Source organism: Bradyrhizobium sp. Ses1, assembly GCF_059512365.1.
Map to the genome: position 1 here is coordinate 1 of NZ_JCAMOQ010000025.1, position 52,603 is coordinate 52,603.

General features: G+C 60.2%; 67 protein-coding genes and 1 pseudogene. 20 read left to right on the top strand and 48 right to left on the bottom strand.

The window, feature by feature from the left end:
- Positions 1-621 precede the first annotated feature (621 nt).
- A complete protein-coding gene (locus AC5ZG5_RS25680) occupies positions 622-960 on the top strand; it encodes a hypothetical protein (RefSeq protein ID WP_456644563.1) in 339 nt (112 codons plus the stop codon).
- Entirely contained in the window at positions 957-1,220 is a 264-nt protein-coding gene (locus AC5ZG5_RS25685) for a hypothetical protein (protein WP_456644564.1), read from the top strand. Before AC5ZG5_RS25680 ends, AC5ZG5_RS25685 begins: the two co-directional genes overlap by 4 nt.
- A gap of 23 nt (positions 1,221-1,243) precedes the next feature.
- Here the strand turns inward: AC5ZG5_RS25685 and AC5ZG5_RS25690 are convergent, their stop codons facing one another.
- Complete coding sequence (locus AC5ZG5_RS25690) at positions 1,244-1,429, bottom strand: hypothetical protein (protein ID WP_456644565.1); 186 nt, start codon at positions 1,427-1,429, stop codon at positions 1,244-1,246.
- 779 nt (positions 1,430-2,208) lie between these two features.
- Positions 2,209-2,361 (bottom strand): annotated as a pseudogene (locus AC5ZG5_RS25695) (DUF3606 domain-containing protein); the annotation flags it as partial.
- Between the two features lie 416 nt (positions 2,362-2,777).
- Between AC5ZG5_RS25695 and ligD the strand changes: the two are divergent.
- From ligD to AC5ZG5_RS25725, 6 genes are all read left to right on the top strand, one after another.
- Complete coding sequence (ligD, locus tag AC5ZG5_RS25700) at positions 2,778-3,698, top strand: non-homologous end-joining DNA ligase (protein WP_456644566.1); 921 nt, start codon at positions 2,778-2,780, stop codon at positions 3,696-3,698.
- A 444-nt stretch (positions 3,699-4,142) separates the two neighbouring features.
- A complete protein-coding gene (locus AC5ZG5_RS25705) occupies positions 4,143-4,382 on the top strand; it encodes a Lar family restriction alleviation protein (RefSeq protein WP_456644567.1) in 240 nt (79 codons plus the stop codon).
- A gap of 550 nt (positions 4,383-4,932) precedes the next feature.
- On the top strand, positions 4,933-5,292 hold the full coding sequence (locus AC5ZG5_RS25710) for a hypothetical protein (protein ID WP_456644568.1): 360 nt from the start codon (positions 4,933-4,935) through the stop codon (positions 5,290-5,292).
- 28 nt (positions 5,293-5,320) lie between these two features.
- On the top strand, positions 5,321-5,512 hold the full coding sequence (locus tag AC5ZG5_RS25715; RefSeq protein ID WP_456644569.1) for a hypothetical protein: 192 nt from the start codon (positions 5,321-5,323) through the stop codon (positions 5,510-5,512).
- 21 nt (positions 5,513-5,533) lie between these two features.
- Positions 5,534-5,905 carry a hypothetical protein gene (locus AC5ZG5_RS25720; RefSeq protein WP_456644570.1) on the top strand — a complete coding sequence of 124 codons (372 nt, stop codon included), beginning with the start codon at positions 5,534-5,536 and terminating at the stop codon, positions 5,903-5,905.
- A 49-nt stretch (positions 5,906-5,954) separates the two neighbouring features.
- A complete protein-coding gene (locus AC5ZG5_RS25725) occupies positions 5,955-6,191 on the top strand; it encodes a hypothetical protein (RefSeq protein WP_456644571.1) in 237 nt (78 codons plus the stop codon).
- Positions 6,192-6,479: 288 nt separating this feature from the next.
- On the opposite strand, the gene AC5ZG5_RS25730 is transcribed toward AC5ZG5_RS25725, so the two are convergent.
- Together AC5ZG5_RS25730 and AC5ZG5_RS25735 are read right to left on the bottom strand one after the other, a co-directional pair.
- The gene (locus AC5ZG5_RS25730; RefSeq protein ID WP_456644572.1) at positions 6,480-6,677 is read right to left on the bottom strand and encodes a hypothetical protein; all 198 of its coding nucleotides are present in this window, start codon (positions 6,675-6,677) and stop codon (positions 6,480-6,482) included.
- Positions 6,678-6,737: 60 nt separating this feature from the next.
- Positions 6,738-8,333 carry a recombinase family protein gene (locus AC5ZG5_RS25735; RefSeq protein ID WP_456644573.1) on the bottom strand — a complete coding sequence of 532 codons (1,596 nt, stop codon included), beginning with the start codon at positions 8,331-8,333 and terminating at the stop codon, positions 6,738-6,740.
- Between the two features lie 1,193 nt (positions 8,334-9,526).
- Here AC5ZG5_RS25735 and AC5ZG5_RS25740 point away from each other — a divergent pair.
- Complete coding sequence (locus AC5ZG5_RS25740) at positions 9,527-9,823, top strand: hypothetical protein (protein ID WP_456644574.1); 297 nt, start codon at positions 9,527-9,529, stop codon at positions 9,821-9,823.
- Between the two features lie 51 nt (positions 9,824-9,874).
- The gene (locus AC5ZG5_RS25745; RefSeq protein ID WP_456644575.1) at positions 9,875-10,225 is read left to right on the top strand and encodes a low affinity iron permease family protein; all 351 of its coding nucleotides are present in this window, start codon (positions 9,875-9,877) and stop codon (positions 10,223-10,225) included.
- 741 nt (positions 10,226-10,966) lie between these two features.
- Here AC5ZG5_RS25745 and AC5ZG5_RS25750 read toward each other — a convergent pair.
- Positions 10,967-12,751 (bottom strand): SIR2 family protein, encoded by a 1,785-nt coding sequence (locus AC5ZG5_RS25750; protein ID WP_456644576.1) that lies wholly within the window; start codon positions 12,749-12,751, stop codon positions 10,967-10,969.
- Positions 12,752-13,806: 1,055 nt separating this feature from the next.
- Between AC5ZG5_RS25750 and AC5ZG5_RS25755 the strand changes: the two genes are divergently transcribed.
- Positions 13,807-14,079: a hypothetical protein gene (locus AC5ZG5_RS25755; RefSeq protein WP_456644577.1), complete on the top strand. Its 273-nt coding sequence runs from the start codon at positions 13,807-13,809 to the stop codon at positions 14,077-14,079.
- A 149-nt stretch (positions 14,080-14,228) separates the two neighbouring features.
- Here the strand turns inward: AC5ZG5_RS25755 and AC5ZG5_RS25760 are convergent, their stop codons facing one another.
- The 4 genes from AC5ZG5_RS25760 to AC5ZG5_RS25775 form a co-directional block, all read right to left on the bottom strand.
- On the bottom strand, positions 14,229-14,561 hold the full coding sequence (locus AC5ZG5_RS25760) for a hypothetical protein (RefSeq protein WP_456644578.1): 333 nt from the start codon (positions 14,559-14,561) through the stop codon (positions 14,229-14,231).
- 132 nt (positions 14,562-14,693) lie between these two features.
- Positions 14,694-15,158, bottom strand: coding sequence for a hypothetical protein (locus AC5ZG5_RS25765; RefSeq protein WP_456644579.1), 465 nt, complete (start codon positions 15,156-15,158; stop codon positions 14,694-14,696).
- On the bottom strand, positions 15,158-15,634 hold the full coding sequence (locus tag AC5ZG5_RS25770; protein WP_456644580.1) for a hypothetical protein: 477 nt from the start codon (positions 15,632-15,634) through the stop codon (positions 15,158-15,160). The genes AC5ZG5_RS25765 and AC5ZG5_RS25770 overlap by 1 nt, the downstream gene beginning before the upstream one ends.
- 11 nt (positions 15,635-15,645) lie before the next feature.
- The gene (locus AC5ZG5_RS25775) at positions 15,646-16,515 is read right to left on the bottom strand and encodes a glycoside hydrolase family 19 protein (RefSeq protein WP_456644581.1); all 870 of its coding nucleotides are present in this window, start codon (positions 16,513-16,515) and stop codon (positions 15,646-15,648) included.
- A gap of 221 nt (positions 16,516-16,736) precedes the next feature.
- Between AC5ZG5_RS25775 and AC5ZG5_RS25780 the strand changes: the two genes are divergently transcribed.
- Positions 16,737-18,278, top strand: a complete 1,542-nt coding sequence (locus AC5ZG5_RS25780; RefSeq protein ID WP_456644582.1) for an MBOAT family O-acyltransferase — start codon at positions 16,737-16,739, stop codon at positions 18,276-18,278.
- Positions 18,253-19,329 carry a hypothetical protein gene (locus AC5ZG5_RS25785; protein WP_456644583.1) on the top strand — a complete coding sequence of 359 codons (1,077 nt, stop codon included), beginning with the start codon at positions 18,253-18,255 and terminating at the stop codon, positions 19,327-19,329. The genes AC5ZG5_RS25780 and AC5ZG5_RS25785 overlap by 26 nt, the downstream gene beginning before the upstream one ends.
- On the opposite strand, the gene AC5ZG5_RS25790 is transcribed toward AC5ZG5_RS25785, so the two are convergent.
- The 13 genes from AC5ZG5_RS25790 to AC5ZG5_RS25850 all read right to left on the bottom strand — a co-directional run bounded on the left by AC5ZG5_RS25790 (position 19,319) and on the right by AC5ZG5_RS25850 (position 29,092).
- Positions 19,319-21,523, bottom strand: coding sequence for a glycosyl hydrolase family 28-related protein (locus AC5ZG5_RS25790; RefSeq protein WP_456644584.1), 2,205 nt, complete (start codon positions 21,521-21,523; stop codon positions 19,319-19,321). The two genes, AC5ZG5_RS25785 and AC5ZG5_RS25790, sit on opposite strands and share 11 nt — an antisense overlap.
- Positions 21,524-21,586: 63 nt before the next feature.
- The gene (locus AC5ZG5_RS25795) at positions 21,587-23,137 is read right to left on the bottom strand and encodes a phage tail protein (RefSeq protein WP_456644585.1); all 1,551 of its coding nucleotides are present in this window, start codon (positions 23,135-23,137) and stop codon (positions 21,587-21,589) included.
- Entirely contained in the window at positions 23,130-23,573 is a 444-nt protein-coding gene (locus tag AC5ZG5_RS25800; RefSeq protein WP_456644586.1) for a DUF6950 family protein, read from the bottom strand. Before AC5ZG5_RS25800 ends, AC5ZG5_RS25795 begins: the two co-directional genes overlap by 8 nt.
- On the bottom strand, positions 23,549-24,163 hold the full coding sequence (locus AC5ZG5_RS25805; protein WP_456644587.1) for a hypothetical protein: 615 nt from the start codon (positions 24,161-24,163) through the stop codon (positions 23,549-23,551). The genes AC5ZG5_RS25800 and AC5ZG5_RS25805 overlap by 25 nt, the downstream gene beginning before the upstream one ends.
- Positions 24,153-24,881 (bottom strand): hypothetical protein, encoded by a 729-nt coding sequence (locus AC5ZG5_RS25810; protein WP_456644588.1) that lies wholly within the window; start codon positions 24,879-24,881, stop codon positions 24,153-24,155. The genes AC5ZG5_RS25805 and AC5ZG5_RS25810 overlap by 11 nt, the downstream gene beginning before the upstream one ends.
- Positions 24,881-26,764 (bottom strand): hypothetical protein, encoded by a 1,884-nt coding sequence (locus AC5ZG5_RS25815; protein WP_456644589.1) that lies wholly within the window; start codon positions 26,762-26,764, stop codon positions 24,881-24,883. Before AC5ZG5_RS25815 ends, AC5ZG5_RS25810 begins: the two co-directional genes overlap by 1 nt.
- Entirely contained in the window at positions 26,764-27,174 is a 411-nt protein-coding gene (locus AC5ZG5_RS25820; RefSeq protein WP_456644590.1) for an HK97-gp10 family putative phage morphogenesis protein, read from the bottom strand. Before AC5ZG5_RS25820 ends, AC5ZG5_RS25815 begins: the two co-directional genes overlap by 1 nt.
- Before the next feature lies 1 nt (position 27,175).
- On the bottom strand, positions 27,176-27,307 hold the full coding sequence (locus AC5ZG5_RS25825) for a hypothetical protein (RefSeq protein WP_456644591.1): 132 nt from the start codon (positions 27,305-27,307) through the stop codon (positions 27,176-27,178).
- A complete protein-coding gene (locus tag AC5ZG5_RS25830) occupies positions 27,304-27,729 on the bottom strand; it encodes a GTA-gp10 family protein (RefSeq protein WP_456644592.1) in 426 nt (141 codons plus the stop codon). The genes AC5ZG5_RS25825 and AC5ZG5_RS25830 overlap by 4 nt, the downstream gene beginning before the upstream one ends.
- Complete coding sequence (locus tag AC5ZG5_RS25835; protein ID WP_456644593.1) at positions 27,726-28,172, bottom strand: phage tail tube protein; 447 nt, start codon at positions 28,170-28,172, stop codon at positions 27,726-27,728. The genes AC5ZG5_RS25830 and AC5ZG5_RS25835 overlap by 4 nt, the downstream gene beginning before the upstream one ends.
- A gap of 10 nt (positions 28,173-28,182) precedes the next feature.
- Positions 28,183-28,587, bottom strand: coding sequence for a DUF3168 domain-containing protein (locus tag AC5ZG5_RS25840; RefSeq protein WP_456644594.1), 405 nt, complete (start codon positions 28,585-28,587; stop codon positions 28,183-28,185).
- Positions 28,584-28,739: a (2Fe-2S) ferredoxin domain-containing protein gene (locus tag AC5ZG5_RS25845; RefSeq protein WP_456644595.1), complete on the bottom strand. Its 156-nt coding sequence runs from the start codon at positions 28,737-28,739 to the stop codon at positions 28,584-28,586. The genes AC5ZG5_RS25840 and AC5ZG5_RS25845 overlap by 4 nt, the downstream gene beginning before the upstream one ends.
- 11 nt (positions 28,740-28,750) lie before the next feature.
- On the bottom strand, positions 28,751-29,092 hold the full coding sequence (locus tag AC5ZG5_RS25850; RefSeq protein WP_456644596.1) for a phage head closure protein: 342 nt from the start codon (positions 29,090-29,092) through the stop codon (positions 28,751-28,753).
- A 65-nt stretch (positions 29,093-29,157) separates the two neighbouring features.
- On the opposite strand from AC5ZG5_RS25850, the gene AC5ZG5_RS25855 reads away from it, so the two are divergent.
- On the top strand, positions 29,158-29,343 hold the full coding sequence (locus AC5ZG5_RS25855; protein ID WP_456644597.1) for a hypothetical protein: 186 nt from the start codon (positions 29,158-29,160) through the stop codon (positions 29,341-29,343).
- On the opposite strand, the gene AC5ZG5_RS25860 is transcribed toward AC5ZG5_RS25855, so the two are convergent.
- Positions 29,309-29,902 carry a class I SAM-dependent methyltransferase gene (locus AC5ZG5_RS25860; RefSeq protein ID WP_456644598.1) on the bottom strand — a complete coding sequence of 198 codons (594 nt, stop codon included), beginning with the start codon at positions 29,900-29,902 and terminating at the stop codon, positions 29,309-29,311. The genes AC5ZG5_RS25855 and AC5ZG5_RS25860 overlap by 35 nt on opposite strands.
- Entirely contained in the window at positions 29,862-30,818 is a 957-nt protein-coding gene (locus AC5ZG5_RS25865; RefSeq protein ID WP_456644599.1) for a glycosyltransferase family 9 protein, read from the bottom strand. Before AC5ZG5_RS25865 ends, AC5ZG5_RS25860 begins: the two co-directional genes overlap by 41 nt.
- Positions 30,819-30,951: 133 nt before the next feature.
- Here AC5ZG5_RS25865 and AC5ZG5_RS25870 point away from each other — a divergent pair, with 133 nt between their 5' ends.
- The gene (locus AC5ZG5_RS25870) at positions 30,952-31,209 is read left to right on the top strand and encodes a DUF6894 family protein (protein ID WP_456644600.1); all 258 of its coding nucleotides are present in this window, start codon (positions 30,952-30,954) and stop codon (positions 31,207-31,209) included.
- On the opposite strand, the gene AC5ZG5_RS25875 is transcribed toward AC5ZG5_RS25870, so the two are convergent.
- The 10 genes from AC5ZG5_RS25875 to AC5ZG5_RS25920 all read right to left on the bottom strand — a co-directional run bounded on the left by AC5ZG5_RS25875 (position 31,206) and on the right by AC5ZG5_RS25920 (position 39,065).
- Complete coding sequence (locus tag AC5ZG5_RS25875; RefSeq protein ID WP_456644601.1) at positions 31,206-31,802, bottom strand: hypothetical protein; 597 nt, start codon at positions 31,800-31,802, stop codon at positions 31,206-31,208. The two genes, AC5ZG5_RS25870 and AC5ZG5_RS25875, sit on opposite strands and share 4 nt — an antisense overlap.
- Entirely contained in the window at positions 31,783-32,136 is a 354-nt protein-coding gene (locus AC5ZG5_RS25880) for a head-tail connector protein (RefSeq protein WP_456644602.1), read from the bottom strand. Before AC5ZG5_RS25880 ends, AC5ZG5_RS25875 begins: the two co-directional genes overlap by 20 nt.
- Positions 32,133-32,726: a hypothetical protein gene (locus AC5ZG5_RS25885; protein ID WP_456644603.1), complete on the bottom strand. Its 594-nt coding sequence runs from the start codon at positions 32,724-32,726 to the stop codon at positions 32,133-32,135. Before AC5ZG5_RS25885 ends, AC5ZG5_RS25880 begins: the two co-directional genes overlap by 4 nt.
- Positions 32,723-32,986, bottom strand: a complete 264-nt coding sequence (locus tag AC5ZG5_RS25890; protein ID WP_456671221.1) for a hypothetical protein — start codon at positions 32,984-32,986, stop codon at positions 32,723-32,725. Before AC5ZG5_RS25890 ends, AC5ZG5_RS25885 begins: the two co-directional genes overlap by 4 nt.
- A 188-nt stretch (positions 32,987-33,174) precedes the next feature.
- Positions 33,175-34,542, bottom strand: a complete 1,368-nt coding sequence (locus AC5ZG5_RS25895) for a phage portal protein (protein WP_456644605.1) — start codon at positions 34,540-34,542, stop codon at positions 33,175-33,177.
- A 4-nt stretch (positions 34,543-34,546) separates the two neighbouring features.
- Positions 34,547-34,789 (bottom strand): hypothetical protein, encoded by a 243-nt coding sequence (locus AC5ZG5_RS25900; RefSeq protein ID WP_456644606.1) that lies wholly within the window; start codon positions 34,787-34,789, stop codon positions 34,547-34,549.
- Between the two features lie 53 nt (positions 34,790-34,842).
- A complete protein-coding gene (locus AC5ZG5_RS25905) occupies positions 34,843-36,159 on the bottom strand; it encodes a phage major capsid protein (RefSeq protein ID WP_456644607.1) in 1,317 nt (438 codons plus the stop codon).
- 81 nt (positions 36,160-36,240) lie between these two features.
- Positions 36,241-36,852, bottom strand: a complete 612-nt coding sequence (locus AC5ZG5_RS25910; protein ID WP_456644608.1) for an HK97 family phage prohead protease — start codon at positions 36,850-36,852, stop codon at positions 36,241-36,243.
- 12 nt (positions 36,853-36,864) lie between these two features.
- Entirely contained in the window at positions 36,865-38,559 is a 1,695-nt protein-coding gene (locus AC5ZG5_RS25915) for a terminase large subunit (RefSeq protein ID WP_456644609.1), read from the bottom strand.
- Positions 38,559-39,065, bottom strand: coding sequence for a hypothetical protein (locus tag AC5ZG5_RS25920; RefSeq protein WP_456644610.1), 507 nt, complete (start codon positions 39,063-39,065; stop codon positions 38,559-38,561). Before AC5ZG5_RS25920 ends, AC5ZG5_RS25915 begins: the two co-directional genes overlap by 1 nt.
- A 581-nt stretch (positions 39,066-39,646) precedes the next feature.
- On the opposite strand from AC5ZG5_RS25920, the gene AC5ZG5_RS25925 reads away from it, so the two are divergent.
- The gene (locus AC5ZG5_RS25925; protein WP_456644611.1) at positions 39,647-39,880 is read left to right on the top strand and encodes a hypothetical protein; all 234 of its coding nucleotides are present in this window, start codon (positions 39,647-39,649) and stop codon (positions 39,878-39,880) included.
- Positions 39,881-40,471: 591 nt separating this feature from the next.
- On the opposite strand, the gene AC5ZG5_RS25930 is transcribed toward AC5ZG5_RS25925, so the two are convergent.
- Positions 40,472-41,563: a PAS domain-containing sensor histidine kinase gene (locus AC5ZG5_RS25930; RefSeq protein ID WP_456644677.1), complete on the bottom strand. Its 1,092-nt coding sequence runs from the start codon at positions 41,561-41,563 to the stop codon at positions 40,472-40,474.
- 39 nt (positions 41,564-41,602) lie between these two features.
- Positions 41,603-42,391 (bottom strand): alpha/beta fold hydrolase, encoded by a 789-nt coding sequence (locus tag AC5ZG5_RS25935; RefSeq protein ID WP_456644678.1) that lies wholly within the window; start codon positions 42,389-42,391, stop codon positions 41,603-41,605.
- 911 nt (positions 42,392-43,302) lie between these two features.
- Here AC5ZG5_RS25935 and AC5ZG5_RS25940 point away from each other — a divergent pair.
- From AC5ZG5_RS25940 to AC5ZG5_RS25955, 4 genes are all read left to right on the top strand, one after another.
- Entirely contained in the window at positions 43,303-43,938 is a 636-nt protein-coding gene (locus tag AC5ZG5_RS25940; RefSeq protein ID WP_456644612.1) for a histidine phosphatase family protein, read from the top strand.
- Between the two features lie 526 nt (positions 43,939-44,464).
- A complete protein-coding gene (locus AC5ZG5_RS25945) occupies positions 44,465-44,722 on the top strand; it encodes a hypothetical protein (protein WP_456644613.1) in 258 nt (85 codons plus the stop codon).
- 26 nt (positions 44,723-44,748) lie between these two features.
- On the top strand, positions 44,749-44,940 hold the full coding sequence (locus AC5ZG5_RS25950) for a hypothetical protein (RefSeq protein ID WP_456644614.1): 192 nt from the start codon (positions 44,749-44,751) through the stop codon (positions 44,938-44,940).
- Between the two features lie 145 nt (positions 44,941-45,085).
- Positions 45,086-45,250, top strand: coding sequence for a hypothetical protein (locus AC5ZG5_RS25955; RefSeq protein WP_456644615.1), 165 nt, complete (start codon positions 45,086-45,088; stop codon positions 45,248-45,250).
- Between the two features lie 234 nt (positions 45,251-45,484).
- Here AC5ZG5_RS25955 and AC5ZG5_RS25960 read toward each other — a convergent pair whose 3' ends face one another.
- From AC5ZG5_RS25960 to AC5ZG5_RS26015, 12 genes are all read right to left on the bottom strand, one after another.
- Positions 45,485-46,339 carry a PhnA-like protein gene (locus tag AC5ZG5_RS25960; protein ID WP_456644616.1) on the bottom strand — a complete coding sequence of 285 codons (855 nt, stop codon included), beginning with the start codon at positions 46,337-46,339 and terminating at the stop codon, positions 45,485-45,487.
- Positions 46,340-46,769: 430 nt separating this feature from the next.
- Positions 46,770-47,363, bottom strand: a complete 594-nt coding sequence (gene nusG, locus AC5ZG5_RS25965) for a transcription termination/antitermination protein NusG (RefSeq protein ID WP_456644617.1) — start codon at positions 47,361-47,363, stop codon at positions 46,770-46,772.
- Positions 47,360-47,536 carry a hypothetical protein gene (locus tag AC5ZG5_RS25970; RefSeq protein WP_456644618.1) on the bottom strand — a complete coding sequence of 59 codons (177 nt, stop codon included), beginning with the start codon at positions 47,534-47,536 and terminating at the stop codon, positions 47,360-47,362. Before AC5ZG5_RS25970 ends, nusG begins: the two co-directional genes overlap by 4 nt.
- Positions 47,533-48,462: a hypothetical protein gene (locus AC5ZG5_RS25975; protein WP_456644619.1), complete on the bottom strand. Its 930-nt coding sequence runs from the start codon at positions 48,460-48,462 to the stop codon at positions 47,533-47,535. The genes AC5ZG5_RS25970 and AC5ZG5_RS25975 overlap by 4 nt, the downstream gene beginning before the upstream one ends.
- On the bottom strand, positions 48,459-48,671 hold the full coding sequence (locus AC5ZG5_RS25980; protein ID WP_456644620.1) for a hypothetical protein: 213 nt from the start codon (positions 48,669-48,671) through the stop codon (positions 48,459-48,461). Before AC5ZG5_RS25980 ends, AC5ZG5_RS25975 begins: the two co-directional genes overlap by 4 nt.
- Positions 48,668-48,961, bottom strand: a complete 294-nt coding sequence (locus AC5ZG5_RS25985; protein WP_456644621.1) for a DUF6378 domain-containing protein — start codon at positions 48,959-48,961, stop codon at positions 48,668-48,670. Before AC5ZG5_RS25985 ends, AC5ZG5_RS25980 begins: the two co-directional genes overlap by 4 nt.
- Positions 48,958-49,527, bottom strand: a complete 570-nt coding sequence (locus AC5ZG5_RS25990; protein ID WP_456644622.1) for an MT-A70 family methyltransferase — start codon at positions 49,525-49,527, stop codon at positions 48,958-48,960. The genes AC5ZG5_RS25985 and AC5ZG5_RS25990 overlap by 4 nt, the downstream gene beginning before the upstream one ends.
- Positions 49,528-49,547: 20 nt before the next feature.
- A complete protein-coding gene (locus tag AC5ZG5_RS25995; protein WP_456644623.1) occupies positions 49,548-50,507 on the bottom strand; it encodes a DUF5131 family protein in 960 nt (319 codons plus the stop codon).
- A complete protein-coding gene (locus AC5ZG5_RS26000; protein WP_456644624.1) occupies positions 50,507-51,238 on the bottom strand; it encodes a hypothetical protein in 732 nt (243 codons plus the stop codon). The genes AC5ZG5_RS25995 and AC5ZG5_RS26000 overlap by 1 nt, the downstream gene beginning before the upstream one ends.
- The gene (locus AC5ZG5_RS26005) at positions 51,235-51,600 is read right to left on the bottom strand and encodes a hypothetical protein (protein ID WP_456644625.1); all 366 of its coding nucleotides are present in this window, start codon (positions 51,598-51,600) and stop codon (positions 51,235-51,237) included. The genes AC5ZG5_RS26000 and AC5ZG5_RS26005 overlap by 4 nt, the downstream gene beginning before the upstream one ends.
- Positions 51,600-51,968, bottom strand: a complete 369-nt coding sequence (locus AC5ZG5_RS26010) for a hypothetical protein (protein ID WP_456644626.1) — start codon at positions 51,966-51,968, stop codon at positions 51,600-51,602. Before AC5ZG5_RS26010 ends, AC5ZG5_RS26005 begins: the two co-directional genes overlap by 1 nt.
- Positions 51,968-52,513: a helix-turn-helix domain-containing protein gene (locus tag AC5ZG5_RS26015; protein WP_456644627.1), complete on the bottom strand. Its 546-nt coding sequence runs from the start codon at positions 52,511-52,513 to the stop codon at positions 51,968-51,970. The genes AC5ZG5_RS26010 and AC5ZG5_RS26015 overlap by 1 nt, the downstream gene beginning before the upstream one ends.
- Positions 52,514-52,603 lie beyond the last annotated feature (90 nt).

Here is a 52,603-nt window from a genome sequence, read left to right on the forward strand (position 1 = left end):
CCAAGGCTTCCTCCTAAAAGAAAGCCTTGAATCACGTTCCGTCTGATTTGAGAATCCCAAGAGTCCACACAGCCTAAGGCGTGTTTGTGCACCGACCGCCACCTCAGTCCTAAGCCAAGACTAGGGCGTTTTGGAGTCATGGCTGAAAGACCTCTCCGCACTTACAGCGGACCTTGGTGTCCATCCAATGTCCGCCCTCAGTATCTTCTGAAAAACCTTCGGGATAGCGCTCCACTCGGAAATCCAGACTGGACGGATTGTCGTTCTCAGACACGATGGCTATCCCCGCATTCTTGCAGGAGGGGCAAATTATTGAGATCGTGAAATGCTCGCGCGTTGCCATCCCGTCAATACCCGTTTTCCAGCCAGCAAACCTGCCACAATCAAACTGACCCACTACCCAGACTTGCGCTTGCCGGCGGAACGGTGATCCTGCTTGGCGCGCTGGTTTGGGCGATGGTGCAGTTGCGACTTTGACTCAAGCCCCGCGGTCCAGTCCGGACGCCTGAAGGGGTCGAGACCTGCGCCCGGACCTGGACACACCCAAGCTTCCGGAACGGGGCAACTGTAAAACTCGCCGCCAGTTCCTAAATCTACCGCAGCAAAGGCCGGTCACCCGCAATGTCATCTCCTGACGAACTGCCCCTCCGCCTCACCGTCATCGGTGGCGAGACCCGCGGGGGTGACTACCAGGTCATCTGGGGTGGTGACCTTCCGATCGGACGCATCTACAAAACGCACGGTGTTGGCGGTCGGGATATTTGGACCTGGGGCGTCATCCTTCCGAACGTGCCGCAATTCCCAGATCTCCGCGGCAGCAGCTCGGACCTCGAAGGCGCTAAGGCCAACTTCAAAGCGGCATGGCAGCGGGTGCATCGACGCCTGACCGAGGCGGACATTGCGGAAGCGCGGCGAATCTTGCACGACCGCAGCCGTCCTTGGCACAAGAAACCAGAATGAAATTCGTCGAACCCAGCCCCTACGCCGACCCGGAGAAAGCCGCTTGGCGGCTGATGGAGATCGCGAGCACGATCGAACCAGTTCAGGACGGCCGAATCCATATCGAGAAAATCAATTGGCCGTTTCTTTCTCAGGACGAAGCCAAGCCGGCCGAGTACGGCGCCGGCATCAAGTTCGCGATCGATCGCGGCTGGCTGTGGATGCACGAGAGCGGTACCTATGTGAAGATCACGCCGGCTGGCGCAGAGCTGTTCGCCTAGCGGGGGCGCCGACTGGGGCGTCCCTAGTTTTCGGTCCCGTTCTGTCGTTCGAGCGCTGCCAACTCTACCTGGTCCGCAAGGACCGTCAGATGGCTAGCTAGCCGGTCAAACACGTCGCGCTTGGCTTTGTCGGTTGCGAGGTCGCGTATCAGGGCGCATTCGGCTGCCTCTCTGCGGAGCTTCTCGATTTGTGCCAAATAGTCCTTCATCGCCGACGCCTACTTTGTGTTGGCAAGTTTCGGCACGGGAACAAGCAAAGTCAATTCAGAAAATACTGACCTTCTAGACCGCTTCTGGATGGCTCTGGATGGCACGACAGCGGCACTTACGTGAAGATCACGCCGGAAGGTGCACTGTTCGCTTGAGACTGCCGATGGGGCCGCGGATTACTCCTGCCTGCTCAGCTCGGCTATCTTTCGCCCTCGTTCCCATAGCTCTATGTCGTGGCCGTCCACCATCTGCTTGGCGCGCTGTTTCGGGGCGTCATCGTTAGGAGCCCGGAAATCGTACCGGTCCACAATGTGTCCGTCCGGACCCAGAATGAAAATGCGATACTCCTGCATGGGCATCTTCCTCCAGAATCGTCCTCCCGGCCGTAGGAACCTAGAACGCTTGCAAAAGTCAGAGTTGGAACGCAGCCGAAAAACCAGCTCTGGAACGATGGCTCAACCCTTCGTGTTCTTGCAGCGCTGACGCAATTTCGAGATGGTGACTTCAATAATGACGGCGGCTGACGCGGAGGAGTGTCGAAAGCAGGCCGAGGAATGCCGACGATGGGCTGAGAAGATGATCAGCCCTCTCGATAAGGAAGCTTGGCTTCGGCTAGCAGACGAGTGGATGAGGATGGCCCGGGAGGCGGAAGAGCGCCGCAGCTAGCGCCCGGAGCGCAAGAGACGAGGCCCGGCGCGCCTAGGAGACCGAGCCTCGTAACCCGAAGGTCATGCGAAGAACAAACGTGGCGTAAGCTGATTTGTTCGCCTTCGTTAGATCACCTTCGCACGAGCCGCTCTTCGACCGGCTTGCGACTGTTCCTAACCTTCTTGACTGCCTTCTTCACCGCCGGCGCGGATCGACCAGTCTTTTTGGGTTCGTAATCGATCTCATAGCGCTGCCCGCCGGCAACCCGCGCGCGGTCCTGTTTAGGGCGTTTGCTTTATACGCTTTCGCCATTCTGGCCTCCAATGTTGTCATGACGCAAACATAGGACGGGTTCGCTGGTTCCCAGATCGGAAGTTCGACCGATCCTGCAGGGGGCCCAAAGAAAGCAGCCCGGCCAGGGGTGGGACCGAGCTGCCGTTCACGCCACTGCACCACACACGTCAGGGGACCGTGTGTGCCTCCACATAACTCGGCTCCGAAAGCGTCCGTTCCTAGCGTGCCGTGGAAGAAAAAGTCCCAGTTCTCTCGGGGGAAGAGAACTGGGACCAAGGGTGCCGCCTCTGAATGGGACGGTAATGCCACGGGGAAACAACCTACGAGGCTGTCGACAGGTTGCAAACTTCGGAACGAATTGTTTTGCTCCACTTTGAATGGTGAGTGGCGTCGGAGTTCCGTGCGGTGGCGTTCCAGAGTAAGAAGCCGGCTGCGCTCGGCACCAAGGCTCCCCACCCCGGCTTCATCGATCCTGCGCTGGCCACCGAGATCGAGCGGGTACCGACCGGCGCCAGATGGATTCACGAGATCAAATTCGACGGCTATCGCGCCCAGCCCCATATCGCCAATGAGGCCGTCAAGATCTTTACCCGGCGCGGCCACGACTGGACGCATCGGTTCCGCAAGATCGCCGACGACGCCTGGCACATCCCCGCCAGCAGCGCGATCATCGATGGTGAAGTGGTCGCGCCCGCCGCGGACGGCATCACGGATTTTTCGGTGCTACAGAACGAGCTGAAGGGCCGCTCGAAAAAGATCGTCCTTATCGTCTTTGACCTGCTCTACCTCAATGGCCACGACTTGCGGAAGCTGCCGCTCTCCACACGAAAGGCGGCTCTGAAGAAACTTGTCGCCGGGACCGACGTCCAGTTCAGCGAGAGCTTCGAGGTCGACGGCCGTGCGATGTTCGAGCACACCTGCAAGGTCGGCTATGAAGGCGTCGTGTCGAAGGTCGCCAATAGCCCCTATGTTTCGGGCCGCCGTCGCAATTGGGTGAAGAAGCCGTGCGCGCAGCGAGAGACCCTGACCATCGCCGGCTTCGCCCTGGACAACGGAGAATGGGACGGCATCTATCTTGGCCGGCGCAAGGGCGATGACCTGATCTATGCCGGCAAGGTCGACCACGGCTTTGACAAGGCATCGGCAGCCGACCTGCAAAAGCGCCTGAGGCCGCTGATCCGCAAGTCGCAGCCCTACACAAAGCGGATCGCACACAAGGGCATCTGGGTCGAGCCAAAACTGTTGGCCGAGATCGAGTACCGCGCAAAGTCAGCGGAGGGCAAGGTGCGGCATCCCTTTTTCAAGGGAGTGCGGGAGGACCTCTGAGATGAAATGGTGTGCGCGCTGTCATAACTGCCGCTGGGTTTGCGAGAACCATCCGACAAAGCCGTGGCTCGGTCGCCTCGCCTGCGGCTGCGGAGGGGCCGGTGCACCCTGCCCATCCTGCAATGCCAGATACGACGACGCTAGCCCGCCGGAGATGCCGGAGGGCTACGAGGCCGTCATAACGAAGGATGATGAACTGGATTGAAGATATCCATACGTACTCACTACGAAACTGTCGTCGACGCAGCCGCTCGACGCGGGCTTGGTGAATACACAGCGCCTGAGCAGGCACGCGATGCGGCAGCGACGATCTATCGGCTGCATCGCTGCTGGATAATCAAGAGGTTCAGGCGGCGCTGAAGCGTACCGAGCTTCGCAAAACGTTCGAGCTGGTCAGTGTCGAGACCTGACGAGCAGCGGGCAAACCCGACAGGAGGCCTGCCCATGAGCCAAACGACCCGCGCCGCTTCCACCGGCCGCTCCTCCACCGATTTAACACACCAGTCGTCCGCGCCAGCCGCTCCGCTTCCCTGCCCGTTCTGCGGCAGCGCTGAGATTTGGGTCAATAGCGATCTCGTGCCGAAGTACGTCGTCTGCAAGAAGTGCACGGCATTTGGTCCGACGGCAATGACGGTCACTCAGGCGACCGAGCGCTGGAACAGGCGCGTCGCTGCGGCGGGTTGATCCCGACTGCGTCCGGCGACCCGTGCACCGCGCGCAGATGTCCTGCTCAGCGGCCTCCGCTAATTGACGCAGAGGTCCGGCCGCAAGCTTCACCGGCGACTTAAGGAGAGAGGCCGACCGCCTGGCTCCCCGGCCTAACTGCCGGCGCCATCGAGCTACATTGACAGCTGGATCCTCTGGTTGTCGCTCCCGGAGGCGAAGCCGAGCGGCGCAGAATCGGTCGGGGAAACGACCCCAGATATCACTTCTGGGGCCGCCAACCCGATAGCAGGGTTTTCCTCCGGCCGGGGGTGCTTTGAGGGAGCCGAGACGCGGCCGAAAGCGCGAATTAGACCATCGCCAACAGGTTTCGTTCCTAGAACCAGTCCACACTCCCACTTTGAGGAGGTAGAGATTTGGCCGGAGCTGTTCCGAGCCGCCTGCGAAATGAGCCTCGAGGACCTGGCTCCAAGCACAGGGAACGTCCCTACCGCGCCGGCCGTTGTGATCACTGGATCAAGGTGAAGAACCGGACGCATCCGAGCTTTGAGCGCGTGAAGGATTCGTTCTCATGACCAGGGACGCATACGAGCAATTTTGGGAATGGGCGAGCAAGCCTCCGGAGAGCGACCTTTCTATTCCGGCTTCGATCTATAACGCCGTCATGCAGCTTTCCGCCGAGGACCAACAAGACCGTAGAAAGGTCAACGCCGCTGTAAGACGAAGTAGATGGCAAGCAATCTGCCGTGGCCGGAATGAGGATATCTACGACGGCGCAGAGTGGACCGAGATGGACATTGACGATCTGAAGGCATCGCTCACGAACGGCAGCACGATAGAAGAGGCGGCGGCGTTCCTGTGCCGCTCCGGCGACGTTGAGGAAGTCGAGCGCAAGGCCCGCGAATTGGGTCTCCCGATCCGAATGATGTAATGAAGCGCCGCCCACAGAGGCTAAGCAAATGGCAGAAAGAAACGTCTGGATTTACGAAGGACGCGACACCTTCAAAATGTTTGATAGCGAAGATGAGGCGCAATCATGGCTCAAGAAAAACGATCCGGAGGGCATCGTCGTCGAGCAGCAGATAAGCGAGCTGCGACCCGCCGGGTCGGCTGATCTATATGGCGCGCCGAAAGCGGACGAAGAGTCCTGACAACAGTAAGAGGACGCTGTGATGAAATGGTGCGCCGGCTGCGATAATAGCCGCTGGGTCTGCGAAAACCATCCAGACCAGCCCTGGCTTGGCGTGCACGCCTGCACCTGTGGCGGCGCCGGCATGCCATGCCCGTTCTGCAATAAGCGCGATGAAGACACCGCGCCCGACCTGCCCAAAGAGTTCGCACCGACCACAACAAGGGACGACGCTGACGAATGCGCCTGGTCGGAGCCCGAGCCGGCGACGAGCTTCCGTACCATCAACGGCATTCCGATCTTCTGGCGCGGCCATCGCGGCGTCGTGCGTGCCTGCGAAGGCGCCGACATCCATGCCGACGTGAGATTGTTCTGGACGCTTTGCGGCAAGGACGCACCGGCCGACGCGATCTAGTGTCGAAAGGACGAGGCCGTCACTTGCGCTGCCTGCCGCGAGCTGCGCGATGCCTGACGATTACGTCATCTTCGGCGAACCCGGCTTCTGGGTCGCCCAGTTACTCGCCTGCTCAACCATTATTATCGGTGGCATCGTGATCTATCGCATTTTGACCCAAGGCGGACTTGGGTGGCAACGGCGCGGAAGAACGCTCGCAGTTTTCAAAAACACGCACGCGGACATTTATCCGCTCGCACGGGCGTTTTACGCCGCGCATTCTGGTGTGTCCGGTAATGGGAATTGAGGTCGGTCATGAGGTTTGCCGGGTCCTCGGCTTGAAAAATTGTGGTCCCGCTGGTACTAAGACACTGTTTATTCTAAATTTTTAATAGTATCGTGGAAGTAGTGTTTATGAGTGGTTGTAATGAGATCTCAACCGAGGCCCTGGCTAAGCGGGTCGAGGTTATGATGCACCGTATGGTCCAACTCTATATTCTTCGCAAAATGGTCCGTGAAGCTGAGGCAACCCTGCTTGCGCAACGATACCGCCGGGCCTCAGGCTGCGACGGTACCGCTCGCCGTGCCTGCGTTCTCAGGTCGGCTTGAGCATCCGCACGATAGCGGTCTCTTCCTCGGACTGATGCGAGTCTTGGCCGCCGTCAGCGGGTTCTAATTGCGGGCGGCGCCAAAGCCGATCGCCGGGGGCGCAGTACGCCAGGAAAGCGACAACAATAGCGTTGAAGCCAAGCCAGCCCGCTATGACTGCAAAATAGAGTGCAGCATTATCCATTCGGACCACCTACGAAGCCGTCCATCGGCTTCTCGCTCATGGTGATCCGAAATAACTTAATCAGTAATTAAGCACTCTTGTACGGGCGTGTCGGATGCTTTGCACCTGACTGACCACGGTGTCTACCGCCTGTTGAGCGGATAAAAACTGATGGTTGCGGTATTGAGAGCAGCCTTTCTCGCTGAAGCAGATTTTCCGCCGCGCGACCTTTTCAGTCGGTAGCAAGAAATAGTCCAGCGGTGTCCTGTTCGTTTCGTCCAGCCGAATGGCGAGAATGAACCCGTCAGGCAAGCGAGCGCCATGCCGAACGGTCCAAATCGGCTTTCTGCCCTTCGCACGCCAGTAGCGCGCGACGCGGAAGGAGATGGCAGTCTCTTCGTTTACCACTAGCGTCTCGTGCTCCTTCAAGGTTGATCTGCAATTCGCCCTCTCGAGCGCATCGACAACCTGAGTTCGCAAATCGGCGATCATCGCAGCACACGCTTCGCGTGTTTCCAGATAGCTACAATCGATAGTAGCTTCATAGCCGATAAGTCTGTAGGCTGCCCGTATGCTCCCAAACCGCAATTGGTAGTTCGCTGCAGAAGGCAGGCCTGGGGCATCATCAATAATCCGTCTGGTGAGTTTTCCTTGCCTCTTTAGCAGCAACCGCAACCGCTTCAGCATTTCCTCGCTGGACAGCCTGTTGTAATGATCATGTAACCTTTGTTGGGCTCGCCAGAAGAGGGCCGGCTCCACGATTTGAGGAAGGACACCTTCGCTCCTGATCCATCGCTCGGGGGGATTTAGCTTTTGAGGCTGGCCAAGGTGAAAGGTTTTTCGGTTATAAACGACGTTTCCGATATAGCTTTCGTTCTGCAGCAAGTAATGGATGGCCGACGTGGTCCACGGCCTTCCATCTAATGTGAGTACGCCATCCTTGTTCAGTTGCCGAACGATCTCAACCTGAGACCATTTTGCTATTGCGAACCGCCTGAAGATTTTCCGAACGATCTCTTGCTCATGTTCGGGCCCCGGTCTGAGAATAACGTGATCGGTTTGCAGGTACTTGCGCTCACCGGGTTGCAAGAAGCCCCGCGAGCGCCCGTTCTCATCAACAAGCTCCCGTCGCAACCCGTAGCCTGGCCTTCCACCCGCTCGAAAACCTAATCGCGATAGTCGACAGGCGCCATCGAGAACCTTTGCTGATAGTTCGCGGCTGTACTCCGCGGCCATCACCCGCTTCAGGTTCTTTATGATACTCGACAGTAGGCTCCCATCGTTGTCGAACTGCTCCGCGCAATAGACGACCTTGATGCCAGCTTGCTTGCAGAGGAACTCGTAGTGTGCGCTTTCGTCAATGTCCTGAAAGCGTCCCCATCGGCTGACGTCGTAGACCAGGAGATGATCGAAGTCGGCCTGTCCTGACCGAACATCCTCCATCAGGCTCGCCAATCCGGCTCTGTTCGTAATCTTTAAACCGCTCTCTCCTTCGTCGGCGTAGGTGCGGACGATAGTTAGGCTGTGCGCATGCGCATAGGCTGCGATGGCAGCAGCTTGGTTTTGAATGGAACAGCTCTGTTTGTCCGTTGACATACGGACATACTGAGCTGCAAGTAGGCGTCTTTGAGCATTCGCCAAATGGGTATTGCGGCGGGGGACGAGTGCATTGATCATAGACGAGACTCGCGGTTGCGCGGCGTGCTATGGCTCGCACTTATCCAACTCCCATCGACCTGAAGTTGCAATAGCAGATTCCCCTTGGATCGCGGTAGCAAGCTGACGCTTCAGCCTGATCGGGGGGGCTGCCGATTGCCTATTGAACGAGTTGACGACGTCGTAGGGCTCGATCTCTTCCATCTAAACGCGATCGGTGGCTTCGAATATCGATCCACGCTCGACCAGGTCGCGCAACCCGGGACTCTGAAACAAAAAAGCCCGGCCACTCCTTTTTGGAGCAGCCGGGCCAGTGTTTTCCTGCAGGTAACCGCGGGGAGATTCGCGGGTTCGACCTCACCGCTGACGAGCAGCGGTTCTTACGGCGCGGGCATGGGCCGAATTCCTACGTTGGGAGCTTTATCTCCCGAACAGCGCTGGCTCGGGATTCCGACTACCAGCGAATCCCGCCGCGAGCAGTCATTCCGCTGGCGAAGCGGTGAAACAGCAACCGCGGCCCAATGGCGCACTTTCTACAGTGGACGAGCGGCGTCAAGTGTACCTGACACAGCGCCGCATGTGGAACGGGTCCCGCTCCGCGCGGATACATTTCAGTTGGAAGGCGCGCCATGAGAATAGCGTGCCTTCCATCTTACACCCTGATAGATCAAAGTCAGAAAGTTGGCTAATGTCCGTTGTCAACGCGATCTCACCTTGCAATCTCTATCGGGATCGTAACCGCGGCTACGGGCCTTAATCCGAGCGATATCTTCAGCGTTGCCCATGTCACTACCGCCGACGAACGTGTCCTCGTCGCACACAAGGATCGTCACGCTATCGCAATGTGCAAGGTTGCCCCTGCAGGCGGCATAGGCTGGGCTAGCTATGTTGACCGAAAGTATGGAGATAGTTGCCAGTCCAAGTATGGACGTAGTTGCCAGTCCAGAGGCAATTGCTAGACCTCTCAGCATGTTCCTCTCCTGTGGTTTCGGAGCCAAATAGAGCGGGATGCTCCCATTTGGCTGTCACGGAAGCTACACTCATCAGAAATCACGGTCTGTGGCACGCTTCACATCGAATGGAAGCAGCCCAAATGGATCATAAGTCTGAGCGCGTGAAGGAGTCGTTCTCATGATCCAGTTTTGCGCGAACTGTGACAACACTCGCTGGGTCTGCGAGAACCATAGAAATACGCCATGGGAAGGACCGCGCGCATGCCCATGCGGCGGAGCCGGAGCGCCCTGCCCGGTCTGCAACCGGGCTCCCCACCGGAGATGCCTGACGACTTCGAGGCGGATGTCTCGGTTGATGATCCAGAAGTCATGGCCGAGCGCTCGACAATCCCCCGCGGCAAATACGTCGATCAGAGCTTCCGCGATCCATCGAACGATAAAGCCGAGCATTTCATCAAATGCGAGATCTGCGGCGGCTGGATCGATATGCGAGACATGGGCAGCGTGATGGACCACGCCGGGCCGCTACCGCATCCGGAAGAGGATAAGCCGCAGTAGGCCGATTAGCGCAACTTGGAACCTCTATCTATTACAGACGTTGCTCGCGTTATGTTTTCCGAGAGCGTCCGCACCTGTCTGACAAACTTAGGAGTGCTCACTGCACGTCCAATAGCTTTTGCGATCTTCGGCTTGTACGTTATCGCCTGGATTACGTTCGGGACCGCCTTGGAATGGCACTCGATAGCCACGCTCGCCACCTGGGGCATGACCCTGGTAATCCAACGGGCCGAGCACCGCGACACACAAGCTATTCACGCGAAGCTTGATGAACTCCTCAAGGCTAGCCACCGGGCCAACAACGAGATCATGAGTATCGACGACAAGGACGCGGAAGAAGTCGAGCAGGAAAGAGAGAACGTGCGATCCGGTGGGCCGCCTCAGCACAGATTCTCCGGCTAAAAGGAACGAGGCCCGCAGGGAGCGATTCCACGGGCCTCGCGTGCAACCTCCCGAGTGCGGCCGGGTGGGTCGTCGTGCGTGATGCTGCCCGTTTGGGTGATCATTCGCTATCCGGTTGAGTACGGGGCAGTCGGTGCGGCGCAGAATGGACCACCCCAGAAAACAAACGAGGCCACAAAGGGACGAACCCTCTGGGCCTCGGTTCGTTCATCCTTGCCGGGGGCTGGGGGCAGCGATGGTGCAGGGATGACCGAATACGATCAACTCTGCTGTGCAGACCGCTCCTCCGCAAGCAATACCTCTCACAGCGAGAGAGTTCCTTGTGGATGGTAGCATTCTACTAAAATGCAAATTCCTCATAGTTATGATCCGAGTCCGGGCCGTCCGTTGTGATCACTGGAGTTAAGGTCAAGAACCGGAGGCATCCGAGCTTTGAGAGGGTAATGGATTCGTTCTCATGAAGCGCAGAATTCCCCGCGGAAAATACCTTAGCGAGCGAGTTGGAGGGCCGCCCGAGAACGAAAGCGAATATTTCCTCAAGTGCGAGGCGTGCGGCGGATGGATCGACCTGCGAGACTTGGGAAGCGTGATCGACCACGAGGACCGCTTTCGCATCCGGTAGAGGATAGCCGCAGTAAAGCTCACGAGAAGCAGCGGATCCGCGATTGGCATCAATATATCCCGATGTCCGGCGTTTACCTGATTTACTCGGTCTTGCTCGAAGCGCTATGTGCGGAGCAGTCACGACAATCGCATCCGCCCGGCAATGCGCCCTAAGTTCTCGATGAAAAGATCAATGAACTCGAGATCGTTCTTCGCAAATCCGGCTTGAACCAATGCCGTCTTCATAGGCTCTGATTGCAGCTCCGGTACGAGCTTCGCTGCGTTGCTTTCATCCCACCCGATTCTGCCAACGGGCATGAACGCCCAGCTATTGTGTGGCGGGCCTGCGAGCTCCTGCCGGACCTGTTCCTTGTCGTATCGTTCGAGATGAGCCAATGAGCCGAGCATTTCAAACCGCTCGAACACCAGCGCGAAGTCGGGTGTCAGCCCGATGAAACGCTTGCTCCATTCGCCAAACAGCGTGAGGAGGTAGTCGCTGAGCGCGGTCTTGTGCCGTTCGAAACCTTCTATCTGTTTCCATGCCTCTCCTTCTGTGCCCTTCCATGCCCACAGGAAGAGGCATTCCACGGCACGAACCGGCTGCCTGTTGTCGCGCTCAATGACTGCATCAAACAGCCGGTGAAGCGCTCCCCACCGCTCCGCTCGGGTTAGACCGAGGCCGCAGGCCGTTAACACCAGTACGGCCGGATATGATCGCATCCCAAGATATGAGACGAGGCCGCTGCCAACCTTGTCCGCATGGGCATAGAGAGTGCGGATAGTATCCAGTACAATGGCAAGCTCGGTATCGTCGCCCCACCTGCCGACGACGCCTGCCATGCAAACGAGCGCCTCAACCGCTGACTCGTACCGCTTCACGTAGAGGCGGAAGGTCGCCGTATCCCAATTCGGCGGCACCCTAAGCTCTGGGCTGTCAAGCCTTGCAAGAACACTCTGCAGTTCTTGCGAGAACAGTTCGTCTAGTTGAATTCGATGTTCAGGTTTTGAAAGAAAGCGTTTCGCGCTGCTGACAAGCAGCTCGATGCCGACGGGATTTTGACGCTGGCTCTGCTCGAGTGTGTCGACACGCTGTTGAAGCCCCCGGAAAAAGCCGTCAGCATCGGCTATCGGAATCACACGGGCACGACGGTGACCGATCAGTTCCTGCGCGCCGCTCCCTGGTGTGCCGTGCGCCGTCCAAAACATGGAGTAGCGGCGGTTTGGCGCACGGAGAAAAGCTGCCCGGAGGGCATGATCCCATTCGCCCGACCAGCCGGAGACGATAAGGCCGTGCTCGTCTAGAATACGATCGAGAAGTACATCGTATTCCGCGGGGTAGCCGCTAAGCTCGTCCTCCGTATTGAGGATACGCGCGTCTTTGTAGTCGCCATGGAGCTTGAGGATGTAACAGGTGCTGTGCGCGATTGGCTCTGCGCCGGAAAGCGCATCAACCGAGGAAACGACTGTCGGCTCGATGCCGCGCTCGCGCAGCGCGTTCTCCATCAGTCGATCAAAATTGGTCGTGATGATAACTCGGACATATCCACTCCGCACGAGATCAGCGATGGCATTGTGTGCGGCAGTCGGAATTTTGCGGCCTCCTTCCCGGTCTTCTTCAGTCGGCTCGATGTAGCTATGCAGGATCGAGCGCCGCTCCTCAGGTGATGAGGCCAGATCTTCCAAAAGCGTAGAATAGTTCGGCTCATCACCCGTTTTTTCTCGATACCAAGCCGCCCAATCTGGCTGTTCTTGCACGCCTTGGGCGAGCGCTACTCGCCGGACCAGATCGAGAGTGATTTCCCATCCTGTCGGAATCTCTGCGGCGCGCGACACGCCCGACCCTAGAAGCACGGCAAAGACGCCTTTGTTTTCGTAGACAGAGAAAGCAAGCTGCGTCAGGGGATCTCCGGAAAGAATGCTCATGCAAAATTACCTATGGTCAGAGCTCGGCAGATAGTCCTGCCGCGAAGCGTTTCGAAGTGCCACATACATAAGAGACCGCGCCCTATGGTCTGATGCTGCTCGCCCAGGAAAAGGTGAATCGCCGAGCGGAAATCTAAGCTGTTCAGAATACGCGGGAACAGACGGCGCACATTTTCCGAGCGCGCTTATCCACGAGGAAATCGGCCGCCGGGCACTTTTCACAGCGCAAAAACAAAAGGCCGCGGTATCCAAGCATGGATGACGCGGCCAAGTCTTGGGAGGTTGAACAGGCCCAAAGGGCCGACCTACTGCCGGTTTAGGAATGCCGGCAGTTCAGGAAGGCCATGACGGCCTAGTGTCAGCCCGCTCGACCGACAGTCGTGGGAGCGCCTCGCCGAGGAATGGCGAAAGCTGGCTGATGCGGTTACCAAACGAGAGGAAGGCCGATAGGCCTGCGGCCAAGACGGGCGCTCCCCTCGCCCGTGCCGTGAGCATGCCTAGCGAGAAGAGCTAATGCCAGACGCCTAGCGCGTCGGCAACGATCAGCCTCGAGTCCCGTTTCAGCGGTCAGCTTGGAACCGGGTTCCTGGGCTCAGGCCGGTCCGATCAGGTGGTCGCCGCCCGAGACGTCCTTCCAGTTCAGATCTCAAGATCACCACCTGCCGAAGGCGGGCTGATAGATCCTCGGCAGTACGACTCAATTGCACCTCCTGCTGAAGACGGGCTGACAGATTCTCGGTTGTACGAAGCAGCAGAATGACACGATCGCCTTCTCTCATAGCGTCACCAGCCAATGTCTAGTGGCAGCAGCAGAAAGTAAGCAGAACAGCCGCAGATTGTTCCGGCGGCGCCGGCGCGCGGCAGGTGCTCGGCCTGATACTGTGCATTTATTTCCCGGGCATCAGCCTCTGGCTGCCAAGACTGGCCGGCTTCATCGAATAAGCTGCGCGGCTGCGCCGCATCCCTTGTCCTGAAAATATGGCGTTGAACCAGGAAACCTTCGCGAACCGGCGCGTTCGTATTCGTACAAAGTGACGCTACGACGGGGAGGACCTATGCGAACCATAATCGTTGCGATGCTTGTCGCGAGCGGAACCATGATCGCCCTGCCGGCGCTGGCGCAGCAGCAGACGGCCCCCAACCCGCAGATGCAAGAGGAGGCGGACAAGGGTGCCAAGACCCGACAGTCCGGCGAGTCAGGCTATGTGGGCGAGCAGGAAAAGCCGGGCGCTTCCCCCCATGCTCCCGGGAAGACTGACACTGCTCCACCGACAACGGGCTCAGCCACGGGCACCTCGACAGGGGGCAGCGGTGAAAAGCCGCGCTGAGTGGATTCGACCTGGCGGCGCTGGCGCGTGTGGCGCTGCGAGCTAACGCCGGCAAGGGGTGATTTCAGGTAAGCGTGCGGTAGTATCAGCAGAACCATCAGCGACAGTACCACGACGAGCACCGAGAAGTTGGCGCGCCTCTGAGGCATTTAGCGGCTGTACTCACCCTCGAGATTGCCGCGGCGTGTCGTGATGTAGCCCTCTCCGCGCCGCAGTCCTTCGATTGTTTCGAGCATAGCGGTATTGCTCTTTTCGAGCGCCAACTGCCGCTCATCAATGACGGCGATCTTCTTGTCTGTCTCGGAAATCGACTTCAAGGTTTCGCTCAGGATCTTGAGCGTGTCCTCGATCGCGCCAACCCGATATTCGAGCATGTTGAGGCGTCCTCCAAACTTGTACCACCCTCCAATGATGCCCCCGACGAAAAGTAGCAGACCAACAACACCAGGGATGCTGATCGTCGTATCGAACGTGAAGCTCATTCCCATTGTCCCCTAGCGTTCCAGAGCTCGTTAACGATCTATCGCTAGGATCATCCCCAGCCTGTTACGGGTTCGCGCCCGTTGCGGGTTAGGCTCGGCCTGCCGTTGGCGCGGACGGGTCGAGCCGCCATTTCACTTGATGAGCGCCTTGAGCTTGTCCGGCGATAACGCGCCGGGCCCGTTCCGGAGAACGAGAGGCCCCAGGCCCAAGAGAGCGCCGACGAGCAGATAGGCCCACTCCACGGTCGTTCCGGAGGATGGATAGCGCGCCGTCAGTCCCATGAAGACGATGAACGGGATCACAAACTGGTGCCACACCAGCACGAAAAGCTGCGAGAGCGTGGCGATTGCCCACACCCGCTGCAGTAGCGGCGAGGTCTTGGCCGCGTCCATGAAGCTGGCGTATGTCTTGGCCAGCACGTCGGCATGCGCCTTCTCGATTTCGCCGAAGGTCTCAACCAGCGCCGTCAGGAGCTGAGCGCGAAGCTGCGCCTGTGTGATCTGCTTATTGAAGTATGCCTGGAAGACGCCCGTGATCTTGCCGAGCAGGCTATCGATGATCTGGCCGCCGAGCGCGGAAGCAATGGCTGACAGCATCACGCCACCTTCGCCTCTTCCACCGCCGCAACGGCCTCCTCCTTCGCCGCGTCAGCCTGCGCGATGGCCGCCTTCACCGCCGGCGGCGCCGTGGTCTCGGGCACGGCCACGAGTTCGACCGGCTTCGTGGTCCTCTTCCGCAACCACTCGACCATCATGCCGACCAAACTGATCGCCAGCGGGACGCAGTTGATCAACAGGGTAACGATGGCCTGGTATTGATCGGGGACCAGCGGCATGAGCGGGGTCAGGTTGATGTCGCCGACCTGCGTCAGGAACGTCAGCACGATGCCGAGAGCCGACAGCAGCCGCGCGAAGAGGATCGTCTCCGACTTCTTGAACAGCGCGATCTCGATCGGCTCGATCCAGTCGAAGAAGCCCTTCGCCCATGGCTGCCGTTTCAACCAGGCGCGGCCCTCGATCGCATAGAGAAGGATCAGCGCCGAGAGGATGGCGAGGACAATCAGGATGTTCATGGTGATGCCTTTCAGGCCGCCGCCGGCCGGTTGATGGATTTGCTGATGAGGAAGCCGGCCACGCCAAGGGCCACGACGATGAAGCCGATCACGAGCCACTGCGCGGGGCCCCAGCCCTGGTGCACACCGGTGGCAACTGTGGCGGCGATCACCGCGCCGGCGCCGCCCTTGACGACATCGCCCTTCGTCACCGGTGGCTTTTTCGGATCGGGAATCGTCGGCGCGATCGAATTGACGGTTTCGAGTCGCGCGATGACCGGGTCATTCCCGGCCATCAGATGCTGGCGATCGGCGAGCCCGTTGGTCCCTCCGTTCCACGCCTTGACGCAGCCGACGAAGTCGCCCGCATCGGCGAAGCGGTTGAGGTTCTTCCAGATCCAGAATGCCGTGCAGACTTCCGGCTGCAGCTCGAGCTTGGTCGCGACCGCTGGATCCTCGACCGCCGGCAGCCCGGTCAGCCGCTCCAAGTTCGCGTAGCCGTCCCTGCCCGTCCACTGCGGGCCACCGCGGCCGATGTAGGTCGAGCCGTCCGACGTCCCCGGCCGGTTGCCCATCCGGCTGCCGTAGATGTCGTCAAAGGCCTTCTTCTGCCAACCAGGCGCCGTGCCGTACTTGGCCTGCACGGCCGCCGGGCCTGAGAAGCGGTTCGGCCAGACCTCGGCCATTCGGGCGGCGGTATAGTTGATGTTCTCGGTCAGGTTCGGGATGGTGAACCCGCCGCACTCATGCTCGATGTTCGCGAAGAAGTAAGCCAGCCGTGCGCGCGTGGCGTTGATCCCCGCCTTAGTCAGCAGATCCTGCTTCGCGACAAACGCATCGATGACGGCCTGCGGCGCCCGCGGGAAAATCTGCCGCAGCGCTTCCTTCGTCAGCTTGATCATAGGCACGGCTCCGTATTTGCCCGGGAATGGCGCATTGAGGTCGGTCAAGGGGTTGCTTGAGGTTTGACGTTTGGCGGTAAAAAGAAACCGGTGCGGTTAAAGTTGTGGCATCCGAGCAACGCTCAGGCACAACTTCGGGGGCGCGTGGGCAATGTCACTTTCGTTCCGTAACCCTTAGTTGTAACGGACCTGCCGTAGGCTAAAGGGGCGCGGCGCGGCAGATGCAGTTCAACAGCCTCACGTTCATCTTCGTCTTTTTGCCAATCGTGCTCGCTGGCTACTTGGTCCTGCGTCGAACGCGATGGGCCAACCCATTCATGCTGCTCGCGAGCCTGTACTTTTATGGCTCCAGCGCCTGGTGGTATCTCGCCCCTTTCTTCGTGACTGCCCTTCTCGATTTTTTCATCGGGCAGTTGATCGAAGAAAGCCAAGATGATCGCTATCGCAAGCGCCTTCTGATCGTTAGCGTGGTCGCGAACCTCGGTTTGTTATCTGTGTTCAAATACACCGGGTGGCTTTCCTCGGATCTCTCGGCCGCGCTTGCCCATTTCGGCATTGCCGCTCCGGTGATCGCGCTTTCGCTGCCGCCAGCGATCTCGTTCTATACGTTCCAGTCGATGAGCTACACGATCGACATCTATCGTCGTGAGTTCAAGCCATATCGGAACGTGGTCGACTATCTGTCGTTCGTGTCGTTCTTTCCCCACCTCGTCGCCGGCCCGATCATGCGGGCGCGCGATCTGTTGCCGCAACTTGCCGTCATCAGGCCTCTGCCATCGGCCGCAGTCGTCAGCGGCGCGCTGTTCATGATCCTATTCGGCCTGTTCCAAAAGACTGTTCTTGCTGACAATTTCGGCGGCATCGTCGAGAGCATCCAAGGAATGCTCGCGACCAAAGCGCCGCTTGCGCCCGGCATGGGCCTGATCTTCGCCTATGCGTTTGCGTTCCAGATCTACTGCGATTTCGCCGCCTACTCGACGATCGCCCGCGGCGTCGCCCGCCTGTTCGGCGTCGAACTGATGCGCAACTTCCTGACGCCCTACTTCGCAACTAATCCGTCTGAATTCTGGACCCGCTGGCACATCTCGCTTTCGACATGGCTGCGCGACTATCTCTACATCCCGCTCGGCGGAAACCGGGGCGGCCAGTTCGCCACGCTGCGCAATCTGATGATCACGATGCTCCTCGGCGGCTTGTGGCACGGCGCGGGCGCCTTGTTCATCGTCTGGGGCGCCTACCATGGTCTCTTGCTTGTGATCTACCGCCTCATTCCGATCGATGAATTCCTGATCAAGCGGTTCGGTCGCTTCGGGAAAGCCGCGTCGATCGTGCTGTTTTTCCATCTGGTCTGCCTCGGATGGATCTTCTTCCGCACGACGCCAGAGCAGTTCCTTCCCGTCATGCAGTCGATAGCAGCGCTTCCAGGAGCAGTCGTCAGCATCTTGCACGACTACGCCGGCTATTGGCAGGAAGCGTGGACTCAGCCGCAATGGATGCATGCTGCTGCCCTCACTTTTTTCGGCACCATCAACGGCTTCGTTGTCAAGAACTGGGTTTTCGTCGTCTACGCTTGGGGCCTTCTTCTCTTCATGGTGCCGGTGTGGGTGTCCGACTATCTCGGGTGGCGGAACAAGGTCGAATTCCCCGATCTGTTCGCTGTTATGGCGTGGCCTCTGCGCAGCGCCGTCATCCTCGCGCTGCTCTATGGAATCGTCTTCTTCGCCCGCAGGGAAGCCAATGAGTTCATCTATTTTGCCTTTTAGGGGTTGGATCGCTGCTGCAATCGCGTTCCTCGCAATTGAGCTCTCGATCTCCATCATCGCTCATCCGAGCATATTCGATCGAACCAATTTCCTGCAGTTCTCGTTTGTCAAAGACGAGACCCCACAGAGGCTATTCGTGTGGGAGAAGATCAAAGCGTTCGCCGATTCGAATCCAACGATTGTCCAAGCAGGAGACAGCTCCGGCTTTTATGGGATCGAGCCCAACGCCGTCATGAAGCATTTGCCGGCTGGCGTCAGCTATCTCAACATGAGCTGCTGCGCCAATCTCGGTTTTCGCGGGTATTACAACATCCTCGAATTGATGGCCGAGCGAAATCCGTCCATCAAATACATGGTCCTGCACTTCACTCCCTATACCATGCCCCGGCCGGAGATGTGGGACTCTGACGGCGCTGCACTCTGGGGGATTCCAGACGTGAAGGTCTTTGGTGGCGCGGTCTACGAGGAGTTCCTAAGCGCCTGGCGTGTTTTCCATATCCCCTCGCTGGCATACCGCCGGCAAGTCACCGACTATGCATACTATGCCGGAGGGCGCTTCAACGACCCCAAACGCCCACTGCTGAACAATGTCAACTATATCGAATTCCACCGAACGTTCCGCGAAACGCACGGCTGGATGCCTGAATCAGACGCGCGCAGGACTGTATCCAGCTCCGAATGTGACATCCCAACACCGGAGTTCTTCAGCTTCAGCGACATGGACTACAGGACATACCTCAAAGATGTACTCGATAGCTACGCGGCGTTGGCGCGCAAGCATAGGGCAACGCTGGTTATCGTCTTTCAGCCAGTCGCTTGCACGCTTGGAACGGGAAGAGGTAGCGAAAAAGCTAGAGCAGTCATTGATCAGTTCAAGCACGACAATCCCGACGTGGAAATTCCATTCCCATTGATCGAGACGTGGCAGGCCGACATCTTCACGTCTGAGCCGGCGCATGTTCGCCGTGAGCACACAGACATGCTGGCCGACCGGCTAGGGCCAGCAATGGCTGAGATTATCAGACGTCGAGATAATCAGGCTAAAAATTAGCTGTCACAGACTTGTTTCCGCCTGACCCGCCATCGCTAACGCCAGTCGTCGCACCATGAACTCGATTCTGGGATATGATGTAAAAATCGCTTGTACCAGCGGCAACGGAGATACCTGTCGTATTGTTGCCGAAAACTGATGACCCGCCTACGTTGTTTCCAGTGATAACAAAATCCCTCACGCCGGCTTGAATGTTGATACCAGCCGCCAATCCAAGGAACTCATTTCCTTGGATAAGAAGGCTCCCAACCGTGTGCGAGGCAAATAGACCACTGGCGAAGCCGGCCGTGACTCTATTGCCTCGGACAATCATCTCTCCGGTAATGCTGCTGCCGATAACTATACCAGAACGAAAACCGTTGTTGCCGACGCAGGCCTGTATCTCACACCCCTCAATCCAAACACCTCTGCCAGCGCTGATATTGATGCCATGAAGTGTCACACCACCAACGGTGCAATCATGAAAACGAATCACATCGGGTGGGGTCGTCCCAAGACCGTTCGTGACCCGGGCCCCATACACATAGGATCCGGTAAAATCGCAATCCTTGAATGTGATGTACGTGCTAGCCGAATCGACCTGGACTCCGGCGCCGTCGGAGTTGCCGGCGATATACCATATAACGGTGCCATCTGTGATAGCGGTGCCGTACCAGGCTCCCGTGACGGTCGGTCCCGATGCTCCGCTAGTTCCAGCCTGACCACACTGGAGTAGAAGCCCATTGTATGTAGTGTAGTCCTTTAGCGCATACGCGGTAGAGTTTTGCCGACCCGCCGATGTTTTATCGTTAGCTGCAGAAGGCACCGCAACAGGCCAGTCTTGATTGAATAGGCACCTGTCGAAGACGTAAGCTCCAGCTCCCTGCGTATAGACGGAGTTTCCGCTCCATGCGAGGCGCATTACGCAGTCACTGATCAAAACGTCAGTTGAGCCAGCGCTGCCCCGGAAGCAGTATCCTCCACCGACCATATCTAGATCGCTTATGGTGCACTGTACTGCGCCGGCCCCCATCGTTATGAGCGCACCGCTCGCCGAGGGCACCACTTGATGAAATATGGAAAGGTTCTCCACGGCGCAGCGCGCGGCACTTATCGTGATGACGTTGCCGATTGATGCATTCGAACTCCTGATACTGCAATGCCTCTTTCCGACACCCTCAAGGCGGACGAGCGGCGCGCTAACTACAAGACCGGTATTTATTAAATACCCACCGGCTGGGAAGAGAACCGTACCGCCCAGATTGGTCTGGCATAGATCGATTGCTGCCTGAATGGCAGCGGAATCGTTTGTCGCATTATCGCCCTTAGATCCAAACCATTTTACGTTATACACGCCGTCGGTTCTCACACGCACCCAGGCGCCGGCTGTTGCCGCGATTCCGTCGGCCTTGATATGGATTCCTTCCTTAGTGTCGGCCGCGACTTGCGCAGAGAAATCGCCAGACTTGAAGACGAACAATCCCTCTCGACCGGCTTCGCGCATTAACGCTGTCTTGGTGTTGGTCGTATTCAGCGCCTTCAACGCGACGCGATCCGCAGCAGCCGAGATCGCCACCGAAGCGGCCGCAGCAATAGCTGCGTCGCGTGCGGCCACCGCGTCCGCCAGGATGGCATCGCCATCCACCGCGGCTGCGATCAAGAGACGGAAGTCGCCATCGGGCCTGATCATCACCACCGGATTGCCGGCGATCAGGGAGCCAGAGGCCAGGGACGAATTGAACGCGTTCTTGATGGCGACGGGCGTGCCACCGTTCACCGAAATCGTGGTGGCGCCGGTGTTGCTCGATGTCGGCGTCATCAGGTACAGCTTGCGCCCGGGTTGCACTGGATCAACTGCCGCGCTTGCCTGGATCGCGTTCGCCGTGCCGCCGATCACCGTTAGATTGACGATGCTATCGGGCAGGTCTCCGACGCGGGTCCACGAACCCGAGCCCGATCCGCCGGACTTCTGGTAAATACCGTTGTTAGCCGGCGTCGTATCGGCGTAAACCATTGCCAGCGTGTTCGCAGGATGCGCCAGGTCGGCATTGAGCAGCGCGAGCGTGGCGTACCCCAGACCGAGCTGCGCGAGCATCGACTCAAGCATGATCGCCCAAGGGCGAATCTCGCGCTTGTCTGGCCGGTTCGGACCGCTCGCAGGAACGCCGTCGAACTCATAGTCGCGCCAAATCTCAGCCGCGGTCTTGATGGCCATGGTTCTTCACTTCCGGTCTTGATGAAAAGAAAACGAGATAGCGGTCGGAGTGCCCGACAGCCTTTAAGTGATCAGCGGCGGCTGCGCTGGCTGTGGAAGCTCGTCGATTGCCGGGTTGTAGGCTTCGATCCGATCCGGATCGATGACGTTGAAGGACCACACGATGCGGCCGCCCAGGAGGTCGACGTCCGCGTTCTGGATCTCGACGACGCAATCCTCGAGCCCGGCGATGAACGGATACTGCAGCGGCACCCACCGCTTGCCGAGATAGCGCAGACCATAGAGCGTCGTCGTGAATGTCCCGGTCATCTCCGGGTTGAGCCGCTGCATCGCACGGAAGCCGAGCCGGCTTGCCTGCGAGAACGACTGGACCCAGGACAGCGAGAGCGGCTTTGGCCGCTCGATACCGACATCCGAGATCGACTCCTCGTCCCGCATCTGGCCGAGATCGACCTCTACATACTTCGCGTTCGGGTCCGTAAAGCTGATGTCGAGGACGTTGACGAGTTGCTCGTCGGCTTGGCCGTAGTTGAGCGAGAAACCGAGAATGTGTTTTCCGGTCAACGGAGGATCGGTCGGCGCGCGGTAGACGCCGACGGTCAGCGCCAGCGTGCCGTCGCCAGCCTCCGTCAGCCAGCCGTCGCAGGTCGCCAGGATCGAGTTGATGACGTCTTCCGGATTGTTCGTGAATCGATACCAGCCATCAGCCTGGTAGCGAGACTCGGCCGATCCATTGGCGCGCAACACAGCCGCATCGCAGAGGTTCGCCTCGATCATCCATTTTGCAAGCGTCGCGGGCGGCAGGATGATGTTTCGATCAAGCCCCATGCCACCATCAACTTTCGTCAAATAGTCGATCAGGTGCAGGACCGGATTGCGGCTAAACTTCCATGTCGCCTCGTTGGTCGGCGACTGCGTCCCGTCTCGCGGGTCCCACACCAACGAGCACCGCGTCAGGACGGAAAGTTCTGGATGCCCCTTGGGGAAGATTCTGGAATAAACCTGCGGGTCGGGCGGCGCGCCACAAACCATCGTTGCCCACGCAATGCCGTCCCCTCTATGATTTACGGTCCAATAAGTGCTGATGAGAGGATCTGTGTAGAGCATCGGAGACCCGCCCTGCGACGGGTTGCCTACGGCGGTCTCCACCTTGATGAAGCTGCCGTACCGGCCATCTGAAAAACTCGATGTTACGAGCGACTGTCCACCATGCGAAATGTCGCTGGTCGTGATGACCGGATCGTCGGACAAATAGAATCCGATGAACGCGTCGACCTTCCCGGAATGCAACGCCAGAGCGTCAAACGATGCGTTTGGCGGCGGCCCGTTCGCCTCGAAAAGCATGTAGTAGCCGGCTAGACGATTGATGCCGTAGCCCCGAATGCGCGGCGGGATCGCCTGCTTGATCGCCTGAGAGCCGTCCTGCGCCTTCGGCAGGTTCGGCTGCCCGAGCGCATATTGCAGGCCGATCGACGCTCCGATGATCGCCGCGCCACCAACGATCGTCGGAAGCCCAATGCCGAAAACTGTCGTTCCTGCGATCCCGCCGAGACCAGCAATTCCGGCCGTTCCGGTCAACGGAGCAAGAAGCAAAAGACCAATCGTCTCAGCCATTCCAAGTCCACACTTGCAAGGCCGGCAGCGCGTCGGCGCCGGCAATCACGATGCCCATGTCGGAGGTGACGACAGCCCGCTCGCCATCGTCGACCGCGATGGCGCCAGTCGGCCGCCGCTGCACCTTCCCGCGCCGCTCCGCATATGGCGCCATCACCGCGAGCAGGTCGCCCGGCCGCGCACTCTCGGTCTCGACCATGCCGATGCGCTCGAGGCGCGCCGCGCAGCAGCGCAGGAAGCCTCCCTCGCGGCGGATGATGCGCAGGAACTGCCGCTCGCTCGCATACGCGCCGCGGATATCCGCAATCGGGTCGCGCGCGCCGCGGCTCACCATCCAGTTGGCCATGAAGATGCCGCAGTCGAGAACGCCCGGCTTCCAGCGAAGGTGCCGAAGCGAGGCAAGATAGGCGCCTAAGGATCCGGAAACGTCGGCCATGTCTTGGAAAAACCGGTGGCGTAGATCTGGACGCGTTCACAGAAGCGGTCACCAGGTGATCGCGCTTGCTGGTCGCGGTTAGTGAAATAGGAGAATTTCGGCCGGCGCCGGCCGGTGAACGTCGTCCCGCACGACAGCCGGATTGTACGGATGGGATCGGCCTCCGGATTGTCGACTGCCGGGTTGTCGATTCCGAGAAAGTCGGCGACGTAATTCGCACACCAGCGGACAGGCCCCAGGAGCTTCCAGTCCTGCCCCATGATGGCGAAGCCGACTGCGAGCGCCTTACCCTTTACGTCCTGAGCGTCGCCGGCGGCCGCGATTTCCTGAACCTTGCCGGAGACGCCTGAAAGCGTGAATTCGACGCGTTCGGCAGCCCCGTTGATGAGTTGCTTGAAGTTCGGAACGTTCCTCATCTGGCCGAAGCCGAGATAGCGCGCGCCGGCAGGATCGAAGACGTTAACCCCCGGCTCGATTGCCCCAATCCCGAGCCAAATCCGGACGATCGGATCGGTCTCCAGGCGGAAGAACACGCCAATCCGCTGCGTGCGGCTGTCAAGCGCCGCAAGCTCGTCAGCGTTAAAGTCCATCGAACGCCTCGACAAAGCTTACGCTGGCCGAATTGAAGGTCCATGGCGTCACGTTGAGGTCCATCGCATTGGTCTGCGCCAGGCGCATCACGCAGCGCGGCCGGTCGAATTCGAGCAACGTTCCCGCGGTGACTGCCTCGCGCAGCGGCGGGTTGAAGGTGATGGTCGCCTGGTCGTCGTCGGTGTAGTCGACCGTGGCGATCTCATAGAGCCGCCAGCCAAACGTCGGGTGCTCGATCGAGAAGGACTCGCCGCCGAGCAGCGCGCCGGCATAATTGATGGTGATGTCAAGCGACGTATCGCGCAGCCCCGCGGCACCGCAGCTGATGTCGATGATCGACTGGTAATAGCCAGCATCGTCATCGAACAGAGCGCCGTCCGAATGCGGGATGTCGATATTGATGCTCTGAGAGACGCCCGTCGGCCACGGCCGAAACCGGGCTTCGTTGCGCGGCACAATTATCTGGTTCACACCACCGTCGGCGATTTGCCGAATGGACCGCCAGAGAAGGGTAGTCACCCTCTGCCGATCACGACCGCGCAGCCCCTTCCCGCCGCTGAGCGAAACGTCGCTCATGGTGCAGGACCAGAAGCCCCCGCCGTCGCTACGGACGAGCACTGCGACGCTATCGGCCGTTGTCCCCGGCGTCGTGGCGACGCCGCGCAGGTTCCAGCTATGCTGTCGCTCGCGCAGCAGCCGGCGCGGAAACTCGATCATCAGCCGACCCCCGTCTGCTGCATCCGCTGCGTGGTGGTGAACGCACGCGTCAGGCCATCAGCCTTGCTGTTGACCGCAATTAGAGCGGCTTGGAGCCGGTCTACCGTGGCTTGGCTGACGTCGCCGCCGACGTTGATCATGTTCTGGACGGTATTGCCGCCGACCATGTTCCGCGCGCGGATATTCGGAATAACCTGAGTTCCTTTCGGCAAGTTGAGGAGCTCCTTGCCGTTCTCTCCGACCCAGGCAAGACCACCCGGCGCACTGTCGGTACCACCCGCAAAACCCGGAATGATGCCTTTCAGGAATGAAGCGGCCGGCGACAGTCCGCCGGATGACGGCGCGGCAAAGATGGCATTGGCGAACGAGTTGATGCCGGCCCGCGCGAGCGTCTTGAGCAGGTTAAGCAAGACATCGTTGAGGTTTTTCGCCTCAAGCGCGGCATCTGCAAATGAATTTCCCAGTGCCGAACCAAGCGTAGCGCTGGCGCTGTTGATCTTGCCTACGCTCTCGCGCGCGGCATCGAATGCCGCCGTCGCCTGCCCGACGTTGCTCGCTGCCGTCAGGAAAGCGTCCGCATGCTCCTTGGTGAGTTGGATTCCTGATTGCTGCAGAGCCTCAATGGCGCTCATGGAGGCGCGCAACTCGGTATACCGATCGATCTGCTCCTGCGTGACCTCACCCTCGTCCTTGCGGATCGCGTTCAGGAGCTGGAATTCAGCCCGAAGCTGAGCCTGCGCGGCGTTGTTCTGGCTGACGGCGATGGTGTCTGCGCGGAGCGATGCCGTGTGGCGGGTGATCTGCTCCTCAGTTCGGTCGAAGGAGTCCTGAGTATCGCCGCCGGTGCTTTTGAGCGGCACATTGCTCAAGCCGCGATTGCGGTCTAGCGTCGAGGTCCCCTGCCCGTTGATGATCACGCGCGCCGGGCCTCGCCGGTCGTCCCGCGCGCCGGCCGACGTGTCGAGCCCCGCGCTTTCGTCCACCTGCGTCCGGCGGCTCTGGAAAGCCTTGAGCGCCTCGCTCGCCTTGGCGATATCCGACGCGGCCGCAGCCGCCTGCGTATCGATCAGGCCACCCTTGAACAATCCCAGGAACCGGACGGCCAGGTCCAGCAAGCTGATGACGTCTTGAAGGTCCGTCTTGATGAAATCGAACAGATGCTGCGCCAAGTAGCCCTTGACGTTCTGGACAGCCGTCTTCCAGGCCTCATCGAACGCCTTGGCGGAATCGGCGATAGCCTGCAGATCGGGCGCGGCCGCGGCTGCATTCTTGGAGAGATAGGTGACAGCCTCGCCACCCTGCTCCAGAAACTTCACCATCGTTTCCGACTGGCCCGCAGCCTTGGCGAGATCGATCTTCTGGATTTCGGTCCGCGCGTTCTGGACCAGATCGGCGACGAGCGCGAAGGTCTGTTGCAGGTTCAATGCCTGGACGTTGACTCCCTTCAGCGCCTGCGGATTCGCGTCGAAGAGTTCGCTCAGCGAGTTCTTCTCGCCGCGCTGGAGCTGATCGAGGAGAACGGCAAGGTTTCTCAGGCTCGCCGTGACGTCGTCGACCGGCGCTCCTGCCTTGCCGGCGGCCTGCTGGACGCCGAAAATGTCGTTCATCGATACGCCGACGAGCTTCGCAGTGGCGTCGAGCTCGGTGAAGCGGCGCGTCAAATCCTTGACGAAGTCGATAGCCTGATCGAATCCCTTCCGGGCGAAATCCGCCGCGAAGTTGCCCAGGAACGTCCCCGCAAACGGATTGAGCCTGGAGAACCGATCCTCGATCTGCGAGGCCTGCCTGTCGGCGATATCGCCGGCGCGCTGCATATCCTTCTCAAATCGGGTCAATTGAGCCGACAGAGCGACGACGAGCGCTGCAGTATCGTTGCCGGCCATTATTCAGCGGACCTCTTCTTGATCGCTTTAGTGATCCGGCGCTTCACCGCAGAGCGAATCTGCTTTTTGTTCAGCCGGTATGTAGGAAAAAAGAAGGGCTGAGCCTTCATATTTGCGGTGCCAAATTCGTCGGCTCGGGCGTAATCATAGGGCTCACTCGAAACCGACGGCCTGATCGTCAATCGTCCGCCAGCGACGACTCTGACGACAGTGTCCGTCTTGCGGTCAGGCACCTTCCTGACCGAGTGCTCCAGATTTCCTTCGTCTTTGGGTGCCACCGACTCGATCAGACGGACGAGATTGTCCGCTCGCGCATTCAATTCGTCGACCGCTTCCTTGTGCACCTCGGCTTGCAGCTCTTTCGTTAGCTGGCGAAAGCGCTGGACGCTCTTGTTCGGTCGTCTCGCCATCTCAGGAAGCTTTCAGCCACTCCCAAATGTCGTCCGCTTCAGCTTGCGAGAGCGAATTGCTCTCCTCCATAGCCCCCGCAACCATCGCCCAGAACTGCCACATGGACATCTGGTTGATCTGCTGCGGCGTCATTTGGAGTTTGGCACCTGCTGCGTAGAGCGCTCCGAACCGGACCTTCCCGTTAGGGAGGTCGTCGATTTTTTGTCCCGATCCGGAGCCGCGGATTTTTTTTCGATCTGTTCCTCCGGAGCACCGTGGCAGCCCGCCGCCATGACAGCGTAGGCGATCAATCGATTCTCCGCTGGCGGCCGCGCCTTGACGAACATGTCGATCAGCTTCGACGCGTCGACCGGCGCCAGGCCGCCGCCGATCAGGCCCCACAGGAGAACGTCGGCGATCTCCTGAAGCCGGCAGGCCCCGGTCTTGAGCCGCTCCAGCGTGACGAATGGCCCCGCGTCGCACGACTCCTGAACATTGGCGAGCTCGCCCCAGCCGAGACGGAACCGGTACTTGCCGTCGCCAAAGCTGAGGATGACGGATGCGTCGCGGCTCACGGCGTCGGCGCCGATACGCGAGTGAGCTCGCCGTCGCTCTGCATCTGGACATTCGCGGTGACGCGGCCGCCCTGCTCGGCGCCGGTGGTGAACGTGGCGACATGCATGAAGCCGGTCCAGGTCACCGTCTTGGCCGGGAATTCGACCTCGATCTTGACCGGAACGCTCTCGGCGTTCTCCCAGGCGTCAAGCCATTTGTCGACGGATTCCGCGGCGAGAACGCCCTCGCCGGTCACCGAAGCGGACAGGCTGGTCGCGTCACGACCCACCCAGGCGACCGCATCGGGATCGTCGCAGTCCGGAATGTTGACCTCGGACAGGTTCTTGGTGAGCGTCAGCGACTTCGACGTGAAGCCGCATGGCGCCGTGTAGACGAGCGGTGAATTGCCGTCGCCGAGCAGGACCTTGAACTTGCCGAAACGCGCAGTGGTTGGCTTGGCCATCGATTATCTCCTATGGCTGTTCGATGAATGCCGTGAACTCAATTACGGCGTGGTTGGTCAGGCCGTCCGGATCGCGAAGCGTCCGGGTCTGGCTGTACTCGATCGAGACGAGTGCGTTGGCCGTCAGCGTCAAATCGTATTCGTGCAGAGCGATACGCACCTGCTCCGCGATCTGCTTCACCTCTGGGAGCCCGACGGTGCGAGACCAGGCGTCGATCTGGATGGTGACGTTGAATCCGGTGATGCAATCGGCATTGTCTGAAATTGCCTGCTCTGGTCCCCACGAGACGTAGGGAAATGTCGCTTTCTCCGGAACGTTGTCATAGATGCGATTGCCGACCAGCGTCGTCAGTCCGGGAAAGGCCTTCAGGCGCGCCACGACCGCACCCTGTAATTCGAGCGTCGGGCTTGTCACTTCGATGCCGCCTTGTTCGTTGGGACAACGTCGCCCGCGCCAGCTTCCAGGATCGCGCGCACGGCCGCCTCCGGAACTCGCTCATATCGTTGGCCGCCGGCGTACACGACAATGACGCCAGCGCGCGGCCGATAATCGAATGTCCGGCTCATTACGACCGTCTTCAAGCCGCCACCCCCGACTGACAAAGCATCTCGAAATACGCCCCGGAATCGTCCGGGTCGACGATCGAGCGGATGTTGTAGATCTCGCCTGAGCGGGCATCCCGGGCGCGCCAATCCGTCGTCACCTGCTCTGTTTTCGAGCTCTGCCGCACCGTGATCGTCAGCGGCTGCTGGCCAGCGAGCCGCGCCGCCGTCACCGTCTCGCCGCCGAACTTCGCCTGCACGCCCGCCCAGACGACAAACTGCTCGACGAAATCGGACTGCGTATTGCCGTATCCGTCATCAATGTCCTGGCGCTTATCGAAAGCAATGCGGTGGCTGAGTTGGCCCGCTGAGGTCATGCGCTTTACACCCGGAGGAAAATTTCCTAGACCGCTTCCGCAATAACAATGGAGAGCTTTTTGCTATGGCGAAGAAGGTGAAGAAGACCGCTGTCCGTAGGCCGTTTACCAAGGACGACGTGAAAGCACTCAAGGCGCATTCAAGAGCAAGAACGCCTATCGCCAAGATTGCCAAGCAGATGAAGCGTACCGAAGGATCACTACGACAAAAGGCATTTAAGCTCGGATTTGGCTTGGGTCACGCTCGTTAGGCATTATCTGAAACGCTAGCCACGTGCCGGCCACGTGCACGACGTCCTCACCCTCCTCTTGCAGGTCATCCAGAACTGTACTCACGTCGACCACGTCTCGGCCGTGGTCGTCGTGGAATATCACGATGCCGCCAGGATTGAGGATCGCGCGCGCTAGCGCATAATCGTGGCGCACGGCCGCCGCCTCGTGGCCGCCATCGATGAATACGGCATCCATCTTCGGCAGATCGCTCGGCATTAGATCGAATGAACCTCTGCCGCAGATGATCAGACGAAACCGAGGATCGTCCATCGCGATCGAGCCCGGGTTCGCCAGCACCTCTTTTCGCTGCACCACCTTGGGCGTGCAGTAATCGGCCGGAACGTCGACCCCGAAATAGCGCTCGATGCCGGGCACGTTCCGCAGGATCGCCTTGGCAGTACGGCCCGTGTTGGCGCCGATCTCGAGCACCGACCGCGCGCCGACGCTCGCGATCAGCTGAATGAGAACGTCGAGTTCGCCCGGGTTGACGTAACGGCTATGCAGCCCCGACAAGTCGGCCGGCTGCGCTTCGATCACAACGGTCCGCCGCCGCGGCGGCGAATATGGCAAGGCGCTCACGGGCGGCGTCGATGTCGATTTCTTTTCGGCAAGCATGGTGATGGCTGAAGCACTCGCACGGGTTAATTGGGTCGATGCCGAGAACCGGAGCGTCCTTGGCACCATCGAAGAAGAATTGAGACCGCTCATAGCCGCCAAACACCATGGAGACCGGCGTTCCGACCGCCTGCGCCAGCACGCCGGCGAAACCAGGCGAGCAGTAGACAAGCGCCGACATCGACGTCAGCGCCGCGAGCGTCTCGAATTCGAGCTCGCCAGCATGACATTCCGCATCCGCCTCGATGCGCTCACCGACGATCCACTCCTTGCCGGGCACCAAGTCGGCGACCGAAACCACGAAGAACCGCTCGCGGATCAAACGAAACAGCGCCGCATATGCGGCATGGACCGGATTTCGCGCAGCGCATCCGCCCCAATCCAACGGACGGTCGACCAGCGGCCGGTAGAGCATGAATGGGCGATCTGGATTCCAGCGCTCCAACCATGCGGAAGCCTTCGCGCGCCATGCCGGAGGCACAGGGAGCCGGAAATCGGCAGCCGCGACATCCGTACCGGTCGCCGCGCACATAGCCGCCATTACCGAGCCGTGACGCCGGACTTCCGCCGGCGGATAGTTGACCGCGATCACCTTCGTACCGACCGCCGGTCGCGACCGGGAGAACATCGCCTGCTCGCGCACTGCATTCTTCGCCTGCGTGCGGAGCCTCGTCTGCTTGTGGATCACCTTCAGCCCCTCGGCGATCAGGTCGTGATAGATCGACACCCAGGAGCTTTCCAGCCAAACCTCGTGCTCACGCATGAGCTGACGCACAATCGCCCGCTGCCGGATATTGTCGCCGAGGCCATGCATGCCCCGTATCAGAAGCGGCGTCATTTACCGAATTGCTTTTGTTGAGGTGAGCACTAGGTGCCAGCCAGCCGAACGGTTAGGAACTTATTCCAACGTAAGTAGTTAAGCGAGCTGCGCGCGGGTAGGAACGCCTCCGCGATGGACGTTTTGTAGTTGCATGCCGCGCTACTATTTCGATTTCCACGACGCGGAAGGCGTCACCACAGATGAAACCGGGGAAGAACTCCCGGGCGATAACGCTGCGCGCGCTATGGCTATGATCGCGCTAGGCGAAGTCGCACGCGATGTCACCATGTCCGGTTATGAAGGCCTAATTGCTATCGAGGTCCGAGATGAGAAAAAGGAACCCTTGCTGGCAGCCTCTGCGGTGATACAGGTGATAAGCAGCAAGCCTGCGAGTCTGCTGAAATCTTAGTATACCGACACTTCTTGAAATTGCTTAGTCGGATAGGCCGTCAGCGCCGAGCCCGGGCTGCAATTGATAATCTCAACGCCTAGCGGCGTCGACCAGCGCGCTGAAAGCCAGCGGTGGACGTTGTTAGGCCTCGGATTATTTAGGCCCGCCCCATGACGCCCATGCCAGTGCTCGCCGCGCGCAAGCGTCATGTCGAAGCCGACCAGGAGTATCCTGCGCGCGCCCCACTGAATGGCGAGGTTAAGCGCCTGAAACCCAGAATTTCCCCCATCGCCGACCAGCCCCGTCATTCCTGTGAGGATGACGTCACAACCTCTGCATACCTTAACCTTGACGAGATCGAACTCTTCCGCCGCGCGCGCCTCGTCCGTGATCTTGAGGCCGAGAAACCCCGGCGCACCGCGCGCAGCCCGCCACCAGGCGCCGTCACAGGCATAAAGCACATCCGCCCAAGGACAGAGCCGCCAGCTTTCGTTGATGGCGATGAACCGCGCGCAGCCGCGCATCCTCGCGAGCGGCACACTCAGCGCGCTCGGGCCAGAAGCAACAATGACCGCAGTCTCGCCGGACCAATCAGGCCAATGCCGGGTCACGATAGCGATGCAACAGCGCCGTTGCCGGTTTTGTGAGATAGCCGTCCGCAGGCGCCTGGTCGGTCTCGCCGTCGCCGCGATGCTCCCAGAGCCAAGCCAAGGTCAGCAGAATGGCCGCGCGAATCCCCGGCGGTACAGTGTCCTCGTCCCATGTCGGCTTTTCGCGCTGGATATAGCCGTCAATGTAGTTCAAGACAGCGTCAGTTGCCTCGGCTATCTTGCGCTCGACTTCGGGCGTCCGTGGATCTTCGGAGAACTCTTCCGGGCTGTTGCCATCGGTTTCCAGATCGAGCCGAAGATGATCGTTGGCCTGCGCCAGCGTGATTAGGTTCATTTGCCCGCGCCTCCGAGCTTGCCATCCTTGCCGTCCCGACCACGCTTCACGGCCAGACGCCAACCGCTGTCAGCCGTGTCGGGCTTGGCCGAAGTATCGCGCTGCGCGATCCAGAACGACCCCGCCCAGGTGACGCCAGCGCCCTTGCGATACGACCGCTCCGTCCAGACGCCGCGGTCCACGACCACCGGAAGTGGAAAGTCCTTGATCACGGCACCGCGCTGAAAGCGGAGTGTTACGCCGCGCTCGTCCTCAATCAGGTCGAGATTATCGAACCCGATCCCATCCGCACCATCCTTGCCGTCCGCCCCGTCGCGGCCGTCCTTACCAGGTCGGCCGGGCGCGCCGTCGGAGCCGTCCTTGCCCACGACAGGCCCCAGATAGTGTGACGACCCGTCGGTCATCGTCAGAACGAGATTTCCGCCACGGTCGATGAGCGCGCTCGCTGCGCCGACACCGTCGCGGCCATCTTTACCGTCGCGACCGCGCGCGCCATCCTCACCCTTCCGGCCATCCGCACCATCGCGCCCATCACGGCCCGGCGCTGGCGGATTCGCGGCCAGATATTCGGCCACCGCAGCGGCAATCATTTCGGCGCTCGGCGGCTCGGCGTCCTTTCCATCGCGACCGGGAGCCCCATCCTTTCCGTCACGACCGGGAGCGCCATCCGCTCCGTCGCGCCCGGGCGCTCCATCTTGACCCGGATCACCCTTCTCGCCTCGATCTCCCTGGGGTCCAGTATCGCCCTTCTCGCCGCGCTCGCCAGCCTCGCCTCTTTCACCTTTCGGCCCCGCTTCTCCTCGTTCACCCTTTTCCCCGCGCTCTCCTCTCGGCCCCGCTTCGCCAGCATCGCCCTTCTCACCGGGCGGGCCCGGCTCGCCTCTTTCACCGCGCGCGCCCGCTTCGCCTCGCTCCCCCTTATCGCCACGCTCCGGCTGCCGTGCCTCCAACGCTTCTATGCGACGAAGCAGCGGAGCGACCGCCGCCTCGAGGTGAGACTTGACGATGGCCGCCGTGGCCTCCGCGAGTGCCTTCGTGTCAAGCATTTAGGGCCTCTCGGAGGTCTTTTTCGTACAGCGCCAGCATAGCGCGGGCTTGCTCCGGATTGTCGTTTGCAGGGAGAGCCGCTGGTGCCGGCTTCGTTCCGAACGGATCATCCCGAGCGTCGCGCTTTGCCAGCGCTTCCAGGCTGTAATCCTGCTGCTGCCGATAGACGGCGGCGCCGCCGGCGACCGGCGGGAGATTGACGCGCAGACGCGCCTCGTTCGGCGTAAAGGTATTCTTGCCCTTATCGAGCACTTCCATCTGCGTGACGCTGTCCATGCGGAGCAGGTTGTCGAGATCAAACTCGGTCCCGTAGGTCGCGCCGTCGACCTTGACGCCCAGGCCGATCCCGAGCCCCTCATCGAGGCACAACTCGGCGTCTTCGATTAGCCGCTGCAGCGCCTGCGAATAGTATTCGACGTTCAGAGCCTGGATATTGTTGTAAGTCGGCATCTGCCCGACGCCGATCTTGTAAGGCGGGACATGGTAGGTGGATGCGACGATCTCGGCCGTCCACCGCAACTGCTCGATGAGCTGCGCATCGACGGCGGTCGTCGCCATCGACTCGAACTTCAGCCCGTCGCCAAGAACAGCCACCTTGCCGACGTTGGCGCCGGTGTAGTTCTTCTCCCAGTTTTCTTTGAGCCGCGCCGCCGTATCGTTCCCGATCGCGCCAGGCGCTGTCAGAATTCCGCTCGGCATCGATCGATTGCCGAAGAAGACCGCCGAATTGTTCTGGATGTTCAGCGACTGCGTTGCGGCGACGCCGTTCGCGAAGATGGGCGATAGCCCGACAAGCGGATGAAAGAGGCAATTGTACCGGTCGTGGATGATCTCGCTGGAGGGAACGAGCACGCTCTCTTGGACGCCGGAGAGATTGTCGGCACTCAACTGGTAGAACACCGACCCGTCATCCGACACCATCGGCGTGACGAGCTTCGGGTCGAGCACATAAAGCGCAACGACCACGTTGCGGTTGTCGCGCTCTTTCAGCACATAGGTGTTGCCATAGGTCAGCTTCGAGAGGATCCAGCTTTCCCAGAACTGGATTCGCGTCTGGAACCTGTTCGGCTTGCGAAGCACCGGACCATAGGACGGATGCTGCGCCACTTCGGTCCAGATGCCGTTACTGTCCTGCTGAACGAGCTTCACCCGCAGCTTTGCAATATCGGACGCGATGAGCGTCTTGCAGGCGAAGTTCGCGGGATTCGACAAGACGAGATCGCGCCGGACCTCAAAATTGCGCTGCCACGCGCCGGAGAACGACTCCAGGATCGTGTACCAGACGCCATGATAAGCGGAGACAGGCGCGATCGCCTTCTCCCGCGGCTGGCGCGTGATGCTGAGGCCGAAAATCTGCAAAGGATCAGTCCATTAAGCCAAGTTCGCGCTTTAGGCGAGTGGCGCCCCAGCGCTTATCGGGCTCCTCGCCTTTTTGCTTCAGGTATTCCGCGCGGAGCTGATCGAGCTCAGCATCGTCGACCTGACGAACGGGCTCGGGAGAAGAAGGCTTCTCGGTCGCGGAGGAATACCCCAGCTTTCGCAAGGCTAGAGCGTAGCGAGGATCACGAGCGCGCAGCGCCCGCGTCATGTAGGTGGATGATTTCATCGCAATCTCCGGGAGCAGCCGGCCGCGGAGGGGCCGCGGCCGGCCCAGTGCGACTAGGCGCCCCAGTTGACATGATCGAGCAAGGCGACGGCCGATGCACGACGCTTGGCCCAGTTCAGGATGCGCTCCGCGCGGAACGCGACCGAATTGGTCTGCCACATCGAGACCATCGAAGTGGCTGTCGGCGTGACCACATCGTTCGTCGGGTTGTCCAGCATCTGGAGCGACGCCTCACGGGAGACGTCGATCTGCACACCGCCTTCGTCCGAGAAGTACACGTCCGCGGCGTTGACCAGGGCGACGAAACCGCCTGCCGATACCGGCGCGAAGTATTCCGACGTGATGACCGGAATGCCCTCCAACAGGCCGCCGTTCATGTTGATGTCGGGGAACTCCTTTTGACCCAGCGGGTTGCGCATCAGCGAGAGCGCCAGTGCGGTGATGGATGACATGATAAACACAGCGGTCGTCGGCGGATTGTTCGCCGCCACGAACGTGGCCATCAGGGCCCGAATGTCCTCGCGGATGTGGTCCGCGTCATTCCCCGACGAGTGGATCGCAGCAACGCCGTTCGTGATCGATGCGGGGCTCACACCAGCCGCGGCCGCCTTGGCCGGATCGATGAAATCGATATCGACCCGCTCCGCCACGGCAGCGGCAAGCGCGTCACGCAGGATCGTATCGGCCGACGGACTAGACTTGCGGATCAGCTCTTCGGTCACGACGCTGATGGTCGCGACCTTCAGTTCGTCGAGGGTGGTGCGGTTGAAGTCGAAGGCGGTCAGCGGCTTCGGCTTGCCCTCGCCGACCCAGTAAGCCTGGCCGCCGCCGGTCTGGCCGATTAGCGGCGTGCGGAACGGCACCCGGCGCAAGGACGGAATGCCACCGGCACCGAACTTGCCCACGATGGTCATCGGCCGAAGGAACTCGACGAAGTCCGCGTAGACCGAGGTCTCATCGCCAACCAGGTCGGCCGCCCAATTGCCGCTGATTGAGGAGCCAGCGACCACGTTGGCCTTGGTGACGATGCGATAGACCGGCGAGTTCTCGCCGTACAGCGCCTTAGCCACCTCGCGTACACTCTCGCGATCCAGGTGGGCGATCGCCTTGACCCGGGCCAATCGAGCGAACTCGACACCCGGCGCCGCCTTCGGCGCGGTCTTCACCTGCGCCGGCACTGTGGTGCGAGACTGCGTGCCCTGCTCGGCGGCGGCGCCGGCGACCGGACGTGCGGTGGCCTTCGCGGCCGTCTCGAGCGTGCGCAGACGCTCGATATGCTGGTCCACGGCTTTGATGTCGGCGGCGATGCCGTCGTACTCCTCCTGCTGCGACGCATCCAGCGTCGCGCCTTCGGACGCGGCCTTGTCCATGATGGCTTCCATGCCAGCCACAAGCGACGCGCGCTTGGCCTCGAAAGCCGAAATCTGTTCAGCGTATTTGCTCATAGGTGATTACCTTTTGATCGAGCGGATGATGAAGGGTGAAGCCCGATCGCGGGCGGGATCGGCCAGCTTGACGACGCGGACACGCGGGCCTGACGCGGCCATGCCCTGGTCTGTTGCTGACGGTCGAACTGGACGCTCGGATTCTGCCGGGGCGCCCACATCGAAAGACTTGATGGCTGAAATCACGGCATCGGCCTGAGCCGGCACCGAAACGAGCGAGAGCTCGTAAACCTCGATTTCCGAGAAGCGAATGCCGCCATTCTCGATGAAGCTGTATTCGATCGGCCGGAAACCGATGGAGACGGCGCGGACCAGGCCGTTCTTGACCTCGCCCCAGGCCATGTCGACGCGATCTTTCAGCGGGCCCGGCTCCTCGATCTTTGGCAGCCGCGCCTCAAACGTGACGCCCTGCGCGGTCGGCTTGTCGAATTTCACCATGCCGACCGGCCGGTCGCTGTCATGCTGATGAAGCAGAACCAGCGGATTCTTGAACTTAACGCCGAGAGGCTCGACGATATCGCCCATGCGATCGACACTAGGGGTCGTCGCGGTGCCGGTGATCACGCGCTCGTCTTCATCCATCGCCTTCACGGCGAGGACGGAATAGGCTCTGTTCATGTCAGGATTTCCTCAGACGAACATCATCTGGAATTCCGGGTTCCGCTTCGGCTCCGGATTTCGCGCCATTAGCATCACGGCGTTGAATGCCGCGATCAGCGGGTCGATCTTCGCTTTTCCCGCGATCTGCTTCGTCACCAGAGTGGCGTTGCCGCGCTTTTCCGCCTTCGCGTTGCCGACCACCCAATTCATCATGGCCGATCCGTCGTGTTCGATTGTGCCGTCAGCGAGCTTGCGCTCGAGCCCGAGCACCGCTCCATTCAATTTGTATCCCTGCGCGATGCCAAGAAGCTGCTTCTCCTCGATACCGCGGCCGGTCAATTCCTCGATCATCGCGGTGACGCCGAACGGGTCCAGGCCGATCGCCGCCTCTTCCGGAAGAAGATCGGCAGCCTTTACCCGATCGATGATGTCGGCGAGCTCTTCGACGTCTTGCGTCGGGTGCTTGCAAATGGTGAGCGAGCCCTCTTTCTCGAAATCGCGCAGCCGCGGCGCGATTTCCTGCCGAAGATCCAGAACATCTGGATGCGCCCAAGCGTGTGCCCACAACAGCCATTTGCGCGTGTCGCGATCGCGCCCGATCAGCGCCAGACCGAGAAGGTCGTCGAGACCGCCCCCGTCGCCGCCGGCGACAACCACATCACAGCGGCCGAGGAACGTGTCGAGATCACGAAGCGCCTTATTGGCGCATCCCTCCCAATATTTCGCGCCACCCCACCGATTATTCGCAAGCCGCAGGCCGATTTCAACATTCAGGTGTTTCGCGAGGAACACCTGATATTCGCCGCCGGTCGCGTCCTTTACCTTTCGGAGCTCGTCGACCAACCACTCCTTGTCGACAGATCGGCCGATATTCGGGTTTGTGATGTAGAAATTGCCCGGCTCGAGATAAAACTCGCTCTCGACCATCTCCTCCGGAAACTCGTACAGCACCGGCAGGCTTTTGCGGTCTTCGATTGTGCCGTCGCGGACGCCACGGAAGTAATCCAGCTTCGCCTTGAACACGCCGGCCGGCTCCGCGTCTGCCTGCGTCGACAGGTAGATCACGAAACCCTCCGGCCGCGACACCTGACCGCCGGTCGCCTCCCGGAGCATCGCGTCGGCATTCGCCTTCTTGCCGAACAGCCAAAGCTCGTCGACCAGGACAAAGGCAGCTTTCTTGCCCGAGACGGTCTCATTGTCGGCCGCCACCACCTTCAACACGGCATTGGTCAGCTTGTGCGTGATCGTCCGGATATGATCCTGAATGTGCAGGATGCCGCCCTGGGCCCAATCCAATTCCGGATCCTCGCGGATCATGTCGCGCGCCGGGTGGAACGCGTTGTTCGCGACCTCGATCGTGGGCGCCAAGATCAGCAGCTCGGCTGAATGCCTCCAGTTTCGGATCAGCGCGGTCACCATGATGCCCGCCGCAATCGTCGACTTCGAATTTTTCTTGCTGATAAGCAGGAAGAACTCTCGGATCAGCCGTCGGGCTTTGTCCGCATCATATGCGCCGAAGATCGCGGCGACGAAATCGAACACCCACTGTTCGCACGCCTCGCCGAAGGTCGGCTTGCCCGGCGCATCGACAATGCGCAGCGACTTGAAGACGTCGAGCGCCGCAGCCGCCTCATCGGCAAACAGCGGACTCGGTATCAGCGATCGGCGCTTGACGATCCGCTCCCGCCAATCTGGGCAAGCGGTCGACCACTCCAGCTTTGACATCAGTGCGTCGCAACCGATTTAGGCGGCGCCGGCGGCGCAAACTTGCTCCCGGGCTGACCAACCTGTTCGGCCGACCGCTGGCGCTGAGCCTTCTTTCCGCCCTCGGCCGCGGCGCCGGACTCGTTCAAGGTCTTCGCGGCCAGCGCAAGCGACTTCAGAACCTCGGCGCGCTGCTTGAGCGACACCGCCTGGCGCAACGCCTCCTTCTGCTTCTCCAGCTCTTCCCCGTCGACCGCGATATCGATGATCGCCTCGAGATCACCAACCCGGGATGTCGTCGCGTCAAGCTCATCGAGCATCCGGAGAGTGAGATTCCGCCCCCGACCAACTATGGCCTCAGGGCTGGTCGTCTCCGGAGTGACCGGGGTCGGGGTTATGACTATCGTCTCCGGCACGGTACGCACTTTCGGCTGCGTACCGGTCCTGACCCAATTCTCTTTCTTCGCACGCTTCCGGATCGCGCCTTCCGAGATCGAGTACCACACCGCAAGTTCGCGGTTAGACATTGATCCGGAACAGAAATCTCTTTTGATCCCATCCCAATCGATGGGTTTTTTGTCATCTGCCATTTTCAGTACGCGGGACGGTACGCACCTCGAATTTCTCCACCGAGGAAAAAATCTCTGCGTGAGGTGGCCGCCGGTGCCGAAGGGAGGCGGCTCGGAAGTTTCCGACCGCCCCCCTACCTCTTGGCTGCTCTTTCCTCGGCCTGGATGAGGCTGTCGTGAACAGCCTTGGTGACCGTCTCTATGTTGTTGATGTCCCAGAACAGCGCTGGGTCGCCTTTGTGTGGCACCTTGTGGTTTGCCACGGGACTATCTGGATCGGGATGCTTGCCGCCGCAGACCACCCTGGTGCGCTGGCACGTGTATGAATCCCGCAGAAAGACCTCTTGCCTCAGAGCCCGCCAACGCGGGGTTCGATACCATTGCCGCCACGGCGCAAGCTGCTCACGACGCCGATCCGCCGCCCTTTGATCACCTGCCGCGTAACTCAGCCGAGGAACCGCAGTGCCTAGCCGAGGCTTCAATGTCGTAAGCTTGGCCATTTCAACAAGCTGCCGCCAGAGACAACGAAAGGCCGGACGATGGCAGACGATTTATCAAACGCTCCGCTAAACCACAGCGACGACTTTCAGGAGATGATGATGCAGGACAGCAATGTCATGTCCATCTCCGAAGATCCGCTTGTAGGAAGCCTGACGATCCTGACGACAAAGGGTCACTACGACTTCCTGATCAACCAAGAACTAGCCAACGAGCTGATCCAGAATCTCAGGGAGTTCCTAAGAGGAGAGAGTGAGAATCTGCTCGATGATTAAAGCCGGGTCCGAACAGTATTCGCTCGGTGCGGTGTCAGCGTGCAGCATCACCAGATCATCGACTGGCTCTTGCGCAAAGAGCACCTTGCGACGGCGACGGATACGCGACTTGCCGCCGTCGCTTGGTGGCTTCCCGAAGGGAACGTGGATCACTTCACCCATGCACGCTGCACGATCATTTCCCGTGAAACAAAACCAGAACGATGTCGGAAACCAGACGTGCTTTTAACGCCGCTCAAGCGGCGCGGACCAGCGCTGTAGCTGGTGCGATGTCGTTCCACTTACCGCCCGAAGGCGCGGCCTCTAACCGGGTATCCGAACATCGTCTTTGTGCTAGGTTTGTACCCGTATGTGATTTGCTTGATACCAGCAAGAATCCGAACCTTTTATTCACAGGTCATCAACAGATGTCGTCGCCTTTAGGTAGAGCGTGAACTTATCAGCGCGCAGCCATAGGCTAGCTGACAGAAGCTGGATGAATCGGAGACGGTTATGCTGATCTGGCGCGGCGTCACGCCAAGCTTTCCGACTCGAAGGACCGAAAAGTTGCCAAAGACACACCGATCGTTCCGAGGGCGGCACGCTGGGCCGTTAACCGAGCGGCATCGAGAAAGTAAATCGCGTCTCCGCGGGACTTGAAGCGACTGTCAAAGTACCGCCATGAGCCTTGGCGATTTGGGATGCGATATAAAGGCCGAGTCCAAGTCCTTGTCTGTTTGCGCGCGCGTTTCCGCGGAAGAACGGCTGGAATAGCTTGTCCAACGAGGCTTCTGGGATCGCTTCTCCCGCGTTGGCAACCCAAATTTCAAAAGAGGCGGGACGCGTCTCGGCATGAACCACGACGGGTTGATCGGGCGCTCCATGCGTCAAAGCATTCCCGAGCAGGTTGGAAAGCATCTGTCCGATGCGGGAACGATCGCAGTTCACGGGGCGATCGATTTTGAACTCGGCCTCGATCACCCGCCCTGGCGATGCTAGCCTCAGTTCGTCCACAATTTGAGCAAGGACCGGCTCCAACGGCTTTCCCGTATCGCGGTCCAACGCGACGCCACCTCCGAGCCGACCGCGTGCGAAATCGAGCACATTATCGATCAGCCCCGCCATCCGTATGACTGTGGTTTGCATCATGGCGATGACCTGACGTTCCTTTTCGCCTTTCGCCGTGCGATCCAGGATGCGTGCACCCGCGCTGATCGAGGCGAGTGGATTGCGAAGATCATGACCGAGCACTGCGATAAACTGTTCGCGCAGCTCCGAGGCTTCTTGCTCACGCTGCAGTTTTTCTTCCGTTGCTTTTTCGGCGGCTTTCGCCAGCTCGCGAGCCCCGAGAAGCTCCAGTTCGTAGCGGCGCCGGTCGGTCGCCCTAATTAGGGCTAAGCGGATGGACAGCGGCTTGCCATTGGCGTCCCTGCGCTCTTTAGCATTGGCGATCATCTGCAGAGGCTGCCCGTCGGACTTCAGTACGTCGAAGGCGAATTCCTCAAACGAGCCCTGCATGCGCAACAGCGGAGCGATATGTGTTTCGTAATAGATCCGGCCGGCCATAGTCAGGAAGTCGCTAAGACGGTTCCCGATCATCTGATCGGCCGTATGAAAGCTCCAAGTCAGAAAAGTTCGGTTCACATACTCGATGCGGCCACTGGGCAAGAGCGAGATGTAACCGCACGGAGCATTCTCAATCATTTCTTCGAAATCAAGCTGGGAGGAGGCGTCCACGTGTGGTCACACAAAGGTTCGCATCGCGGCCACGACTTCTTCAGGCGCGCTAAGGTTCGGGCAATGACCGGTCGCTTTCAAGACGATCATGCGACTGTTCGGAATGGAGCGGTTGACGAAGTCGCCGACCTCTTGCGACGCGATGATGTCCTCGCTGCACTGGAGAACCAGCGTTGGAACCGCGACGCGAGCGAGGTCGTCCCGATTGTCGGAGGTGAAAGTCACGCGCGCAAACGCCTTGGCAATCTCCGGATCGGTGCGGCAAAAGCTATTGGTCAGCTCCTGACCGAGTTCCGGCCTGTCCGGATTGCCCATGATCATCGGTGCCATTTGGGTCGACCAGCCCATGTGATTGGATTCCAAAAACTCCAGCAACTCGTCGATCTGCTTCGCGCTGAAACCTCCAGCATACCCATTGTCATCTATGTAGCGTGCCGAGGGGCCGATCAGAACCAACTTGCCGAACATGCCCGGCGCCCTCTCTGCAGCTAGCACTCCGATCATGCCGCTAACGGAATGCCCAACGAAGACGGCATCCTGCAATCCCAGTTCCTGGCCGATCTCCACCACGTCATCGGCATAGCCCGCCAAACTCGAGTATTTGACCCTGTCGTAGGCGCTCAAGTCTGAGCTACCGGCGCCGACGTGGTCGAACAATATCGTCCTGAAGTCGCTTTCGAAGGACGGCGCCACGAACCGCCACATGTTCTGGTCGCATCCGAATCCATGCGCGAACATCATCGCCCTTTCACCGGCGCCCCGAACGTGCACGTAGTTCCGTTCGATTACTCCCACGATTGCGGCCTCCGGGTCTGAGTCATTGATTAGACCCCAATCAAGCCATTTAGGTATCGTGCAATGTCGCGGCAAACCGATCGGGAATGATACTACGCACAGAGGTGCCCGGACGTTCCGTACTGGGCTGGCGCGCACTCCATCCTTTGTACCTGGGCGTCGGTACATACGAAGCACCAACCGTGGAGCCACCTACGTCGATGCCCGTCCAGGTCCCCGTCACCTCACGTGTTGCTCGATCCTTGCGACATATTGCAACGCAGTGCGAGCTTGGCCCTAGAGGAGTAAAGCGGACTACCTTCCTACACCGCCTCCACTTTCTCCAACTGCGCGCCGGCAAAGACCACCCTCGTTTTCCTGCCGAATAGATCGATCAGCGCTGCAACGGCGCCCTTTGCATCCAGCGAGAAGACGGTCACTGAACGGCCCCTCTGAGACTCGGACGTCCTCACCTATCGTGAAATTATGCACGCCGATGATAGCTCGCACGGCGCGCTCAAGTTCAATCTCTTCGCGGCGTCTGATGGCCTTGATCGCCCCTCGCTGCAATGCGCATGGGAAGCCTTCGAAACGGAGATAGTCGCGAACGCCACACGCGCTATTCACAGGTCATCAACAATCGCGTAGCCTGCTGCCTTCACCAACAGCAACTGTGCTCTAGAGCAACTAAAGTCCCCATCTCCGTTGTCGGATTCCATGTCCCATGAAGTGCGGGTTTCGGCGCAAACCGGATATTCGGCTGGCCGCATAAGTCGCGGAATGGCCAGAAGCGGGCCTCGTCGAGCCGCATTACTTCGATAATCGACGGACCCGGCACTTTCTTCATCCCCGAATAGATTGACGAACGGCTAGTTAAACGCTCATTTTAGCGATCATCTATTCGGTGATCATCAATTGAGAGGAGACAAATCTTGCCCAGCGCCAAATTGTTACTCCTGCTTGTTGCTGCTCTATTTGCTGTCTCGCCGCAAACTGAAGCGGCCGAATTAGATGGTCTTGTCTCTTCGTTAAAAGGGGGCGGATACGTAATCGTATTTCGACATGGCGCGACCGACGATAGTCAGAAGGACGTTTTTCCTTTCAAGCTCGACGACATGAGTGCGCAGCGACAACTAAACGAGAAGGGCCGTAATACCGCGCGCGACATCGGCGCCGCATTGAAGAAGCTGGGTGTGCCGATCGGCGACGTCTACACCAGTCGCCTTCATCGCGCAGTCGAAACCGGAAGGCTGATTGGTGGCAAGGAAGTATCCCCAACGGATGCGTTGACCGACAGCAGCTCAGGCAGCGCTTCAGGGATGGCAAATCCAGACGGTAAGAACGTCAAGGCAGGGCGTGCCGTTCGCGAGCTCGTTGACGCAGCTCCAATGGAAGGCTTGAATAACCTCGCCGTCACACACAAGACAAATATTACGGATGCTTTCGGCAAAGACTTCGCCGATATCAGGGAGGGTGAGGCTCTTATCTACAAGCCTAGCGCCTCAGGTCCGGCTTCATTTGTGACAAGGGTGCAAGCCGGTCAATGGGCTAACTTGGCGATCAATTGAGCAGCGTCATCTTGATGTCCGCCATGGGGCAAATCGGTCAACAACTTGGGTTAAGAGCCCTGTCGAGGCGATCGCCAAACCACGCCGCCTGATCCTAACCCAAGTTATTGATCTCACGCTTCGGCACGGCATTCTCGATGGGTCAAATGTTGGAGAGTTTGTATCCACGACCGATTCGCGTGTCGGAATCGAATCTTGAGCCATCTGCGTGCAAAAGTGCACAGACTTCCTGATCCCCTTTGCGCTTGGCTCGGCAGGCAACGTCCTGGTCGATCACCGCAAGGCCTCCAGCTGATGATCGGTCGAGGAGGAAGCGCAGTCCCGGCGTGCACCCCCACGAAAGGCCGCGCCGGGGCAGCGCTCCTACCGCTGGTTTGGATGAAGTGAGCGACGGAAAGTGGATAATGACGCCAAGCGAGAAGAGCGACATGCTCCGGATTATTAGGCTCGCCTGTTTGGTGCGGAGCTGACGGTCGCGTTGGCTATGGTCTGGTGATAGCGCGTTTTACTTTCGCAAGAGGATGAGTTGAGCAGCACGCGGCCGATGATGGTGCGCCAGATTCTTGCCGAGCACGGGTCGATGACAGCAGCAGCCATTGTGCGGGAGATGCTGAAACTCGGGCATGATGTGTCCGTTCACGAAACGCTGCGGGGCAAGGTCACTTCGCTGACCATAAGTCTCTCGCGGCTGGAAAAGGCCGGCATAGTTGCGCGTGAGGGCAAAGGCCAGTCGGCGATGTGGCGCATCAAGACACCACAAACGCAAACACCGCAATCGCAATGAACGGCAGGCCTGGTCAAGAGAAAGCCGTGAATGACGATCGCAGCCCGCTGCTCACACTGATCTCCTGCATCATCTGCAGGAAAACGATGCGGCTCGAGAGGAGCACCCCGGGCAAGGACGGCAAGGACATCATTCAATATCGCTGCGAGGATTGCGGGCGCGTCGAGCGGGTCCGGCTCTTGCGACGCAGCCGGCTGGCGGGCAGCGAGGATAGTTGAGCGGCTTACGGGTAGAGCAGCGAAAGCTGGGGAGAAGGGTTTCTTCACCTTGATCGAGGATTACACCCAAATTGGCTATAGCCAGGCGAGCGCTTGGCGTTGAAGAGTCCGATCGCCGCTGCTGGGGGCCAACCGGAGATGGTCAATGGGTGTGGCAGGCTGGCGCTTCGCACATACGAAGAAAACCCTTAGGATTCGGGCCACCATCGTCGCCATGCTGGAAGAGCTGCCGCTCATCTGCTCCATCATGGTCGCAGTCGGTTCGATGATCATGATCGGGATCAGGTTCTACAATTTGCCGGTGGAATAGTTTAGAAGCCTGTCTTTCGGAACGGCCTTCCTCATCAGGCGGACTCAAGCGCCCGCACGTATCAACATGTTCAGCAACGAAGCTGGTGGCGGACCAGCTCTTGCATGGGCAATCGAGCTTCATTGACCTCGGTTAGTCTAGGGCTGCTGGGTCGTCGCTCCAGCGCCGAGCCTAGTAGGCTCGAAGGTCCCAGGGAAACGGCCTCCGGCTCGCCACCGGAGGCCCACACATCATTCAAGCGACTGGCCGGACCGGTCGAGTTGTTACCGTCGGTGTAACTGCACCAGCTTGGCCCGCAAAGAACGCGGCCAGAGCGCCCAGCAAAAGAGCCAGAGCACCGAATAGAGCACCGCGTGACACCGTCTTGGCTGTTGTATCCGCCGCCTGCTTTGCTTGCAGCTTGGTCTTGGCGAGCATTTCCTGGTACTGCTGCTGGTACTGCGCGACCTGAGCCTTGGCCTCGTCGACGGAAATATTCTGCGCCTTGGCCAGAGCGTCGGCAGCCTTATCCCTCGCAGCAGCCTGTTGAGCGGGGTCTCCGGAGAGCGCCGCACGAACAGCTGTTGCTGCGGCTTCTCGAAGTGCCGCGGGATCCTGGCCACCTGAGGCGCTGCGAACCTTGTTCTCGATGGCCGCCATTGGATCGCTGATATTGTTCAGGGAAGGGGCTGCGGTCTGGACCGCAGTTTGAACGGAGCTGCCAACCGCCTTGCCAGCTCCTCCAAGCGCTGATGATGCCGTGCTCAGCGCGCCGCCAATCAGGCCCGAGGCTGCCGACGAGACCAAGTACACGATGATGAGGGTCGAAACCGCCCACGCAATCAAACCGTGATAAGCCGTGGTCGATTGAGATGCCTTTCCTGATAGCCGCCCAGCGATATAGCCTCCGATCGCAGCCGCAACTATCCCGGAGATGATCCACCAGATACCGGCTCCAATAGAAAGTGATCCGGCACTCGGTGTATCTCCCGCCGCAACGTCGACGGTCGAGAGCCCTACGCCGATTCCAACCATGTTGAGGATCATCTGCGTCACGAGCGCGATCGTGGCACCGGCAAATACGGCTCCCCAAGATATCTGGTTCAGCATTATCGTGCGGGCGTCATCCGCGGGCGCGATTGCACTCGCTTGGGCAGGATTTCGGTCGCCGCTTGGGCGACCTACTTCAGGGGAATAAGCCATGATAAGTGCCTTCTAAAAAACAGAGGTTCGTCCGGCCGGCCGTCGAGGCGGCGCCCGGAAGCGCAGAGTCGACAATCACCGATCGGTTTCGTTCCTACTTAACTGAACGCAGCCCCCGCGCTCAGCGGTCCACGCGCGGCTGCTCACTGTGGCCGCCTACCGGCACGGTCAGCTCGCCGAGGGGCCCCTGCGTACCTCATAGTCGTTCAAGCGTGGGCCACGCGTGAATTTCACTCAGAAACAGGCAGCATGACTGACAAACCCGCGACCTATCGATCGAACAGGTCGAATGGGCGCGCTATTTCTGAAGAACCTCCAGCACAGTGCCAACAGCAGCCTAGACCTTCTCCAACTGTGCGCCATCGAAGACGACTTTGGTCTTTCGCCCGAAGAGGTTGATCAGCGCAGAAACAGCGCCTTTCGCGTCGAGAGCGAAAACCGTTGCAGCAAAGCCGCTGAATGGCCCTTCCGCTACCCTGACATCCTCACCGACCGTGAAATTGTGTATGCCGCTGATGGCCCGCGTGGCGCGTTCCATCTCGATTTCCTCACGCCGTCGGATCGCGTCGATTGCTCCTCGCTGGAGCGCACACGGTAATCCTTCGAAGCGCAGATAGTCGCGAACGCCATTCACCCGCTTCGGCGCGCTGAAATCGTCAATGCCCTCGACCAAGCGAGCGAAGATGTAGCCCGGGAAGAGCGGCCGCTCCACCTCAACCTTGCGCCCGCGGCGGACCAGCCGCTTCATCACCCGAGGCCCATACGCCTCGATGCACCGACCCTTCAGCCCGTCCACGGCCTTCTGCTCACGCTGCGGCTCGGTCAGCAGGATGAACCAGTCCGGCCGCTCTATTCCCTGGATCATGGTCTCATGTCCCTCAATTTCGAATGCTGCTCTTGGTCTTCTCGCCCGGGATACGCTGGGCGTCACGATTTCGCCGAGGCGCTGCCGCTCATAAGCACGATGGCCAACAGCCACCACCAGCCGCTAAAGCCAAGCCCGAAGACGATGTAGGCCGTGCCGAGCACGATCACGCCGTTCCACAAGAGCAACGCAAGCACCAAGACCGCGGCCGCCATCGCCTTCATTCCATCATCGCTCACGCCGCATCCTCTTCCTTCATTGCGAGTTTCTCGCAGGTCACTTCGTCGTATCCAGGCGGGACGAGGCTATCGAAATACCAGCCGCGCCGGCCGGTGAGCCTGCCATTCTCGTCGCGCTGATCGGTCACCGGCGAGCCTCGGCCGCCAGAGTACTCTCGCTGCCAGCACGACCACTCCGGTGTGCCCTCGTCGACCCACACTCTGCTGGACACGACCTGCAGGCGCGGCGTGGCGCCATGTGCGTCCCGCACCGCGCTGTCGCAGTACGCCAGCGACGCCATGTCCTGCTTTCGCTTGAGGATCGGCGTCACCGCGGATGAAATCGTGCCCTGCGCTATGCCGGAGGCCAGCCAGAGCCGGACGGGCTCCATGTGCGGGATGGCCCATCCCAGCGATGATCGAATTCCGACGAAGAGCGCCTTCAGCGCCTCGAATTGCTTTTCCTGCCCCTCATCCAAAACAACCGCCTCTGCTGCCGCTGTCTGGCTTTGGCTTTTGGCTTCTGGCTTCTGGGCTTTATCCTGGGGGTTAACCCCCCGCTTATCCTCACCGAGTAGTTTGGGATTACCGCCGCCTTTACCGTTCTCTCGATCTTTGTCCGCTTTGGCCTTATCCCTGACCATGCGCCGAGAGTAGATCGTCTTGCTCTCCTCGGTCCGGCTGCAGACGCCAGCAAGCTCCAACTCGACGAGATACTTCGCGCACTCGGAAAACGACAGGCCGGCGAGCGCGGCGATCTGCTTCGGCGCCACGTTCTTGCCGCCGATCACAAGATGCCCGTATGGCTCAGCCTCATGCATCACGCAGAGCATTTCGACCCAGAGACCGCGCGCGCCGATCGAGCACATGCGCAGCTTGGCATCGCCGCGCCAGTCCTGCGGATAGAACTTGAACCAAGGCTGTTTTTTGTCGCTCTTCTTCGTCACGTCGCCGCCTTCGTGATCTCGGCCTGGATGGTCAAATGCTTTCCGCGCACGATCAAATGCCGCGCGGTCGTCCTACTCACTCGAAACATCCCGGAGACGACTCTGTGCGCCTCTTCCTGAGTTGCGCAGGTCTTCCGGATATGGAGCGCCAACCGCGCCATGTCGTCCCGGTCGGCTTTTGCTATGCGCTTCCCGGGCTGGATCGTCATTTCTGCAGCCGCTGCGCTGCCTCGCCGGCGATCGCCGACCAGCCGCACTGGTCGATATGGTTGTCGGCGCGAAGCGGGCCCGTGTAGGCCCTCGCCTGCTTCAGGCTCGACATCATCTGTGCGACGTCGTGCTCGTCGATCGGCCGTTTGGGAGCCTTGCCGGCAATCGTGAGAAGCCCGTTCCAGAGCAGCGCAATCCGGCCCAAGCTGTCCATGACATCGCCGTATGCCTGCTTGCGGTCGCCGCCGACGAGTTCGGCAGCCGATGTTGCGAAATCGGTCGCCTTCATGCCGCGACCCCGTCGAATTTCGTGCATTCGTCCCCCCACGTGTCGAACCCCGGACGCGATTCACGGCTGAACAGGTCGGCGCGCAGGACCGCGTTCGGCGTGCAGTCGACGACGTGCTGATAGAATTCGACCGGCTTCCTGGAATGCTCGCGGGCAGCGCCATCCAGCCGGATGTCGAACCGATCGGCCGATTCAAGCGCCGTGTGCTCGGGGTTGCCGAGCGTGCAGACAAGGATCGGCTCGTGCATGGTGCGGACACGGTACCCGGGCCCCATGCGGATGGCGCCGTTTGCCGTGGTCTTTCGCCACGACATTTCCGTGATCGGAGTGAAGCCCCAGGCCTTTGCTACCTCCTGCGCCTGGCAGGTTGCCATGGCCCAGCCGCAGGTCCAGAGGAGCAGGAGGCAATCCCCGCGCGCGAGCTGGCCCACGGGCAGAGCCTTGATGTCGTCGAGCGACATGCACCGGTAATGCGCTTGCGGTGACTTACCCCCGCCGGCTGCGGATCGAAGCTCAAATGTCCATGGCGGATCCGCTACGATCACGTCGTAGCCGAACATACGCATGTTGTTTCCGAAGGGCCAGTTCATGCCGGCACCCTCGGGAAACCGTTATGCTCGATCCCGTCCAGCAGGCGGCCGGCGGCTTTCTTGCCGACGCGCCGCATCAGGGTCGGGCGACGATGCGGGACCGGCTGATCGCGATCGAGCACAGCCAATGCGTCCGGCGTCGGGTCGCAAATCGTGCCGTCTGTCATGACTGCCTTAGCGTCGGGAGCGAAATCGCTTCCGTTTTTCCACTCGCCCCATTGCTTGAACAGGAACGGCACACCGGCAATCGCGCATTGATCGCGCACGGACTTCGGCCAATCTGGATGCATCGGCCGCGCGCCGCGCCCGCTCTCACCGCCTACGATTACCCAATCGATGTGTGGCAGATATTTCGCGATATCCATTTCACCGAGCATCGGCTCGATCGAGAGCCCTACCCATGTAATCCCGAGTCTCGCCTTGAGGTCGATCAGCCGAGGGATATCGCGATCGGCTTCGGGCTGGTTGACGACGGTGATGATCAATCCGGCATGGCTCGGCCACTTCTCTCGCCCAATGGCCTGCAGTCGCTTCTCGATGACTGGAACGCGCTTGGTGACGATCTGAAGCTCGAGCCGATTGCAGCGTTCGATGCACTGCCACGCCTCCGAAAACCAGTCGATCGGAACCTCCAGATCGAATAGATCCGACATCGATTGAATGAAAACGCGCCGCCTGGATCCCCACGTCGGCTTCGGCAGACCGAAGATGGGAGCATTGTGATGAGCCGCGTGCCAATCAGCAGCCCATTCTGAATAGTCGTTATCCAGACGATGCAGCAGCGCGACCGCGCTCTTGATCTTCCGGCGCGGTGCACCTGCGCCCCAGATGTTGCCGCCAGTGCGCTTCGACCAAGTTTCGGCATAGCAATGATCACAGCCGGGCCCGACCTTTGTGCAGCCCCACCAGAAATTCACGGTGGCGTCGGTCCATTCAATGTTGCTGCTCGCCCCCATTATGCAGCCCTCCCATGGAATAGGCCGGACTGGTCGATGTTGGCCTTGATAACGCTGAAGGAGATCGCGGCGACGAACGGGTTTTTATCCCAAGCCTCGGCGCCGTGCAGCGATTCCCAAAGACGCCGGAAGCATTCGGCCGCCGTCGTGCCGCTCATGACGCCGGCACCTTCCACGACATAGCAGCTTTCAAACTTGCCGCCGACGTGGTGAACCCCCTCGGCCAGAGCGTCGCGCTCGCTGATGTCCTGTAGCCGCTCGACTTTAACCCCAGTCACGATCAGTGTCAGGCGCGACGCCCAGCGCGGCATATGGATGGCCGGCACCCACTTGCCTCGCTCCGTGATCGGCTTCGCCGGCGCGAGGTTGTCGGCGGCATACCACAGGCCGTTCGGGTTCTCGGCGCTGCCCTGCTCGCGGCGCCAGAATCCCGGCGCCCAGGTCGATGGCGGTGATAGCGCACAGGCGCCGCAGGCGACCGTTTCGCGTACCCACAAGCGGTCTCCGTTCCAGCACTTCACCGGTATAAAGCGCGACAGCGGACCCTTCTCCAGGTCGAGGCCGCGGAGCTCAACGTGGCGCGCTGGCGTCAAGCATGAGAATCCAAAGCGGCCATCCCAGCGCGGCGGCGGCTCCTTCGAGAACGTGAAGATCCGTCGCGTCATGGTCTTGCGGCCGGCGAGAAGCGCGCGGACCATCGGGCCAGAGAAGATGATCGGGATGTCCTTCACGCAGCCCTCCCGCGGAACAGGCCGGACAAATAGACCGGATAATTGTGCTTGTGCTTGCCCGGGTCGGATTCGCACGGCTTGATGCGACCCGTCCGGAGCAGCGTCCCGTCCTTAATGGCTCGCATCCACACGGCGCCCCAAGCATTCGGGTGGCTCGGCTTCACCCTGCAGTATCTGAGGACGTCGTCGACATGGACCTCCTCTTGCCGGCGGGCGACATGACAGATCGCGGCATAGGCCGCTTCGGCAAAATCCGGGCTCGTCAGCGCCTCGGCGAATTCGGCCTCGAGCATGCCGACGTCACGCGCGCGGACGGCCTGGGCGGCCGCGTAATCGTCGAATGAGAGCTGTTGCGGCTGCATCAGGACCGCGCCTCCACCGCGTTGCGCTTGTCGAGCGCCGATTGCCCCGGCGCCGGATCCCCGAAGAACGACGACGTCAGGGTTCGAGGCGCATCAAGCCTCCGGCGCGCATCGTCGAGGAGACGAGCCGGAACGGGCGCCTGCGCTCGCACGTAATGTAAGGACGGGTCTCCGGCACGTTTTTGCGACTGAGCGCGCTGCTTGGTTCGCTCCCTGAATGTCGGGTTGTCCACGTATTTTATGCGGGTGACCGCTGCATCTCGCGACCGGCCAAGCTGATCGAGGAACATTTCCTTTTTCGCCCCGATCTGCAGGAGCCGGCGAGCAAGCGCTGTGTCTTCTTCCGTCCAGAGGTCAGCGCGCGGCATCAGATCGATACTCCCGGCCAGTCCATCAAGATCGCATCGATATCGGCTCGAACGGCCGCGTCGCTCTTATGGAGCGCGGCGATGCGGTCGCGGGCATGCATTACGGTCGTGTGGTCGAATCCGCCGAAGCGCCGTCCCAACTCCGGGAGTGAGTGCTGCGCGCAAACCCGCGTCGCGATGAACATCGCGATATGCCGCGCCCTGACGAGATGCTTCTCCCGGCCGCCTGGCATCAGATCCTCTACGGTGAGGTCGAAATGCCGCGCTGTTGCCGTTTGTACGTCTCGTATGCTTGGCCGCTTCATGGCTCGCTCCACAGCGTCGATCAGATCGTCAAACCACATTCGATAGACCGGCACCGGCTCTGGCTTTGCCACCACCGCGGCCGGCAGCCGCCTCGGGGTGCCGAATGTCCCTGTTCGCGATACTCCGCGGTCACGGCCCGCAGCCGCTATCTTTGCCGCCCTGGTCGCCTTGGCTTGCGCCGCCGCAAGCTGCGACGGCGTCATGGTCCGACGCGGGTCATAGATTGCTGAGTGATGCATTTGCCTGCCCTTTCTCAACGGTCGAGAAGTCCGCCGACATGCCACTTGCGGCAGTACCGGCAGCGATACGAGTTCAGCCCGCGCTTAAAC

Bases quoted from the DNA above. Each gene is read 5' to 3' on its own strand.
- AC5ZG5_RS25705 (WP_456644567.1), top strand. From the start codon at position 4,143: ATGAGCCAAACGACCCGCGCCGCTTCCACCGGCCGCTCCTCCACCGAT.
- AC5ZG5_RS25855 (WP_456644597.1), top strand. From the start codon at position 29,158: ATGGCGAAGAAGGTGAAGAAGACCGCTGTCCGTAGGCCGTTTACCAAG.
- AC5ZG5_RS25825 (WP_456644591.1), bottom strand. From the start codon at position 27,307: ATGACGCCGCAGCAGATCAACCAGATGTCCATGTGGCAGTTCTGGGCG.
- AC5ZG5_RS25735 (WP_456644573.1), bottom strand. From the start codon at position 8,333: ATGATCAATGCACTCGTCCCCCGCCGCAATACCCATTTGGCGAATGCT.
- AC5ZG5_RS25680 (WP_456644563.1), top strand. From the start codon at position 622: ATGTCATCTCCTGACGAACTGCCCCTCCGCCTCACCGTCATCGGTGGC.
- AC5ZG5_RS25900 (WP_456644606.1), bottom strand. From the start codon at position 34,789: ATGAAATCATCCACCTACATGACGCGGGCGCTGCGCGCTCGTGATCCT.
- AC5ZG5_RS25740 (WP_456644574.1), top strand. From the start codon at position 9,527: ATGCCCATGCGGCGGAGCCGGAGCGCCCTGCCCGGTCTGCAACCGGGC.
- AC5ZG5_RS25955 (WP_456644615.1), top strand. From the start codon at position 45,086: ATGGGTGTGGCAGGCTGGCGCTTCGCACATACGAAGAAAACCCTTAGG.
- AC5ZG5_RS25925 (WP_456644611.1), top strand. From the start codon at position 39,647: ATGGCAGACGATTTATCAAACGCTCCGCTAAACCACAGCGACGACTTT.
- AC5ZG5_RS25770 (WP_456644580.1), bottom strand. From the start codon at position 15,634: ATGAACATCCTGATTGTCCTCGCCATCCTCTCGGCGCTGATCCTTCTC.
- AC5ZG5_RS25810 (WP_456644588.1), bottom strand. From the start codon at position 24,881: ATGATCGAGTTTCCGCGCCGGCTGCTGCGCGAGCGACAGCATAGCTGG.
- AC5ZG5_RS25890 (WP_456671221.1), bottom strand. From the start codon at position 32,986: ATGCTGGCGAAGCGGGGCCGAGAGGAGAGCGCGGGGAAAAGGGTGAAC.
- AC5ZG5_RS25930 (WP_456644677.1), bottom strand. From the start codon at position 41,563: ATGATTGAGAATGCTCCGTGCGGTTACATCTCGCTCTTGCCCAGTGGC.
- AC5ZG5_RS25995 (WP_456644623.1), bottom strand. From the start codon at position 50,507: ATGGGGGCGAGCAGCAACATTGAATGGACCGACGCCACCGTGAATTTC.
- AC5ZG5_RS25755 (WP_456644577.1), top strand. From the start codon at position 13,807: ATGCGAACCATAATCGTTGCGATGCTTGTCGCGAGCGGAACCATGATC.
- AC5ZG5_RS25850 (WP_456644596.1), bottom strand. From the start codon at position 29,092: ATGACCTCAGCGGGCCAACTCAGCCACCGCATTGCTTTCGATAAGCGC.
- AC5ZG5_RS25725 (WP_456644571.1), top strand. From the start codon at position 5,955: ATGCCTGACGATTACGTCATCTTCGGCGAACCCGGCTTCTGGGTCGCC.
- AC5ZG5_RS26005 (WP_456644625.1), bottom strand. From the start codon at position 51,600: ATGCAGCCGCAACAGCTCTCATTCGACGATTACGCGGCCGCCCAGGCC.
- AC5ZG5_RS25745 (WP_456644575.1), top strand. From the start codon at position 9,875: ATGTTTTCCGAGAGCGTCCGCACCTGTCTGACAAACTTAGGAGTGCTC.
- AC5ZG5_RS25780 (WP_456644582.1), top strand. From the start codon at position 16,737: ATGCAGTTCAACAGCCTCACGTTCATCTTCGTCTTTTTGCCAATCGTG.
- AC5ZG5_RS25885 (WP_456644603.1), bottom strand. From the start codon at position 32,726: ATGATTGCCGCTGCGGTGGCCGAATATCTGGCCGCGAATCCGCCAGCG.
- AC5ZG5_RS25805 (WP_456644587.1), bottom strand. From the start codon at position 24,163: ATGGACTTTAACGCTGACGAGCTTGCGGCGCTTGACAGCCGCACGCAG.
- AC5ZG5_RS25720 (WP_456644570.1), top strand. From the start codon at position 5,534: ATGAAATGGTGCGCCGGCTGCGATAATAGCCGCTGGGTCTGCGAAAAC.
- AC5ZG5_RS25685 (WP_456644564.1), top strand. From the start codon at position 957: ATGAAATTCGTCGAACCCAGCCCCTACGCCGACCCGGAGAAAGCCGCT.
- AC5ZG5_RS25865 (WP_456644599.1), bottom strand. From the start codon at position 30,818: ATGACGCCGCTTCTGATACGGGGCATGCATGGCCTCGGCGACAATATC.
- AC5ZG5_RS25750 (WP_456644576.1), bottom strand. From the start codon at position 12,751: ATGAGCATTCTTTCCGGAGATCCCCTGACGCAGCTTGCTTTCTCTGTC.
- AC5ZG5_RS25800 (WP_456644586.1), bottom strand. From the start codon at position 23,573: ATGGCCGACGTTTCCGGATCCTTAGGCGCCTATCTTGCCTCGCTTCGG.
- AC5ZG5_RS26015 (WP_456644627.1), bottom strand. From the start codon at position 52,513: ATGCATCACTCAGCAATCTATGACCCGCGTCGGACCATGACGCCGTCG.
- AC5ZG5_RS25790 (WP_456644584.1), bottom strand. From the start codon at position 21,523: ATGGCCATCAAGACCGCGGCTGAGATTTGGCGCGACTATGAGTTCGAC.
- AC5ZG5_RS25905 (WP_456644607.1), bottom strand. From the start codon at position 36,159: ATGGACAAGGCCGCGTCCGAAGGCGCGACGCTGGATGCGTCGCAGCAG.
- AC5ZG5_RS25845 (WP_456644595.1), bottom strand. From the start codon at position 28,739: ATGAGCCGGACATTCGATTATCGGCCGCGCGCTGGCGTCATTGTCGTG.
- AC5ZG5_RS25915 (WP_456644609.1), bottom strand. From the start codon at position 38,559: ATGTCAAAGCTGGAGTGGTCGACCGCTTGCCCAGATTGGCGGGAGCGG.
- AC5ZG5_RS25990 (WP_456644622.1), bottom strand. From the start codon at position 49,527: ATGCGTATGTTCGGCTACGACGTGATCGTAGCGGATCCGCCATGGACA.
- AC5ZG5_RS25920 (WP_456644610.1), bottom strand. From the start codon at position 39,065: ATGTCTAACCGCGAACTTGCGGTGTGGTACTCGATCTCGGAAGGCGCG.
- AC5ZG5_RS25795 (WP_456644585.1), bottom strand. From the start codon at position 23,137: ATGGCTGAGACGATTGGTCTTTTGCTTCTTGCTCCGTTGACCGGAACG.
- AC5ZG5_RS25960 (WP_456644616.1), bottom strand. From the start codon at position 46,339: ATGCTGAACCAGATATCTTGGGGAGCCGTATTTGCCGGTGCCACGATC.
- AC5ZG5_RS25910 (WP_456644608.1), bottom strand. From the start codon at position 36,852: ATGAACAGAGCCTATTCCGTCCTCGCCGTGAAGGCGATGGATGAAGAC.
- AC5ZG5_RS25730 (WP_456644572.1), bottom strand. From the start codon at position 6,677: ATGGATAATGCTGCACTCTATTTTGCAGTCATAGCGGGCTGGCTTGGC.
- AC5ZG5_RS26010 (WP_456644626.1), bottom strand. From the start codon at position 51,968: ATGCCGCGCGCTGACCTCTGGACGGAAGAAGACACAGCGCTTGCTCGC.
- AC5ZG5_RS25820 (WP_456644590.1), bottom strand. From the start codon at position 27,174: ATGGCGAGACGACCGAACAAGAGCGTCCAGCGCTTTCGCCAGCTAACG.
- AC5ZG5_RS25785 (WP_456644583.1), top strand. From the start codon at position 18,253: ATGAGTTCATCTATTTTGCCTTTTAGGGGTTGGATCGCTGCTGCAATC.
- AC5ZG5_RS25775 (WP_456644581.1), bottom strand. From the start codon at position 16,515: ATGATCAAGCTGACGAAGGAAGCGCTGCGGCAGATTTTCCCGCGGGCG.
- AC5ZG5_RS25985 (WP_456644621.1), bottom strand. From the start codon at position 48,961: ATGAAGGCGACCGATTTCGCAACATCGGCTGCCGAACTCGTCGGCGGC.
- AC5ZG5_RS25815 (WP_456644589.1), bottom strand. From the start codon at position 26,764: ATGGCCGGCAACGATACTGCAGCGCTCGTCGTCGCTCTGTCGGCTCAA.
- AC5ZG5_RS25760 (WP_456644578.1), bottom strand. From the start codon at position 14,561: ATGAGCTTCACGTTCGATACGACGATCAGCATCCCTGGTGTTGTTGGT.
- AC5ZG5_RS25710 (WP_456644568.1), top strand. From the start codon at position 4,933: ATGACCAGGGACGCATACGAGCAATTTTGGGAATGGGCGAGCAAGCCT.
- AC5ZG5_RS25715 (WP_456644569.1), top strand. From the start codon at position 5,321: ATGGCAGAAAGAAACGTCTGGATTTACGAAGGACGCGACACCTTCAAA.
- AC5ZG5_RS25765 (WP_456644579.1), bottom strand. From the start codon at position 15,158: ATGCTGTCAGCCATTGCTTCCGCGCTCGGCGGCCAGATCATCGATAGC.
- AC5ZG5_RS25880 (WP_456644602.1), bottom strand. From the start codon at position 32,136: ATGAACCTAATCACGCTGGCGCAGGCCAACGATCATCTTCGGCTCGAT.
- AC5ZG5_RS25980 (WP_456644620.1), bottom strand. From the start codon at position 48,671: ATGACGATCCAGCCCGGGAAGCGCATAGCAAAAGCCGACCGGGACGAC.
- AC5ZG5_RS25690 (WP_456644565.1), bottom strand. From the start codon at position 1,429: ATGAAGGACTATTTGGCACAAATCGAGAAGCTCCGCAGAGAGGCAGCC.
- AC5ZG5_RS25835 (WP_456644593.1), bottom strand. From the start codon at position 28,172: ATGGCCAAGCCAACCACTGCGCGTTTCGGCAAGTTCAAGGTCCTGCTC.
- AC5ZG5_RS25870 (WP_456644600.1), top strand. From the start codon at position 30,952: ATGCCGCGCTACTATTTCGATTTCCACGACGCGGAAGGCGTCACCACA.